Origin of the sequence: Flavobacterium kingsejongi, assembly GCF_003076475.1 — a bacterium.
GTDB lineage: Bacteria > Bacteroidota > Bacteroidia > Flavobacteriales > Flavobacteriaceae > Flavobacterium > Flavobacterium kingsejongi.
Window position 1 is genome coordinate 634,386 of record NZ_CP020919.1, and the last position, 57,671, is coordinate 692,056.

53 protein-coding genes (1 of these 53 only partly in view) are annotated in these 57,671 nt (G+C 40.2%); 33 read left to right on the forward strand and 20 right to left on the reverse strand.

All coding sequences use genetic code 11. From position 1 onward, the window contains the following. The 3 genes from FK004_RS02740 to FK004_RS02750 form a co-directional block, all read left to right on the forward strand. Positions 1-751, forward strand: the 3' portion of a protein-coding gene (locus FK004_RS02740; protein WP_108735864.1) for a C1 family peptidase. It extends 446 nt beyond the left edge of the window; only the last 751 of its 1,197 coding nucleotides appear in the window; the start codon falls outside the window, past its left edge; the stop codon is at positions 749-751. Between the two features lie 92 nt (positions 752-843). Continuing rightward, on the forward strand, positions 844-1,527 hold the full coding sequence (locus tag FK004_RS02745) for a hypothetical protein (RefSeq protein ID WP_108735865.1): 684 nt from the start codon (positions 844-846) through the stop codon (positions 1,525-1,527). Between the two features lie 105 nt (positions 1,528-1,632). Beyond that, the gene (locus FK004_RS02750) at positions 1,633-2,394 is read left to right on the forward strand and encodes a protein phosphatase 2C domain-containing protein (protein WP_157956009.1); all 762 of its coding nucleotides are present in this window, start codon (positions 1,633-1,635) and stop codon (positions 2,392-2,394) included. 219 nt (positions 2,395-2,613) lie between these two features. On the opposite strand, the gene accC is transcribed toward FK004_RS02750, so the two are convergent. The 6 genes from accC to pdxA all read right to left on the reverse strand — a co-directional run bounded on the left by accC (position 2,614) and on the right by pdxA (position 7,651). Then, complete coding sequence (gene accC, locus FK004_RS02755) at positions 2,614-3,960, reverse strand: acetyl-CoA carboxylase biotin carboxylase subunit (protein ID WP_108735867.1); 1,347 nt, start codon at positions 3,958-3,960, stop codon at positions 2,614-2,616. A gap of 59 nt (positions 3,961-4,019) precedes the next feature. Continuing rightward, positions 4,020-4,502: an acetyl-CoA carboxylase biotin carboxyl carrier protein gene (gene accB / locus FK004_RS02760; RefSeq protein ID WP_108735868.1), complete on the reverse strand. Its 483-nt coding sequence runs from the start codon at positions 4,500-4,502 to the stop codon at positions 4,020-4,022. Positions 4,503-4,528: 26 nt separating this feature from the next. Continuing rightward, positions 4,529-5,524, reverse strand: a complete 996-nt coding sequence (locus FK004_RS02765) for a beta-ketoacyl-ACP synthase III (RefSeq protein WP_108735869.1) — start codon at positions 5,522-5,524, stop codon at positions 4,529-4,531. A gap of 256 nt (positions 5,525-5,780) precedes the next feature. Next, positions 5,781-5,975 (reverse strand): 50S ribosomal protein L32, encoded by a 195-nt coding sequence (rpmF, locus tag FK004_RS02770; RefSeq protein WP_108735870.1) that lies wholly within the window; start codon positions 5,973-5,975, stop codon positions 5,781-5,783. 9 nt (positions 5,976-5,984) lie between these two features. Next, positions 5,985-6,530: a YceD family protein gene (locus FK004_RS02775; protein ID WP_108738734.1), complete on the reverse strand. Its 546-nt coding sequence runs from the start codon at positions 6,528-6,530 to the stop codon at positions 5,985-5,987. 86 nt (positions 6,531-6,616) lie between these two features. Beyond that, positions 6,617-7,651, reverse strand: a complete 1,035-nt coding sequence (gene pdxA / locus FK004_RS02780; RefSeq protein ID WP_108735871.1) for a 4-hydroxythreonine-4-phosphate dehydrogenase PdxA — start codon at positions 7,649-7,651, stop codon at positions 6,617-6,619. A gap of 63 nt (positions 7,652-7,714) precedes the next feature. Between pdxA and FK004_RS02785 the strand changes: the two genes are divergently transcribed. Further along, positions 7,715-8,305, forward strand: a complete 591-nt coding sequence (locus tag FK004_RS02785; RefSeq protein ID WP_108735872.1) for a riboflavin synthase — start codon at positions 7,715-7,717, stop codon at positions 8,303-8,305. Positions 8,306-8,320: 15 nt separating this feature from the next. Here FK004_RS02785 and FK004_RS02790 read toward each other — a convergent pair whose 3' ends face one another. Then, the gene (locus FK004_RS02790) at positions 8,321-8,671 is read right to left on the reverse strand and encodes a hypothetical protein (protein WP_157956010.1); all 351 of its coding nucleotides are present in this window, start codon (positions 8,669-8,671) and stop codon (positions 8,321-8,323) included. 148 nt (positions 8,672-8,819) lie between these two features. On the opposite strand from FK004_RS02790, the gene FK004_RS02795 reads away from it, so the two are divergent. After that, positions 8,820-9,521, forward strand: a complete 702-nt coding sequence (locus FK004_RS02795; RefSeq protein ID WP_108735874.1) for a DUF421 domain-containing protein — start codon at positions 8,820-8,822, stop codon at positions 9,519-9,521. On the opposite strand, the gene FK004_RS02800 is transcribed toward FK004_RS02795, so the two are convergent. The 4 genes from FK004_RS02800 to FK004_RS02815 all read right to left on the reverse strand — a co-directional run bounded on the left by FK004_RS02800 (position 9,518) and on the right by FK004_RS02815 (position 17,721). Further along, positions 9,518-10,594 (reverse strand): DNA topoisomerase IB, encoded by a 1,077-nt coding sequence (locus FK004_RS02800; RefSeq protein WP_108735875.1) that lies wholly within the window; start codon positions 10,592-10,594, stop codon positions 9,518-9,520. The genes FK004_RS02795 and FK004_RS02800 overlap by 4 nt on opposite strands. Before the next feature lie 8 nt (positions 10,595-10,602). Beyond that, positions 10,603-10,905 (reverse strand): hypothetical protein, encoded by a 303-nt coding sequence (locus FK004_RS02805; RefSeq protein ID WP_108735876.1) that lies wholly within the window; start codon positions 10,903-10,905, stop codon positions 10,603-10,605. A 138-nt stretch (positions 10,906-11,043) separates the two neighbouring features. Then, the gene (locus tag FK004_RS02810; protein ID WP_108735877.1) at positions 11,044-12,819 is read right to left on the reverse strand and encodes a T9SS type A sorting domain-containing protein; all 1,776 of its coding nucleotides are present in this window, start codon (positions 12,817-12,819) and stop codon (positions 11,044-11,046) included. 57 nt (positions 12,820-12,876) lie between these two features. Next, the gene (locus tag FK004_RS02815) at positions 12,877-17,721 is read right to left on the reverse strand and encodes a PKD domain-containing protein (protein ID WP_108735878.1); all 4,845 of its coding nucleotides are present in this window, start codon (positions 17,719-17,721) and stop codon (positions 12,877-12,879) included. Between the two features lie 343 nt (positions 17,722-18,064). Between FK004_RS02815 and FK004_RS02820 the strand changes: the two genes are divergently transcribed. After that, positions 18,065-19,321: a putative DNA modification/repair radical SAM protein gene (locus tag FK004_RS02820; RefSeq protein WP_108735879.1), complete on the forward strand. Its 1,257-nt coding sequence runs from the start codon at positions 18,065-18,067 to the stop codon at positions 19,319-19,321. Further along, positions 19,321-20,097 carry a TIGR03915 family putative DNA repair protein gene (locus tag FK004_RS02825; RefSeq protein WP_108735880.1) on the forward strand — a complete coding sequence of 259 codons (777 nt, stop codon included), beginning with the start codon at positions 19,321-19,323 and terminating at the stop codon, positions 20,095-20,097. Before FK004_RS02820 ends, FK004_RS02825 begins: the two co-directional genes overlap by 1 nt. An 8-nt stretch (positions 20,098-20,105) precedes the next feature. Here the strand turns inward: FK004_RS02825 and FK004_RS02830 are convergent, their stop codons facing one another. Further along, on the reverse strand, positions 20,106-21,257 hold the full coding sequence (locus tag FK004_RS02830; RefSeq protein WP_108735881.1) for a hypothetical protein: 1,152 nt from the start codon (positions 21,255-21,257) through the stop codon (positions 20,106-20,108). Positions 21,258-21,605: 348 nt separating this feature from the next. Then, positions 21,606-22,004 (reverse strand): hypothetical protein, encoded by a 399-nt coding sequence (locus FK004_RS19140; RefSeq protein ID WP_157956011.1) that lies wholly within the window; start codon positions 22,002-22,004, stop codon positions 21,606-21,608. A 17-nt stretch (positions 22,005-22,021) separates the two neighbouring features. Between FK004_RS19140 and FK004_RS02840 the strand changes: the two genes are divergently transcribed. The 18 genes from FK004_RS02840 to FK004_RS02935 all read left to right on the forward strand — a co-directional run bounded on the left by FK004_RS02840 (position 22,022) and on the right by FK004_RS02935 (position 41,474). Then, entirely contained in the window at positions 22,022-23,935 is a 1,914-nt protein-coding gene (locus FK004_RS02840) for a sensor histidine kinase (RefSeq protein ID WP_108735883.1), read from the forward strand. A 6-nt stretch (positions 23,936-23,941) separates the two neighbouring features. Beyond that, complete coding sequence (locus FK004_RS02845; protein WP_108735884.1) at positions 23,942-24,610, forward strand: response regulator transcription factor; 669 nt, start codon at positions 23,942-23,944, stop codon at positions 24,608-24,610. A gap of 119 nt (positions 24,611-24,729) precedes the next feature. Continuing rightward, entirely contained in the window at positions 24,730-25,017 is a 288-nt protein-coding gene (locus tag FK004_RS02850; protein WP_157956012.1) for a DUF3892 domain-containing protein, read from the forward strand. 25 nt (positions 25,018-25,042) lie between these two features. After that, a complete protein-coding gene (locus tag FK004_RS02855; RefSeq protein ID WP_108735886.1) occupies positions 25,043-25,471 on the forward strand; it encodes a hypothetical protein in 429 nt (142 codons plus the stop codon). Positions 25,472-25,567: 96 nt separating this feature from the next. Further along, on the forward strand, positions 25,568-25,774 hold the full coding sequence (locus tag FK004_RS02860; RefSeq protein ID WP_108735887.1) for a hypothetical protein: 207 nt from the start codon (positions 25,568-25,570) through the stop codon (positions 25,772-25,774). A gap of 96 nt (positions 25,775-25,870) precedes the next feature. Further along, positions 25,871-26,350, forward strand: a complete 480-nt coding sequence (locus FK004_RS02865) for an SH3 domain-containing protein (protein ID WP_108735888.1) — start codon at positions 25,871-25,873, stop codon at positions 26,348-26,350. A gap of 894 nt (positions 26,351-27,244) precedes the next feature. Beyond that, positions 27,245-28,069 (forward strand): IS5 family transposase, encoded by an 825-nt coding sequence (locus tag FK004_RS02875; protein ID WP_108735890.1) that lies wholly within the window; start codon positions 27,245-27,247, stop codon positions 28,067-28,069. A gap of 26 nt (positions 28,070-28,095) precedes the next feature. Beyond that, the gene (locus FK004_RS02880; protein WP_108735891.1) at positions 28,096-28,386 is read left to right on the forward strand and encodes a hypothetical protein; all 291 of its coding nucleotides are present in this window, start codon (positions 28,096-28,098) and stop codon (positions 28,384-28,386) included. 31 nt (positions 28,387-28,417) lie between these two features. Continuing rightward, on the forward strand, positions 28,418-29,506 hold the full coding sequence (locus tag FK004_RS02885) for a type I restriction endonuclease (protein WP_108735892.1): 1,089 nt from the start codon (positions 28,418-28,420) through the stop codon (positions 29,504-29,506). 42 nt (positions 29,507-29,548) lie between these two features. Beyond that, complete coding sequence (locus FK004_RS02890) at positions 29,549-31,066, forward strand: hypothetical protein (RefSeq protein WP_108735893.1); 1,518 nt, start codon at positions 29,549-29,551, stop codon at positions 31,064-31,066. Between the two features lie 17 nt (positions 31,067-31,083). After that, on the forward strand, positions 31,084-31,413 hold the full coding sequence (locus FK004_RS02895) for a hypothetical protein (RefSeq protein ID WP_108735894.1): 330 nt from the start codon (positions 31,084-31,086) through the stop codon (positions 31,411-31,413). Between the two features lie 18 nt (positions 31,414-31,431). Continuing rightward, positions 31,432-33,087 (forward strand): hypothetical protein, encoded by a 1,656-nt coding sequence (locus tag FK004_RS02900; RefSeq protein ID WP_108735895.1) that lies wholly within the window; start codon positions 31,432-31,434, stop codon positions 33,085-33,087. 7 nt (positions 33,088-33,094) lie between these two features. After that, positions 33,095-36,979, forward strand: a complete 3,885-nt coding sequence (locus tag FK004_RS02905) for a hypothetical protein (protein ID WP_108735896.1) — start codon at positions 33,095-33,097, stop codon at positions 36,977-36,979. A 4-nt stretch (positions 36,980-36,983) separates the two neighbouring features. Beyond that, entirely contained in the window at positions 36,984-38,300 is a 1,317-nt protein-coding gene (locus FK004_RS02910) for a hypothetical protein (protein WP_108735897.1), read from the forward strand. Between the two features lie 11 nt (positions 38,301-38,311). Then, positions 38,312-38,878 (forward strand): TerD family protein, encoded by a 567-nt coding sequence (locus tag FK004_RS02915; RefSeq protein WP_108735898.1) that lies wholly within the window; start codon positions 38,312-38,314, stop codon positions 38,876-38,878. A 17-nt stretch (positions 38,879-38,895) separates the two neighbouring features. Next, positions 38,896-39,549 carry a TerD family protein gene (locus FK004_RS02920; RefSeq protein WP_108735899.1) on the forward strand — a complete coding sequence of 218 codons (654 nt, stop codon included), beginning with the start codon at positions 38,896-38,898 and terminating at the stop codon, positions 39,547-39,549. A 20-nt stretch (positions 39,550-39,569) separates the two neighbouring features. Beyond that, positions 39,570-40,235: an OmpA family protein gene (locus tag FK004_RS02925; protein ID WP_227871660.1), complete on the forward strand. Its 666-nt coding sequence runs from the start codon at positions 39,570-39,572 to the stop codon at positions 40,233-40,235. Between the two features lie 237 nt (positions 40,236-40,472). Next, entirely contained in the window at positions 40,473-41,474 is a 1,002-nt protein-coding gene (locus FK004_RS02935; RefSeq protein WP_108735901.1) for a TerC/Alx family metal homeostasis membrane protein, read from the forward strand. A 69-nt stretch (positions 41,475-41,543) separates the two neighbouring features. On the opposite strand, the gene FK004_RS02940 is transcribed toward FK004_RS02935, so the two are convergent. Beyond that, positions 41,544-42,263 (reverse strand): LytR/AlgR family response regulator transcription factor, encoded by a 720-nt coding sequence (locus tag FK004_RS02940; RefSeq protein WP_108735902.1) that lies wholly within the window; start codon positions 42,261-42,263, stop codon positions 41,544-41,546. A gap of 30 nt (positions 42,264-42,293) precedes the next feature. Beyond that, the gene (locus FK004_RS02945; RefSeq protein ID WP_108735903.1) at positions 42,294-43,304 is read right to left on the reverse strand and encodes a sensor histidine kinase; all 1,011 of its coding nucleotides are present in this window, start codon (positions 43,302-43,304) and stop codon (positions 42,294-42,296) included. Between the two features lie 183 nt (positions 43,305-43,487). On the opposite strand from FK004_RS02945, the gene FK004_RS02955 reads away from it, so the two are divergent. Further along, positions 43,488-44,570, forward strand: coding sequence for a DUF5694 domain-containing protein (locus FK004_RS02955; protein WP_157956013.1), 1,083 nt, complete (start codon positions 43,488-43,490; stop codon positions 44,568-44,570). A gap of 15 nt (positions 44,571-44,585) precedes the next feature. Further along, on the forward strand, positions 44,586-44,900 hold the full coding sequence (locus FK004_RS02960; RefSeq protein WP_108735906.1) for a hypothetical protein: 315 nt from the start codon (positions 44,586-44,588) through the stop codon (positions 44,898-44,900). A 13-nt stretch (positions 44,901-44,913) separates the two neighbouring features. Here the strand turns inward: FK004_RS02960 and pncB are convergent, their stop codons facing one another. Next, positions 44,914-46,101 carry a nicotinate phosphoribosyltransferase gene (gene pncB, locus FK004_RS02965; RefSeq protein WP_108735907.1) on the reverse strand — a complete coding sequence of 396 codons (1,188 nt, stop codon included), beginning with the start codon at positions 46,099-46,101 and terminating at the stop codon, positions 44,914-44,916. 166 nt (positions 46,102-46,267) lie between these two features. On the opposite strand from pncB, the gene FK004_RS02970 reads away from it, so the two are divergent. The 3 genes from FK004_RS02970 to FK004_RS02980 all read left to right on the forward strand — a co-directional run bounded on the left by FK004_RS02970 (position 46,268) and on the right by FK004_RS02980 (position 49,545). Continuing rightward, positions 46,268-47,452 (forward strand): outer membrane beta-barrel protein, encoded by a 1,185-nt coding sequence (locus FK004_RS02970; RefSeq protein WP_157956014.1) that lies wholly within the window; start codon positions 46,268-46,270, stop codon positions 47,450-47,452. Positions 47,453-47,689: 237 nt separating this feature from the next. After that, positions 47,690-48,898 (forward strand): hypothetical protein, encoded by a 1,209-nt coding sequence (locus FK004_RS02975; RefSeq protein ID WP_108735909.1) that lies wholly within the window; start codon positions 47,690-47,692, stop codon positions 48,896-48,898. A 17-nt stretch (positions 48,899-48,915) separates the two neighbouring features. Next, on the forward strand, positions 48,916-49,545 hold the full coding sequence (locus tag FK004_RS02980; RefSeq protein ID WP_108735910.1) for a hypothetical protein: 630 nt from the start codon (positions 48,916-48,918) through the stop codon (positions 49,543-49,545). Between the two features lie 64 nt (positions 49,546-49,609). On the opposite strand, the gene FK004_RS02985 is transcribed toward FK004_RS02980, so the two are convergent. After that, the gene (locus FK004_RS02985) at positions 49,610-51,235 is read right to left on the reverse strand and encodes a DUF4139 domain-containing protein (RefSeq protein WP_108735911.1); all 1,626 of its coding nucleotides are present in this window, start codon (positions 51,233-51,235) and stop codon (positions 49,610-49,612) included. Between the two features lie 117 nt (positions 51,236-51,352). On the opposite strand from FK004_RS02985, the gene FK004_RS02990 reads away from it, so the two are divergent. From FK004_RS02990 to FK004_RS03000, 3 genes are all read left to right on the forward strand, one after another. Next, the gene (locus tag FK004_RS02990) at positions 51,353-52,156 is read left to right on the forward strand and encodes an endonuclease/exonuclease/phosphatase family protein (protein WP_108735912.1); all 804 of its coding nucleotides are present in this window, start codon (positions 51,353-51,355) and stop codon (positions 52,154-52,156) included. A gap of 104 nt (positions 52,157-52,260) precedes the next feature. Beyond that, positions 52,261-52,491, forward strand: coding sequence for a hypothetical protein (locus FK004_RS02995; RefSeq protein ID WP_227871661.1), 231 nt, complete (start codon positions 52,261-52,263; stop codon positions 52,489-52,491). An 85-nt stretch (positions 52,492-52,576) separates the two neighbouring features. Beyond that, on the forward strand, positions 52,577-53,014 hold the full coding sequence (locus tag FK004_RS03000) for a GNAT family N-acetyltransferase (protein WP_108735914.1): 438 nt from the start codon (positions 52,577-52,579) through the stop codon (positions 53,012-53,014). Between the two features lie 80 nt (positions 53,015-53,094). Here FK004_RS03000 and FK004_RS03005 read toward each other — a convergent pair whose 3' ends face one another. The 3 genes from FK004_RS03005 to FK004_RS03015 form a co-directional block, all read right to left on the reverse strand. Next, positions 53,095-53,961, reverse strand: a complete 867-nt coding sequence (locus FK004_RS03005; RefSeq protein ID WP_108735915.1) for an NAD(P)-dependent oxidoreductase — start codon at positions 53,959-53,961, stop codon at positions 53,095-53,097. A 245-nt stretch (positions 53,962-54,206) separates the two neighbouring features. Next, a complete protein-coding gene (locus FK004_RS03010; RefSeq protein ID WP_108735916.1) occupies positions 54,207-56,150 on the reverse strand; it encodes an OmpA family protein in 1,944 nt (647 codons plus the stop codon). Positions 56,151-56,160: 10 nt separating this feature from the next. Further along, positions 56,161-57,075, reverse strand: a complete 915-nt coding sequence (locus tag FK004_RS03015) for a PorP/SprF family type IX secretion system membrane protein (protein WP_108735917.1) — start codon at positions 57,073-57,075, stop codon at positions 56,161-56,163. Positions 57,076-57,671: the final 596 nt, after the last annotated feature.

Below are 57,671 nucleotides of genomic sequence, written 5' to 3' on the forward strand. Positions count from 1 at the left end.
TAAATTTGGCGAGATGGGCGACCTGATGAAAGGCGTACTGGAAGGCGTAGTAAAAAATGGGAATGGACAGCTGACCCCAGCCTGGGAAAAAGCATATACGGGTGTAATCGACACTTATCTGGGTACCGTACCGGAAAGCTTTACCTATAAAGGAAAAAAATATACCCCAATAACATTTGCCAAAGATGTGATTGGTATCAATCCGGATGATTATGTGGAGATTTCTTCTTTTACAGACTATCCAATGTACAGCAAATTCACCCTATTGGTTCCTGACAACTGGTCATTTGACCAGGTATACAACGTGAAACTTGCGGAATTGACCGATGTTATTGACAACGCCCTTAAGAAAGGCTATTCTGTAGCTTGGGCGGGTGATGTAAGCGAAAAAGGATTCAGCTGGAAAAATGGTATGGCGTATGTTCCAACCAAAAATTTCGCTGAAATGACACCTGCCGAAAAGGAAGATATGTTTGTAGGCCCAAGAGACGAACCGACCATCACAGATGCGATGCGTCAGGCTGCTTTTGACAATTATCAAACTACTGATGACCACGGAATGCACATCGTGGGATTGGCTAAAGACCAAAATGGCAAAGAATATTATATCGTTAAAAACTCCTGGGGCGCGACCAATGACTACAAAGGTTACCTGTACATGAGCAAAAACTTTATAAAATATAAAACTACAGCTATCCTATTGAACAAAAATGGTATTCCTTCCGGAATTTCCAAAAAACTAAACATCTAAATCTTTTAGATTTTTTGTAGCTTACAGCGCCGTCCGGTAAGAGCCCTGCTCTTTTGGACGGCGCTGTTGTATTTACCTAAACACCTACATTCATGAAATTTTCCGCTTTCCTGTTTATAAAAGCAATCCTACTCCTATTTACAGCTGTCGGCGTTGCGTTACTGGTGTTCCTGTTTCGCATGAATATTGACACCTTTATGGGGTATTTGATCAGTGGGGTATTCATAGTTCTTCCAGTATTTCTTTATCTCTGTTTCTTTACCAATATTAGGCTGCAATTCAGCAGTAGTTCCACTACACCTCCCGACACGATTACCTACGATACACTTGGTTTTTATATCGTAGAACCCCGATGGAACCGCAATAAATATATTGCCTGGGACACGATTAAAAGCATTATCTACCAGGACCGCCCCAAAATAGAAGATTCCTTTAACACGCGTTTTCACATTACCCTAAACCGTCCTGTTGACATCATTCCAACAGGCACCCCTTTTTTCCTAGATCGTATTTTTGGTGTCCCCGGTGCCAAAGCACTGTACATTTATATTACTGACGATAATTACGGATTTAATACGCTTCAAAAAGGCATACAGGAACACCTGAATCCTGATGCTGATTTCTCGGACTCCCGAAAAGGCCGACTGATCAATGAAACACGAACGACCAATGGCTCGACGACACAAACGACACAACAATGGGAGCCCCGTACTGGCAGCAGTGGCCACCGCATCATCTATGAAAGAAAAGAGATCCGGAATAACTCCCGATTTTAAGCACTGATTTTATAAGTCCTATTCCTGGCAAATTCTTTATTTTTGCAGGCACCAATGACAATCTCAATTTACCCACCCGCTGTGTGTTACAGCCCACCCTTGCCTATGCCGAATACCTCTTTTAAAATCTATAATGCACTACAAATTGGAGCCTATCATTTCAATCACTGCGAAGACTATCTCTATACGGGTGCATTTGGAAAAAACAAACTGCTTTGTGCCGTAATGGACGGCTGCACTATGGCTCTTGATAGCCATTTTGCTTCGGCTTTAGTCGGAAAGATTTTAAAAAAACTATGCCTTGAGAAAAGCTACCAGGAGCTGGTTGTTAAAAATGAAAGCGCACATCCTATTGAGCAGGAACTAAAATCATTGCTTAAAGCCCTATTAGAAGACCTAAAGACCGTCCGGAACCAACTCATGCTGGACACTAAAGAATTGCTTACAACGCTTATAATTATGCTTATCGATACCGCTACAGAAGAAGGCATTGTCTTGGTAATTGGTGATGGAATGGTGAGCATTAATGGTACCGTCACCGAATTTGAACAGGACAACAAACCGGATTACCTGGGTTTTCATTTATCTGATGATTTCGAAACGTTTTATGCAGGGCAACTACAGAAAATAACCTTTGATACGATTCAGGATCTCAGTATAGCCACAGACGGTATTTTTACATTTGAGAAAATGGCAAAAACAAAATCGGATACTATTGATGTACAGCACTACCTGACAGCCGACACACTGCATTCCGAGACAGAAGAGATGCTGACCTTAAAACTGAAAGTATTAGCCAACGAATACGGCCTCCAGCCCACGGATGATTTTTCAATGATTCGAATCCGGAAGACGGCTACCCTTTAACAAAACAGCCCCGATTTTTAGAATGGTATATTCTGCTATGTAAAAATAAATTGCAATCTTACGAGAGGTCGCATGAGGGATAGCAGCGGTTAGCCCACAGCAAGGAGGAACGACGACGCGAGGACTAAAAGCGGATAGCCCGGCGCGCTTTTTCGGCGCGGCATGCCATAAAAAAACCCTGCATTACTACAGGGTTCTATATTTATTGTATTGCTACACTTATTCCGGATCGTTCATTACGAAGCTTTCCATGAATTTGGTCGTATAATTACCTTCTACATAAGCCGGATCATCCATAAGCTGTCTGTGGAATGGAATTGTTGTTTTAACACCTTCAATCACGAATTCATCCAATGCGCGTTTCATTTTGTTAATCGCTTCCTGACGTGTTTGCGCAGTCGTGATTAATTTTGCAATCATGGAATCATAATTTGGCGGAATGGTATAACCGGAATACACATGAGTATCCAGACGTACGCCATGCCCACCTGGAGTATGAAGGGTAGTGATTTTCCCTGGAGAAGGGCGGAAATCATTGTACGGATCTTCTGCATTGATACGGCATTCGATAGCGTGTAACTGCGGAAGGTAGTTTTTACCGGAAATCGGCACACCAGCAGCTACTAAAATCTGCTCACGGATCAGGTCATAATCAATTACCTGCTCTGTAATCGGGTGCTCTACCTGGATACGGGTATTCATCTCCATGAAGTAGAAGTTACGGTGTTTGTCCACCAGAAACTCTACCGTACCGGCGCCTTCATATTTAATAAATTCTGCTGCTTTTACAGCTGCTGCACCCATTTTTTCTCGAAGTTCATCGGTCATGAATGGAGACGGCGTTTCTTCGGTTAGTTTTTGGTGACGTCTTTGAACGGAACAGTCTCTTTCCGAAAGGTGACAGGCTTTACCATAAGCATCTCCAACCACCTGAATTTCAATGTGGCGTGGCTCTTCGATTAGTTTCTCCAGGTACATCCCGTCGTTACCGAAAGAAGCCGCAGCTTCCTGACGCGCACTATCCCATGCTTTTTGCAGTTCTTCTTCTTTCCAAACGGCACGCATTCCTTTACCTCCACCACCAGCAGTTGCTTTCAGCATCACAGGATATCCGAATTCTTTTGCCAGTTGTTTCGTTTGCTCATACGATTCCAAAAGACCTTCTGATCCTGGAATTGTAGGTACTCCTGCCGCTTTCATGGTTGCTTTAGCCGAAGCCTTATCTCCCATTTTGTCAATCATTTCCGGAGAAGCCCCAATAAATTTGATTCCGTGTTCCTGGCAGATCTTAGAGAATTTTGCATTCTCAGATAAGAAACCATATCCAGGGTGGATAGCATCAGCATTAGTAATTTCTGCCGCTGCAATGATGTTAGACATCTTCAGGTAAGACAGGTTACTTGGCGGAGGCCCGATACACACTGCTTCATCAGCAAAGCGTACATGTAGGCTTTCTGCATCGGCAGTAGAATAAACGGCTACCGTTTTGATGCCCATTTCTTTACAGGTTCTGATCACACGAAGTGCAATCTCTCCTCTGTTGGCAATTAATATTTTTTTAAACATCCTTTACAATTTGAAAATTAAAAACAATTGAAAATTAGAAATCGATATGAATCTTCAGATTATGACGGATCAACTAAGAATAAAGGTTGGTCAAATTCTACCGGAGAAGCATCATCAACTAAAACTTTCACGATTTTACCAGTTACTTCAGATTCGATCTCGTTGAACAATTTCATTGCTTCAATTACACAAAGAACATCTCCTTTGCTGATTGTGCTTCCTACTTCAACAAAAACCGGTTTGTCTGGAGATGGTTTTCTGTATAATGTCCCAATAATTGGTGATTTTACAGTAATGTAATGTGCATTTTCTTCCACTGCAACCGGGGTTACTGGTGTTGCCGGGCTTGTTGGCAAACCTGCGTTAGCCTGTGGCAAAGCAGTTTGTACCGGTACATGCTGTACATACGCCGTGGTTTCAGCCAATGCAGCTTCATTAGTAGTCTTGATAGTGATTTTGATATCGTCCATCTCTAATTTTACTTCTGTTGCACCTGATTTAGCTACAAATTTAATTAGGTTTTGAATTTCTCTTAAATCCATGATATTTGTCTTTTTTGTTTAGTTTATTATTTGTTGTATGCCCATTTGAGATATATAGATCCCCAAGTAAATCCGCCACCAAAAGCGGCAAAAATAATATTATCGCCTTTTTTGAAAAGGTGTTCGAAATCGCTAAGTAATAAGGGTAATGTTGCGGAGGTAGTATTTCCGTATTTCTGGATGTTGACCAGGACTTTAGATTCGTCCAGTCCCATTCGTGATGCAGTAGCATCAATAATACGTTTGTTGGCCTGATGAGCAGCCAGCCAGTTAATATCTTCTTTAGTAAGATTGTTGCGCTGCATTATTTTTTCACTGACATCAGCCATACCGGAAACGGCATATTTGAAAACGGTTTTCCCGTCCTGATGTACAAAATGTTGTTTGTTTTCAACGGTGGCTGCTGAGGGGGGAAGTATGGATCCACCGGCAGCAATATTCAGGTATTCTCTTCCAATTCCATCACTTCGTAAATATTCATCCTGAATGCCAAGTCCTTCATTATTGGCTTCAAAAAGCACCGCTCCGGCACCATCACCAAATATGATACAGGTTGCCCTGTCGGTGTAATCTATAATAGAGGACATTTTATCAGCGCCTATCAGTAGTACTTTTTTATATTTCCCGGACTCGATATAGGCCGAAGCAGTCGACATTCCGTATAAAAAACTTGAACAGGCAGCCTGGAGGTCGTAGGCAAAAGCATTTACAGCTCCAATTTCTGTTGCCACATACACTGCGGTAGAAGCAACGGGCATATCCGGCGTGGTCGTTGCCAATAATACCAGATCAATATCTTTAGGGTCAAGACCCGATTTTTCAATTAAATTTTTGGCTGCGTTAATCGCCAAAAAAGAAGTTCCTTTTCCTTCTTCTTTAAGAATGCGTCTTTCTTTGATTCCAGTGCGTGAAGTTATCCATTCGTCATTGGTTTCAACCATAGATTCCAATACCTTGTTTGATAGCACAAAATCCGGTACATAAGCACCAACAGCGGTGATAGCGGCTGTAATTGTATTCATAGGGTCGTTTGTTTTCTTAACAAATTGTTAATTTGAAAAGAGGTGGAAATTACAAAAAAAATCAAAACCTTATTGCTTTTTCGCAATATTTAACTCGAAACTATAATTATCTCCAACAATCTGAAACCGGGTTCTGATAATTTAGGACGCAAAAGTATAATTCCATGCTAAATTATTAAAATCCAGGGGCTCAAAATTTCGGTAAACAAAAAAAACTCTCACTAGGGAGAGTTTCAATTCTAATTATAAAATCGTATTAAGCAACAGCTTCCTGTTTGTCAATTACAACCTGACCTCTGTAATACATTTTACCTTCATGCCAGTAAGCTCTGTGGTATAAGTGTGCTTCGCCTGTTATAGGACATGTTGCAATTTGAGGAACAGATGCTTTGTAATGTGTTCTTCTCTTATCTCTTCTTGTTTTCGAGGTTTTTCTCTTAGGATGTGCCATCTTACTATATTATTTTTTTTTATCCGTTAATAGTTGTTTTAATTTGTCCCAGCGCGGGTCCGTATTCTCTTCTTCAGTTTGTTCTGGTTCTTCTTTATGCCGTAATTCATTCAGTTTGTCAAGGGTTTCGGATTGTAAACTTCCGTCCTTTACACCGGGATGAATTCTTTTAGAGGGCACAGATAGCACAATCATCTCATAGATGTATTGTGACACGTCTACCTGGTGTTCTCCGTGAGGCAAAATGAGCAATTCTTCATTGTCATCATTATAGGCATCACCAAATTGCACGACCACATTAATCTTCCCTTTTATTGGCAGGTCAAAAGACTCTCCCGTTTGGTCGCATGGAACGTTTATCGTTCCTTTATGCTTAAAGGCAAGCTCCAGCATTGTGGCTTTTTTCTCTAAAACTACATTTACTTTGATGTTGACATCGTCATATTCGTCATAATCAAAGTTTTCAAAGAACTCTTTATTAATTTGATATTCAAACTGATGTTTCCCCAATTTTAATCCTATAAACGGAATTAAAAATTCTTTAGTCGCATTCATTTCATCAACAGTTTTGAGCGTGCAAAGATATAAAATAATTGTAAATCCAAAAGGGGTTACAAACATTTTTTTGTTAATAAATCTTTTTATTTCATTTTTAAAGGATTGCTGGTGATTTCCTTATACTCATTTCGGGCATTATAGATATCAATTGCCTTATACACCGCTTCTTTGAACGAGGTAAAATCGGCTATTCCTTTTCCGGCAATATCATAGGCAGTACCGTGATCTGGTGACGTTCGCACTTTATCCAGGCCCGCAGTATAATTAACACCATTCCCAAAAGACAAGGTCTTAAAAGGAATTAGCCCCTGATCGTGATACACCGCTATAATAGCATCAAATTTTTCATATTGGTTGCTTCCAAAAAAGCTATCCGCAGCATAAGGCCCAAAAACCAGTGTTCCCTGTTCGAACAATTTCTTAATCGCTGGTTTGATGATCTCATCATCTTCCTTTCCTATCACGCCATTATCACCACAATGAGGATTCAATCCCAATACGGCAATTTTAGGCTTATTAATTGTAAAATCCTGAGCCAGTGACTTTTTGACGGTCAGTATCTTTTTGCGGATCAGTTCTTCGGTCAGGTGAGATGCAATTTCGTTCACCGGAATATGATCGGTCAATAATCCCACCCGAAGGGCATCCGACACCATTAACATCAGGGCATCTCCTTCAAGCTCCTGACCCAGGTAATCCGTATGTCCGGGAAAATGAAAATCTTCCGACTGTATATTGTATTTGTTGATTGGAGCGGTTACCAAAACATCGATCAGCCCTTCTTTTAAAGCGTCTGTAGCAGCTACAAAGGATTTTACCGCATAAGAACCTACAACCGGATCATTTACACCATACTCGATATTTACGCCTTCCTTCCATACATTCAGCACATTTACCTTTCCGGTCAGTGCCTGGTCTATTTTATCAATTCCATGCAGGTTAGAGGTCAGTTCAAGATTTTTTTTCAGGAATGACAATATCTTCACATTTGCAAAAATAATGGGCGTACAGAATTCCAACATCCGACTATCTTCAAATGTTTTCAAAACCACTTCGCTTCCAATACCGTTTAAATCTCCAATCGAAATTCCCAGCTTAATATTTTCTGCTTTATTCATTACGAGTACTTAATTATTTATTGCTAAATTTGAGGTGCAAATTTAAGAAAATAAAATTAAGGAATGTTTACAGGAATCATCGAAACATCAGGTTTCATAAAAAATATAGCAAAAGAAGGCGACAATCTGCATCTGACTGTTGCTTCTTCGCTATCGAATGAACTAAAAGTAGATCAGAGCATCTCACATAATGGCATCTGCCTGACAGTAGTAGCACTGGAAGCCGACTCGTTTACAGTCACAGCCGTGCGGGAAACGATTGAAAAAACAACTATCGGAGACTGGAAAATTGGTGATATTATTAATCTGGAACGCGGCATGAAACTGGGCGATCGCCTGGACGGCCATATTGTACAGGGACATGTGGATCAAACCGGAACGTGTAGTAGTGTAGAAACGGCAGAAGGAAGCTGGTATTATACCTTCGAATATGACGCGGCGCAAAATAACATTACGATCGAAAAAGGTTCCATTACGGTAAATGGGGTAAGCCTAACTGTAGTCAACTCGAAACGAAACTCCTTTAGTGTAGCGATTATACCTTATACGTATGAACATACGAATTTCAAAACCCTGAAATCCGGAGATAAAATCAATCTTGAATTTGATGTAATCGGAAAATATGTAGCCCGCCTGCAAGGATTAGGAAAGTAAAAAAAGGCCTGTATATCAGGCTTTTTTCTTTTTTTGCATACCATAAAAGCCAAGTGCTATTCCGGAAGCAAGCAATACTACGGTCATAGTAGTACTTCCAATAGGCAATAGCGGACTATCACAATTATATTGCTGGAGGCAAGCTATATATTGTTGTTGGGTAATTACTCCATTATTATAATCTTCGGTACAATCCTCACAACCATACGGCGGCGGCGTAACTTGCGAAACAGCACTTAGGCTAAACAGCAAGAGTATTATACAATAACAGGCTTTCATTTTAAACTTCATGGGGGATCCATTTTCATGAGCCGCAAAATTAAATAAAAAACGCTGGAAAAGTCTTAAAATTGTAATTGTTTTCACAAATATAATATTGATTTGCAAGTCATCGGTAAATTCTGCTTTTAATCGGATACTACCTGTAATGACCTCTTTTAAATTAACTTACTTTTTAGAGATCTTATATTCCAAACTGCTACTTTATAGTTAAAGTATTTAAATCAGTAACACTATGGACGAACTTAAACAGGACTTTGACTGGAGCGCGATATTATTCGGAGAAGAAAACTGGACTTTCTATCCCGAAGTAGTGTTACGTACCCTCATCATGTATGTCATCATCCTTTTCAGCCTCCGTTTGTTAGGCAAAAGAGGCGTAAAACAACTTTCTGTTTTTGAACTTGTCGTTATTATAAGCCTGGGTTCTGCTGCAGGTGACCCTATGTTTTATAAAGAGGTGGGATTGCTCAGCGGTATAATCGTATTTATCTGCATCATTCTGGCGTATAAAATCACTACTTATTTTGTTGGGAAACATGAGACGTTTGAAAGACTTATTGAAGGGACCTGCACCTGCCTTATTCAAGACGGTCGTTTTGCAATTGAGAATTTCAAAAAAGAACCTCTTGCTTACGATGAGTTCTTTTCGGAATTACGAGCGAGCAGCATCTCACATTTGGGTCAGGTACAGCAAGCCATCATAGAAACTTCGGGCAATATTAGTATTTATTATTATGCGGACGAAGATGTCAAATATGGCTTACCAATACTCCCCCAACTTTACAAACAGAAATCGGAAACAATTCCAGCACCTGGGCTTTATGCGTGTAGCTTTTGTGGCACAATAACAGAGCTACAACCAACGAAGCACAACTGTACCCGATGCAACCGAAAGGAATGGGTAAAAGCGATTAATACGATACGTGTACGCTAGCCTATCACTTCTGCAATATTCTCATTTTCCAGCAATTTAAGCAACTGCATTTCTTCTGCGGTAAGCGTATCACTGACTTTGGCTTTTTTCGGTACATAATGCCAGATGGATCCTTTCTCATAAGCCTCAATAACTGTAGGATGCACATAATACTTTCTACAGACGGTGCGGGTATTTCCTAATTTTGCTGCAACGGCATCGATAACTTCTATTGTTTTTTTCTTACAATCGGATAGTGTAACATGCTCCCCTATTTCCTGGAAAGCACACAACGCATTCACACTTCCGGCCCAAACCCGAAAATCTTTAGCGGTAAAATCTTCAGCGGTAATTTCCTTAAGATAATGGTTCACATCTTCCGATCCTATAGAATGGTGTTTTCCGTCATCATCATAATACTGAAACAGGTCATGCCCGGGAATATCCCTGCATTTTTTAACCAGGTTCGCCATCCTTTTACTCTGCAGGCTGATCTTGTGCATCACCCCTTTCTTTCCTTTAAAATCAAAATAGACTTTCGACTTATCGAAATGCACATGCCGATCCCGCAAAGTGGTAAGTCCAAACGAGCCATATAATTTTTTGTAGGCTTCATTCCCAATACGGATATTGGTTAATTCGATGAGTTTAATCACCAGTGCAATTACCTTTTCATACGGAAGTCCCTTCCGGTTCAGGTCTTTTTCCACCTGTTCCCGTATTAGCGGCAATGCTTTTGCAAACCGCCGCAACCGAAAGAATTTAGATTGGTTCCGGATTTTATTCCATTGGGGATGGTAACGGTATTGCTTGCGTCCTTTGGTATCCATTCCGGTCACTTGCAAATGGCCGTTCTCGTAAGGAGAAATCCACACTTCTTCCCAGGCTGGCGGGATGACCAGTTTTTGAATCCTTTCTAGGATTTCTTTGTCTGTGATCCGGTTATTTTCCTCATCTACATAATAAAAGCTACTCCCTTTCTTGCGTCGGAAGTAGCCTTTAGTACTATGGACAGCATACCGAAGTCCTGCTGCCCGGGCAGTAATCTTAGGATCACTGCCTATTTTCTCTAATTTTGCCTGAAGCCGGTTCATGTACTGAACTATTCGTTTTCACGGTCACCAATACTGAGGGTATGTAATACTTTGGCAGCACTTTTTTCAGTAAAAGCACCAAATCCAGCTACAAAAACCCCTTTTTCCCCATTCGAAGAGGTAATTCCATAAACGGTAGCCTCATCACCCGGATCAGATTCTCCTTCATAGCGGTATACCTCATCAATTGTAAATTCTTCAGGACTGTGTTTAATCCGTTCTTCCTGCAGATTAAAATCCACCGAATATCCTTTGTCGGCCAACTCGCTCAATGCTTTCGAGACGGGGGCGTAGTGAAACATTCTTTTCATAATTTTAGTTTTTAGTTAGTCATTTAGTTCTACTAAAATTACAATTATTTTTCAATGAAACATTTTACAGCTTGTCAAATCTTTGTTAAAGTAAGTGTTTCCTTACTTGTTGGATGTGTAGCCTCTATTTTCATCGAATCATTTTTTCACCACTTTCACCCACTGTTCACCGCCTTTACTATCGGTAAGTTGTACCATATAGATTCCTGTTGTCGCCATACTAAGATCTATTTGGGATTGTATTTCGCTCACTTCTCCTTGGGCAATTACAGCACCTAAAAGAGTATACAACGTATAATGAAGCACTTGTGGCGTATCCTGAACTATAGTAAGGATACCGTTGGTTGGATTTGGATAGACTTGTAGTGTTTTTAATGCTGAACTTCCAACAGACAAAACCTCACAAGTTGCTGTTCCATATTTTGCTATAAAGAAGTCCGTCTGCTGTCCCGTGTTGAGCAACGTTTGTCCCGCAACCTGAAGCTGGCTGCCAAATTTCCCTCCCACATAATAATTCCCTGCACTATCTGCAGTCGTTGCAGTACCAAAATCACTGAAACCAAAACTACCGTTTAACATGGTAAGTGCATTCAGGCTTCCTGTTTGCCGGTTAAATCGTGCGGTAAAAACTTTATAGCCGCTGTTCGTTGGCACTGTCAGTTGGCTTCCGGACCAGTTCAGGTTTCCGGCATTACCTCCCGTAATAAAAACCTCATTACCATGTACCGCTATCCCATCTCCAAAAACACTGTTATTCGTCGTAGCATTCGTTTGCCAAAGTGTATTTCCATTGCTATTCATCGAAAGAACAAAAGGAAAAGGCTGGTTGTCGGTGGCTGTAAAAATCTGGCCATTAAATCCGTCACCACTCACGGTGGCACCTGTAACATATAATGTCCCTGTAGTATCCAGCGTAATATCCATATCCAGTGAATAACTGGTGGTCAGGGTATTTTCCTTTTTCCACAAATAGCTTCCTGAAGCATTAAATGCCGCAATATACAAGTGATTGTTAACATTTTGCCCGCCCATAATCACCGTATCATCACTCAATAAGGACTTATAGCCTGCTATATATAAATTCCCATTAGCAGGATTCCGTACCATTTTCAAATGATTGACCGCAGAACCTCCCAGTTGCATATCGATAGGAAAGGCTCCTACGAAATTGCCATTAACATCATATTTAAACATACACAAAGACCGGCCTGGTGTAGTATTGACAAAATCACCCTGCGCATAACTCCCGGGCAGGATATAACAAATCCAGAATACATTGCCCGATGCATCAACACTTAAATGCACTGATGTCTGCCCATTGGTGGCATCAATTTCAGAAACATCTGCGGCCTGCGGCATCCGCAACCAGTTCATTACACCTTCTGTAGTATATTGCACCACAAAAAGCGAGGCTTTATTTTGGTTGCCCACTCCATAGGGCAATATCGTATCGTTTGCCACACCTTCGCTGCCAAAATGTACGGGAAAGTTTGGAGAATTTCGGATCACCCTACCTGTAGTATAAATGTGACCGAGGCCATCCGTTTCCAATCCCAATAACACATCACTGCCGCTGCCACCAATAACTTTTGACCATCGGTAGTTCCCGGAACAGTCAAAACTGGCTATTACATAATCGATATTAGCACCACCGCCGCCGCCATATTCACTGTATGTATTCTTTTGATGCCCATCTACATCTGCATTGGCAATACCAATAGGAGAAAGCAGGTATACATTCCCGTTCTCATCTGTAGTCATTGCTTTTACATGCTCTTCGTTGTTCAAACTGGAAGCAGGTATTTCATCTGTACTGCCACCCCTTTTCCCCCATTGCCACGCTTGAGCCTGAAGTACTATCGGAAAGGACAGCCATAAAAAGGTAAATAATATTAAATTGTAATTGTGCTTCATAGTCCAATTTGTTATAAATAAAAGCTGGCAGAAATTTCTTTCTGCCAGCCTTTGTGATTAGTTTTTAGCTAAATTCTTCTGTATCTTAATAACACCATTCTCTTTCATGACGACAATATATTGTCCTGAAGGATAGCGCGATAAGTTTACTTTCCAAACCCCTACAGCGTCTTTCGGACTATAGGATTCCAGTAAATACCCCATTATACTATAGATTTCGATAGTTCTTTGCGGAACATCTTTACCTGCATAATGGTATCGTAATTCCGTATCGGATTTAACCGGATTCGGTACGATCATCAGCTCATCAAAATCGGTTACAACGTCACCTTCTGTAACTTCTACAGGGCGAGAGCTATAACAAAGTGCCGGGAAATTTACTTTTCTGGTTGATTGACACAGTTCTGATTTTTTCAGTTCTGCTTCAAATACCATATTCACAGAGCCTCCCATAAATCCAGTAGTAGGAATAAAATTCACACTATACGGATTATTACCCGGTTGTACCAAAAGGCTTCCTGGCTGGAAGATTCCTGTACCCGGTGCTGAAAGATTCACTACTATATCATAACCATATGGATTATAGATATTCATATGAACTACATAATGACAGAATGGTTTTGAATCTACAGTGATATCTTTTATTTCCACTTCAAACAGACAACGCTGGCAGTCTTTCAATATCACATCCATTGGTTTACTTCTCTTTTCACACAAGCCATTATCAAGTGCTAAGGTATACGTTCCAGGATTCGATACCATATAAGGTGCTACAGCTCCGGAGCCTGAACTAGCGATATTGCCATTCAATGTCCATTCCCAATACGGGAAACTGGCCGCAGGGCCTATTAGAATGTTTGTCGATTGTTTATAACAGAAGACATAACAACCCGATGGGAAAATCCAAAGATAGTTTTCCGGATTTTTTGGTACTTCAAATTGTGCTGTAGTACTACAACCCGATGGATTGGTAAAACGAACCTGATAAGGTCCACCTTCCGTCACAAAAATCTCACTGCCCTGCATACCGTTACTCCAGGTATAAGTACCCGGACCACTTCCGGTAGCTTCTAATTTAATTCTATAACGGTTGCAATTATCCATTGTAAAACTCAGCTGCGGTTGTCCCGGAACATCATATACTGTAACCGTATGGCTTACGGCTGTACTACAAAATCCTCCATTACCATCCGAACCTGTCGCGATTACGGTATAGGTATAGGTCCCTGGGTAGTATAATATCTGGGCTAACTTTGGTAGTGTTGTACCTGGAATCGTCGCCCCATTCAATTGCCATATATAGGTTATATTCGGGCCTGCATTCGCCGAAAGTTCAAAATACTGACCCGCACATACTGCATTAGGCCCTGTGAATACCACTGAAGGAGCCGAAGCAAAAACAGCATTCACTCCTGAAATATTGGTTTTCTTACAGCCGTACTGATCTTCTGCAATTACCCAGTAATTACCGGATTGTGTTACCGGGAAAGTACCTGTCGAGGTTGTCCCTAATAATGTCTGACCCTGCATCCAGTAAAAATTCTGTGGTGTTACTGTACCCTGATTAACATACTGCAAGGTTATGACACCACCTTTACAGGCTCTTGCCGGAGTATTTAAATATCCTTCAATACTCATAAAGCGAACATTCACTGTTTTGGTCATACTGGTAGAACATCCGTATTTGTTAGTTACGGTCAGTTTTACGTTTTTAATACCACCTGTAGCAAATTTCTTATCCGGATTCTGTTGTGTATTGCTGGATCCATCACCAAACTCCCATAAATAGGTCATCCCTGGTTGGTTGGCTACGCTAAAATGCACTCCTGCATCCAGGCAAGTGTAATCTACAAAAGAGAAATTCGCAGTTGGAAATGCCTGAAGATCTACTGTAATTGTTTTAGAACAGGCCGGAGCACCACCCCCTGAAATCCGTAGTTCTACTGTATGTAGCCCTGGTGTCAGAGAAAGCGTATGCTGGTTGTTTCCACCATTCGATACGGTGTTGCCATCTACGATAAACTGCCAGTTTTGAATTGACGTTCCAGTATAGAAATTAGAAGCATCCAGTAAGGTAACGGCATAAGTACCCGGTGTTGCGCCACAGCTTACATTATATTTCACATCCGGAATATAAGGCACTATGACATTAGCCTGACGGAATACGGTACATGGCTCCCCATTGGTCCCTGTATAGGTCACAAAATAAAAAACGCTATAGTTACCTGCTTTGGTAACGGTAAATTGCGCCGAAGTATTGGTTTGTGGGCCTGCTGTCATGTTTGGACTTTGTGACCAGCTCACTCCAATTGGACTACCATTAAATGATCCCGAAGCGGTAATGGTTCCACAATTATTGATTAATGATACATTAACCTGTGGTGCTGGGCTGATAGTACAACCAGGACTTGTGCCACAGGATTGTATAATATTAACTTCATTCGTTTTGGTCTGACAGTTATTGGTATTTCTTACAATAGCATAGTATTTACCAAAATTTGTCGGAGCATACGAATAAACACCACTTGTACCAGGAATCAGTGTATTATTATAATACCATTCTATTCCGGAAACAGATCCGTACCCTGTTTGTATTGTAGCTGTCAGTAGATCATTAATCTCACCCTGAGTACAAAATGCAAAATCATTACCCGGTGTAATCAAAGCTACCGGAGAAGGCATAACGGTAATCTGACGTGTAGTAGTGACTGTACTCGTACAACCATTAGCCCCAACAACTGTAACAGTAACCGTATAATTGGTGTCGTTACCATTCAATTGCGTATAAAGATGTACGGGATTTACGACATTAGTAATAATCGTACCATCTCCAAAATCCCAGGTAATCGATTGCCATGAGGTTAAGGCCGGCGAAGATGACACTACCGGTGCGTAATTCTCACCTCTACATATCAATTGCGGTGCTGTAATCGTAAAAACTGGCGAAGCTAAAATTTTCACCGGATATACTGTAGTATAGTTTTTACCACATTTGCGTATCGTCAATTGCAGGTCTACTACTTGTGTTGTTGTTACCTGATTCCACAATACCTGTACAGTGGGTGTCCCGTTACCGGAACTTATACTTCCCAAATTACTTGCGATACTCCAGGTATACTGGTCTCCTGCAGTATAGCCAACACTATAGCTCTCATAGGAACTCGGACAAACTGCCTGATTTCCGGTCACCACCGTAGGAACGACCAGGCGTCCGATAACAGTGCTGCGCACTAAGGAGCGACAGTAGGGCGAATTTGTACTTTCATTCCAGGTATTTAAGACAAATGGTGATGTCGCTGCACCATTAAATATTACAGTAACTTCATTTCCGGTACTACTACCCACGATCTCACCATTAACGGCTTCCCATCGTGTGATTACTCCGGGAGCATTTCCAGTAATAGAATATTGTAAAGGCGTATCCGGGCACATTTGTAATGGCCCTGTAATTGCCGGAGGCATTGCAGGTAAAGCACCTACGTTAATTACAATTACCGAAGGCTTGCAAAAATCGCTTGAAGAAACCTGTAAGGTATAACTTCCCGGAAACTGGAAATTAGCAGAGAAACTGGTGCCACTTCCTGTAAGATTGGTATTCGGCCCATTCAGGACCCAATTGGCATAATACCCGCCGCTAATACTGTATACTCCTTGTTGTCCCTCACACATTTCCAAGGGTCCGTTAACATAGGCTACAGGCAATACACTGATTCGTAATGAAGCCGTACCACCGCAATTCAGTAATTCATTTTTATATACGGCACGTAATTCTATATCACCAGGGTGTTCGGTTCTAATGATAACCTCATTCCTCTGATCGGTAATAACCATCGTAGCACCTGTGCCATTATCGATTAAGGTCCAGATAAAATTGGTATCCGGCCATTGCGGTAATGTATAATGATAAGGCTGTCCTTCACAAACGACTGTTTCCCCTTTTATAGTACCTTTATTTTTAATTACCGGTATTTTTATGGTGGTTGGGGTATAACATTTTGTTTTACATCCTTTTGGATCAAAAGTTACATAGCCGAAACCACTTTCATCAACCTGATCCCAATCCACAGTAATTTCAAAACTATGCGGATCTCCAACAATAGTTCCACCTTTTACACTCCATATAAATTCTCCGCATAATTCTTTTGCTTCATCAGACAATGAATAGGTAGCACGTTCCCCTTCGCAAACTACTCCAGGGCAGATGATCTCGAAACTTGGGCTCAATACCCGTATTTTCATCGTACGTACACTTACACAATTACAGGCATTCCGTACCGTCAGGGTAACTGTATAATTCCCTTCAGCAGTATAGGTATGGCTTGGTTCAAAAGCAGACGAAAAGGTATTATCGCCAAAATCCCAATAATAGGAAATTAAATCCGATCCGCCATTTGGACTGGAAGTATTGGTGAAAAATAGGATTTCATCTCGGCAAACACTGCCAGTTTTAGCATCCAGATTTGGGAATAAACCAAAACTGGCACGGGGCCCATTTATAATTTCGATGCAAATGGTTTTCACATGCTGGATACCCGTTGGGGTATTTACAGTTGCAGTTACAGCACCCGTTCCGGCGAGGCCCCATTTTACAGTACAGGTATTTCCGGCCTGAGCCGTGATAACCCCACCTGCTACCTGCCAGGTCGGAGATTGCCATCCCGGATCAGTCCCATTTAAAGTATAGGTGACAGAAGTGTTTTCACACACCCGGACACATATACCATCCAAAATAAGTTCATCATAACCTTTTTCCCGGTCTTCATAAACCTGACAGCCTGTTTCACTGTTCCAGGAAAGATGAATTGGATTTTGTGCGTGTAGCACACTCGAAAATAAAAGCCAGCAAAGGCATTGGAGAAGAAGAAATAGCTTCCTTTTCCGCGTTAAGTAAATTTGTTTCATAATAGGTGATTTTGGTTAATACTGCAAGATTTAGATTGCTAATATTTTCCTAAAGTATTCATATTTAAACTACTATCAAAGCGGTTAACAAAATCACCTTCATATTCGCATTTTTGTAACTTAACAGCTATAAAATCTCAAAATGAACTCATAATTTTAATGACATAGTCTTATTATACTATTAAAAAGAAATGAAAAGCGCAAAAAGCGACTTTTACTGTAACAACAACGGTATCGATAAGAAGTATCCTACACGTTATTTTTGAAAGGTTTTTAACGGTTGTTTAGGAATGCTACGGCTTCTTTATTTCTAATTTTATATCCCTTTTTTAATCCCTATAGTATGTCTGAAAGAATCCGTGAAAAGCTCCAAATTCTGGCCGATGCTGCGAAATATGATGTTTCCTGTTCTTCCAGCGGCAGTAATCGAAAAAATACCAATAAGGGAATTGGCGACGCCAGTGCTTCCGGAATTTGCCATACCTATACCGAAGACGGGCGTTGCGTTTCCCTTTTGAAAATCCTACTTACCAATCATTGTATTTACGATTGTGCTTTTTGTGTTTCCCGCAAAAGCAATGATGTAAAGCGTGCTGCATTTACCGTAGATGAAGTCGTGGAATTGACCATGAACTTTTACCGCCGTAATTATATTGAAGGTTTGTTCCTGAGTTCCGGTATCTTTAAAAATGCGGATTATACGATGGAACGCCTGGTTCGCATTGTCAAAAAATTACGCCTCGAGCAGCGTTATAACGGCTATATCCATTTGAAAACCATACCTGGTGCCAGTGAGGAATTATTAACTGAAGCGGGATTATATGCCGACCGGATGAGTATCAACCTGGAAATGCCGACTGAATCGGGATTAAAACTCCTGGCACCGGAAAAATCCCACGATGATGTCAAAAAACCATTGGATTTCATTAACAAAGGAATCATCCAGCTGAAAGACGAACGCAAACTCATCAAGAGCACCCCGAAGTTTGTCCCTGCCGGCCAGAGTACCCAGATGGTTATCGGGGCTACACCCGAAACTGATATGGAGATTATGTACAGTGCTAATGAATATTATAAAAACTATGACTTGAAAAGGGTTTATTATTCCGGTTATATTCCAATTAGTTACGATGATCGGATGCCTATAATCGGTAGTCAGCCCCCTTTATTACGGGAAAACCGACTCTACCAAACCGACTGGCTGATGCGCTTTTATGGTTTTGATGTACACGAAATCCTTAATGCAGGCAATCCGCATCTTGACGTGGATATCGACCCCAAACTCAGTTGGGCATTACGAAATATGGAACATTTCCCGGTTGATATCAATACAGCAGATTATAAAATGATTTTGCGGGTGCCCGGAATTGGTGTCGGCTCCGCCAAAAAAATTGTGCAGGCCCGTAAATTTGGAAAATTGCGTGCTGACCAATTGAAGAAAATCGGGATTTCGTATAACCGCGCCAAACATTTTATCCGCTGTGCCGATAGCATCTTCCAACTGGACAATCCAGAACCAATGCGCATTAAAAATCTCATCCTTTCGGAAAGTAATAGCAAATACCTGAAAACACCCCTAAATCAACTGAGCCTTTTCTAATGACAGTCTATATTTTTGATGGTTCTTTTGAGGGATTTCTCACGGCCCTTTTTGAATTTTACGAACGAAAACCCGGGCGGATACAACTCGTTTTACAGTCCCATTTCCAACCCGGGTTGCTGGAAGAGCCTTTTGAAGTAATTACTGATCCTGCTAAATCGACCAGGGTTTGGAAAGGGCTACAGGCGAAATTAAGTCCCGATTGGCAAAAACGCTTTTACACCGCTTTCCTTTCCGAAGTACCGGATTTTTTCCAGCACCTCTTTGAAGCAGCCTGTTATATTTTTGACCATGCCAAGGGAGCGGAACATAATTATGGAAATCCGGCTTTACTGGCCGTGGCACAAATGGATCGTAGTGTCCACCGGGAAAAGCACCGGATGGAAGCGTTTATCCGTTTCCAGGAAACAGCCGATGGTATTTTCTACGCGCCTATAGAACCGGATTATAATGTATTGCCATTGATCTCCCGGTTTTGTAAAAACCGTTATGCAGACCAACAGTGGATTATTTATGACCTGAAACGTAAATATGGATTGTTTTACGACCTGCAAACCGTCGCAGAAGTAAGTTTTGAAATGATTCCCGAAGCGAAAACAGCAGGCACGTACCTCCCCGAACAGCTATTAGATTCCCAAGAGCATCTCTATGCCCTCTTATGGAATGATTATTTTAAAAGTACCAACATTCCTGCCCGTAAAAACATGAAACTCCACATCCAGCACGTACCGAAACGCTATTGGAAATACCTCACAGAAAAGAAAGGGAAGAATTAATATGGGGTTTATTCTAATGGGATATGATCCCGGGCAATGCTCCGGGTTACTCTTTTAATTTCATGTTTTGTTACTGGATGTTGCTTAGGCCCTTCCGAAGAAAAGAATTCATACGTATCATTCTTAATCCTGGAATACCAAATCAATCCCTTATCATCTTTATCAAATAAAACCTGTTTCCGCGTAGGGAAGATTTGTTTAAAATCCCTCAGCATTTTATCATCCCGTTCAATATTAGTCTCATTAGTACTATCCATTGGAGCAAGGACATATTGCGTCCCGTTCCATTGCATATGATCATAATATGGGAAAAATTGTACTTTGACAGCAACACCTATTGCAATGATAAAAACTAAAGTTGTTATCGCATAGATCAATTTCCGTGCACGATTTCCTTTTGCTATTTTTTCTCCCTCATCATCTACAGTTACAGGACTTGCTTCGGTCGTAAGACCAAGCCTGTCTTGTGCTACATTTATCTTTACTGCTTTTTTCTCTTCATTATTTCCATCATCATTATCATTAAGATCACTAATCAGGGCCGTTATTTCTGAGAATTCATTTTTTGCTTTCTCTACAGTTTTCTCATTCCCTTTTTCAATTTCAGAAATAGCCCATACTTCATTGTCTTCAACTTCCCTTTCCTCAATATGAGCTACTTCATCTTCACCTTCCATCACTAATTCTTTTGTTGGAATGGTAACAGCCGGTCCATTTGCTAACAAAGTAATTTCTTCCTTCAGAGGCTCACTAACAACCTCTTCAAATGGATATACTTTTTTGAATTTAAAAAAAGGACGTGGTTCATAATTCGTGAGCACCGCTAATAAATCCAGTGCGGCAATGTCTTGAAGATTGTGTTTTTCTTTTTTAAAGAAAGATTCAGAAGCTTTCAATCCTCCAATTGGATACTGTTCAATTGCTATTCTTAAATCTTTTGTTTTAGATTCATCAAAGAATTTTTGAAAGATATCGGTATCAGTAGCATTTAATTTTTTCGTACTAAGAAGCATCCCACTCATCTCACGAAGTTTTGTATTCGTAGGATTATGAAAATAATTAAAATATTCTCCCTCCTCCCTCATAGCATTATATCGCTTCTTAATTTCTGAACGATAAAACTTCAGCAAATCAGAATCAGTAAATGTAATTTTCGTCATAAGCCTTATAGAATTTTTAGAATAATTAGAATTTTCAAAATCATTCTTTAGAATAAATAGAATGACTGGAAACTCTAGAATCTATTGGTAATCAGCAGTTAAATCAGTCACATCTTTGCATCAGAATTAGTTGTCGAATCAGCATGCAATTCGGCAAATGTACAAAACTAGTTTAATACTGATGTAATGATATAGCATTGAAAATTGTCCGGGAAGTACAATTATACTCTTCTATATCAAAGCTTCAGACTTCCCACTCCGGAAGTCACAAGGTGTGACTCCTTAATCAAAACACGACATCCAGCACAACCTCGGCAACAGTCCGAACGGCCATCGGCATGTCCAGTTTTAAAAATTTAAACTGATGAAAAATTTCATATTAGTACCTACAATCGCTATTGCTTTATGCACAACTTTCGTATCCTGCTCGACAGATGACGATACTTTTTCAACCTTACAAAATCCTGTTGAACAAACTGGAGTTTTGATGTCGAGGGATTCCTTATCACCATTAGATGACACCATAGGCAATCCCAATAATCCTGGTGGCACCGGTGATGATGAGATCGTCCCAATTAAACCACCCAAAAAACCCGGAGTCTTGATGGCAAGGGATTCAATAACTACATTGGATAACACCATTGGTAATCCCAATAATCCTGGTGGCACTGGTGATGATGAGATCGTTCCAATCAAACCACCCAAAAAACCATAATTTGTTAAAAAAATAATTAAAATATAATCCATTTTAGTAATTTCGGGGAATGATACTTAAAAAGTTTTATTCCCCGTTTGCTATTTTAGCCATTTTGATCTGCTGTATTTCCTGTAGCAAAGAATCGCATTTCTTCACCTCTACCAACAACTCGTATGCCGATAGTGCTTCAATCTATCTCGATAGTGCATATGCAGATTCTCAAATCAAAACGGCACTACCGCTTTACACTATTGCTAAAAAATATGCCCAGAAAGCAAATGATAAGAATATCCTTTTTGATATACTATTCAAAAAAACAAATGCTCTGATTGATTCAAGTGATTCTATAGCTGCAAAGCAGAATCTTGAACTCTACATCCATATGGCCGATAGTAGTTCGGAATTAAGATATGTTTCAAAAGGGAAATTACTATCGGGAAATTTTGATGTCATGATTGGTGACCTCAAAAAAGCATCCAAGGAATATTATGATGCTAAACTTGGCTTTGAAAAAGTAGAAGATCATGAAATGTTAATCTATACATTACTAAAAATTGCAAATATCCATTACTTCTATAATGACTTTATAGAAATGGAAGATGCCAGTACTGAAGCCTTAAAATATACTAATTCAAAAACTGAAATTAGCTACCTTAAATCCATTTATAATTATCTGGGGATATCTTATAAAAAAATATACGATTATAAAATTGCTAAGGACTATTATAAAAAAAATAGACAACTTTCAGAAGACACTATCAATAAAGCTATCGCAGACAATAATATTGCTACTGTATACATTGCGGAAAAAAAATACGATAGTGCTGAAATAATCTTAGCTCCACATTTACAAGAAAAAATAAAACTTAGCACTATTGCGAAAATAAAAGACAATTATGGTTATGCTCTATATAAACAGGAGAAAAAAGGAGGCTTGGAGCAAATGTTAGAAGCGCTAAAAATTCGTCAACAAGATGATGATCAAAACGGTTTGATTGCCGGCAATTTCCATTTGGCAGAATATTATGAAAAATCAGATCGCATACTCGCATTACAATATGCATTACAATCGTATCAGGCAGCCCAAAGGATAAAAAGTGTAGATGGCAAAATAGAAGCCTTAGACATAATGATCCACAACAATCCAGAAAATGCCTATACTTATCACATAGAATATGCTCATCTTAATGATAGTATTAAAGGCGTACGACAAAAAGCCAAAAATGCATTTGCGAAAGCAAAATATGATTTCCAAAAAGAAAAAATAGAAAAAGAAAGGCAGGAAAAAATGTTCTTAATTACAGTTTCAATTGCGGGTCCACTAATTGTATCCATTATACTATTATCGCTATTTTTAAGTTACCGAAAAAACACAAAGCACAAGCAGGAAAAAATCCACGAAAGTTATAAGACCGAAACCCGTCTTTCGAAGAAAGTCCATGACGAATTGGCCAACGACCTCTTCAATGTGATGAATTTTGCCAGCAACCAGGATTTGGCTGTCGACGAAAAAAAGGAAACCTTATTGCAAAACCTGGAAAATGTCTATAAAAGAACCCGAAATATCTCCCGGGAAAACAGTACCATCGATACCGGTGAAGCCTTTGCGGCTAACCTGAAAAGTATGATTTCAGAATACAACACTCCGGAACGCAATGTGCTGATTAATGGAATCGATAGCATTCCATGGAACGAAATTGAAGAAAATAAAAAGATCATTACCTTCCGTGTCCTCCAGGAATTGATGGTCAACATGAAAAAATACAGCCAGGCTACGCTTACTGTGATTGGATTTAAAAACATAGACAAAAAAATCCAGGTTAATTATTCTGATAATGGCGTGGGAATGGACGCTGACGCACTTTCCCGAAAAAATGGATTGCGGAATGTGGAAAACCGTATAGAATCCATTGGCGGAACTTTTACTTTTGACCCTGTACCCCCAAAAGGACTTAAAGTTTCATTTGTTTATCCTATTTAAAAAACTATGTTTAAAAAAATTCTAATCAACGAAGACATTGACAGCCTAAGCCTCGGATTGAAAACGGTTTTAGAAAAACTCTATTCCATTGAAATCCATCAGGCGAAATACTGCGATGAAGCCTACAATAAAATCAGGAAAGCGGTATTGGATCAGGAACCTTTCGATCTGCTAATCAGCGATCTTTCTTTTAAACCCGATCACCGGGATACCAAACTGGCTTCGGGAGAAGCACTGATTGAAAAATTACAGGAAACCCATCCACAGCTAAAAGTGATTGCCTACTCTATTGAAGACCGTAAATATAGAATCAAATCTTTATTTGACGATCTGCATATCTGCGGTTATGTATGCAAAGGGCGTGACAGTTCTGATGAGATCATCAAAGCGATCAACCTGCTGGCTGCGGGTGAAAAACGTTATATCTCTCCAAGCCTGTCTCATATCCTACTGGACAATTCGGTTTTGGAAATCGACGAACATGATATCGACATCGTAAAACACCTGTCAAGCGGACTCAGTAATGAGGAAATCAGTGGCGAATTCAAAAAGCAGCAAAAAAGTGCGACCAGCGTCAGCAGTATCGAAAAAAGAATCAATAAGCTTAAAATTTATTTTAAAGCCCGTAATACCAATCACCTGATCAGTATTGCTAAAGACATGGGGTTAATCTAATCCAATTCCCCTTTGTGTATTATAAACCGGCTTCTAAGCCGGTTTTTTTATGCCTGGCTGTATGGAAAACCGTAAGGAAAGCGACTACAAAGCTTTTAGGTTTGCTCAAAAAACAAATTATGCCCGCTTACGTCGAAATACGCTGTATCCACACAGCACAAAACGTTACGATCCCCAATAGGATTCTTGGTATTGGTGGTCTTACTGCAGAAGGCCATATCTGGACCTTGTCCCTGGAAGCCGCGATCGAAAAAATCAAGTCCAGGGAAAACCGGTTCTTTATCCGCCACAATAATCGTCAGGTGAATGTCTGGATTACCAACAGCCCGGAAGGCAAATTCTATCTCAGGACAGTCCTGGACACAGCTGCCAATCACTTGTTATTAACCCTACCCGAAGGCCCTTAATATTTTTCACCTTACTCCCACTACTATGATTTTTCCCTTTTTAAAAAAACAGCTTTTACGCTACAGTACACTACTCTGTACCCTTTTAAGTTTTGCCGCCTGCAGGCATGCTTCTCAAGAGCCACCACAACTGGAGGTTGTTCCTTTCCTCCAAAAACATTCGCCACAAAATCCTGTCATTCACGACACCAAAACCTATCATACCGATAGCACGTACAAATACAAATTCAGAACGGGCGTACCCAATCATTACCAGTACAATTATGATGTCTTTGGTACGGATGAAAATGGGACAGCCGTTACCGGAAATATCAGTACAGAAGGTAAATATGGCAATGGCCGTGTCCAGGATAGCCTGGGCATTATATCACTCATTACCACAGAATGGGTCGGCCATGGTAAAATCCGGGCAGAAGATGCAACCGGAAAAGTATATGAGTTGCAGACCGAATAGCCTACCATATCCTTAAAAGCCGCCCTTGTGCCAAACCGTAAGGACAGGCGGCTTACATACTATAGTTTTGAAGTATAAATTTAAAATTTAAATATTATGAAAAATTATTATGTAAACACCAAAGCACAGTCCAACGGCGACCATGAAGTCCACACCGAAGATTGTAGCTATCTGCCCAGCACAGCGAACCAAAAATCTTTGGGAAAATTTTCCAACTGTAAAGATGCGGTCACTGAAGCTAAAAAAACGTATACGCAATCGAATGGGTGTAAAACCTGTTGTCCCGACTGCCATACGAACTAAATAAAACTTTTTCAAGATGGTTCCCGGTTTATTCGGGGATCATTTTTCACTTAAAGTCGATACTCTCTTTTCTTTTTAATTTCAAAATAATTTAGCATGCAAAAAGCACTACTATCCCTTCTATTCCTATACCTGCCACTAAGTGGAATCGCCCAACAGACCAACACTAAATTACTGGCTTCCTGCTGTGAAACAAAAGTCGGGAAGTGTACCGGCTCTGCCAGTTGCACTGCCTGTAAAAACTGCTCGCGTTGCGCGTATTGTTCCAATGGTGGCAGCTGTGGCGTTTGCACTAAAAGGGCCGAAATTCAAACTTTTGTCCCTAAAACATCCACAAAAAATAGTTCCCTACATATTACTACCACCGAAAAAACGACTACCAGCAATCATTTATTTTATGCTGCAAATACAGCACTGAATCTTAGAAAAGAACCTGTAGCCACTTCTGCTGTGGTGGAAATCGTAAAACGAAATGACAGGCTGATCCATCTTGCCTCTACGAAAGATTGGGTAAAAGTAAGAGTCGAAGAGTCTGGAAATGTGGGTTATGTCCCTAAAAAATTCCTGATCAACTAAAAAAAGAGGTGTTTACGGAAAACCGTAAGGATATGGTTTTCCGCAGTTGTAGGTTTGACCTATGAAACAGAAGACATTACATAGTCAATTTATTCTTGGACATCTCTCACCCTTATTTATAGGTGGTATGATTTATATACTTTTTAGAAAGTCCAGCTTGATAATGTTTTCATGGATTGATAACGTTGAAATCCAACAGGAAATAAATAGTCTCAGAAATCACCGTTTGTACTTTCAAAATAAAATGCCCGAATGGATCATGTTTTCATTACCAGATGGCTTTTGTGTATTCTCCTATATGAACTTGATGTTTTTGCTTTGGAACAATCAAATGAATATCAAAAATAGCTTTTGGTTGCTGATTATTCCAATAGTTGCAATCTTGTCAGAACTCGAACAGCTGATTACTCTAATTCCTGAAACATTCTACATGAAAGATCTCGTAATGTATGTTATAGGAGGTTCCATCCCTTTTTACTTTATAAAAAAACAATATCCCATAATTTCAAAATATCATGAAAATAAAAACACAACATCTGATTTAGTTTTTAATTCTCGGTGGCATCCTCTTTTTTGCATATGGAAGCAACGATGATAAAAACACAAGACTGAAGGAGATACAAAGTGTAACACCTATAGCTATTGAAGAGCAAGATATACAACCTAATGATGATCATATCATAGAATCAGCAAAAGAATTTAAATCCAATTTCAACTCTCTTATGGTTGAAACGAAAAGCGGGTTAAGGATAAAAGAACTAATAAAAAAAACAGGAGTTGTAAACAATACTATTCAATTTCTACTCAATGAAGTGATTTAAACTTTTTTTAGAATTAAAAAAGGGTTGTCGATATTTGTGTCGCTAAACATACAATTATCAAAACCAACCCTTTATGTACAGTGTACTTGACAAAGATACAATAGAATTGGAAATTGTTGCATATATACCTAAAGCCCGTCGTGGATTTCCTGTAACAGTTCCATTATCAGAAGTGATAAATGCTATACTCTACAAACTTAAAACGGGCCTTCAATGGCATCAGCTACCCATTAGGGCTCTTTTTGAAAATAAGGTTATAAGTTGGCAATCTGTTTACTATCACTATCGCAAGTGGAGTCTTTGCGGTTTCTGGAAAGCTTGTTGGATTAAATTCCTTAGCCGTCATCACTCAAAACTTGACCTTTCCAGTGTGGATTTGGACGGAAGCCATACTCCTGCTATCCGAGGCGGTGAACAGGTTGACTATCAAGGTCGGAAGAAGCGAAAAACAACTAATTCACTCTATCTAACCGATAGGCAAGGCTTGCCATTAGCAATGTCAGAACCTCTTGCGGGAAACCACAACGACCTGTATAATATTGAGGTTCAGTTTGAAGACATTACAGCAACATTAGAACAAGCCAATATTTCTGTAGATGGATTGTTCCTCAATGCAGACGCAGGTTTTGACTCTAAAGACTTAAGAAAAGCATGTTCAGATAAGAACATTCAAGCTAATATCTGTTTTAACAAACGTAACGGTCATAGTGAGAGGGATGAATATTTTGATGAGCAACTCTATAAGCAGAGATATACAATCGAACGCACAAATGCCTGGTTAGATGGGTTTAGGTCAATCTTAAATAGATATGACACAACAACTGAATCTTGGAAAGGATTCAATTATATAGCATTTATAGTAATAGCATCAAAAAAATTTAAAAAGGAAAAAGTTTAAACCACTTCAATGATAAAATCGCAATAATGGTTCAGTTAAATAAAGAAGATGATAGCGTAAGAAGTATTATGATGCTTGCCCAAGGTGATGGTAGTTTACAATCAGGAGTTGACATAATAATAACTATTACCGGTATAATAGCGGGATTAGACCCTTCTTTAGCTCCTAATGGAAGAGGAGAAATAATGCAAAAAATTGGTCTACTTGAAGGTGAAAAAATAAATAATATGGAAGGTGAAACTATTAAAAATGGAATTAAATACTCCATTACATCCAGTCAAGAAATTGGAATTTTATTCGCTGCTTCCAAACCTTAAAATAAAAACTATCTAATAATAATACTCTCCTATGGACTTTAAAAATCAAATCAAAATGCTGGGCGAACGGGTGGCCAAACTCAAAGACCAGGTACATACTGAAGAAGCGACAAAAAATGCTTTTATCATGCCATTCATCAAGGAACTGGGCTATGATGTATTCAATCCTTTCGAAGTAACCCCCGAATTAGTTGCGGATGTGGGAATCAAACAAGGGGAAAAAATCGATTATGCTATCATGGAAAAAGGGGAACCGATTATCCTGATTGAGTGCAAACACCATGCTGCTCCACTGAATGTCAATAATGCCTCCCAACTGTTCCGGTATTTCCATACGACCAAAGCCAAATTTTCCATCCTGACCAACGGCATCGAATACCGGTTTTATACCGATCTGGTAGAAGTCAATAAAATGGATGAAAAACCATTTTTTGCTTTTGACATTACCGATATCAAAGACAATCAAATCGAGGAACTAAAGAAATTTCATAAAGCGCATTACGATTTTGAAAATATTGTTACGACTGCCAGTGACCTCAAGTATACATTCGAATTAAAGAAACTAATCGAATCTGAATTTACGAATCCCGGAACTGATTTTGTCAAGCATTTTGCCAAACAGGTTTATCCCGGAATGATTACGGCCAAAATACTCGAGCAGTTTACCAGCCTGACCAAAAAATCCCTACAGCAATATATCAGTGACCTGATTACCGACAGGCTAAAATCGGCATTGACAAAAGAGGATGCTGTGACCAAAGAACAGGATGCCGCACTTTCGGAACCAGTAAAAGAAGATGCTTCCGGTATTGTTACCACAGAAGAAGAACTGGAAGGTTTTATGATTGTCAAAACCATACTGCGCCAGAAATTCCCTGCCACCCGGATTGCCTATCGGGATGCACTCTCCTATTTCGCCATACTGCTGGACAACAACAATCGTAAAACAATTTGCAGACTTTATTTTAACGGGACCAAAAAGTATATCGCCATACTGGACGAACAGAAAAAAGAAGTAAAATCCGAGATTGCTTCCCTGGATGATCTTTTTAATTTCTCCGAAGCATTATTACAAACGGTGGCCAACTACGACAAAAAAGAAACCGTACCCCAGGAGTAAAGCACAACTACTCTAATTCACACCTTACTAAAATCTAAAATAATGAAAAAAACTACTATTGTTATAGCAATTTTGATCTCGCTTACTTCAATAAAATGCGGTGACGGGATTAACAATGAACCTTTTCTTGAATTTGATCCTTATGATACCGCGTTAAGTTCCCGAATTGAAGCCTATCAGGACATAAAATCTGCCGGAACTCCCATTCAAAAAGACAAGCAATCCATGTACATCGATTTTTCTGATGGGATTCAAATGGCATTTAATATTCCTCAGAATAAAGAATTGATTTCTCAAAGTTATAATACTTTAATGGGATCAGAGCTGGAAGCTTTTAAACTGGGAAGTAAAATAATAGACTTCATCCCGAAAAAAACTACCCCTACCGAACTCGGCATGATGCTGAACGACAGCAAACAGTACAAAGACATCTATGCTCCTATTGAAGAAACTGTAAAAGATATTATTTCTAAAAATCGTGAAGCATTTCTAATTACCGATTTTGAAGAATATGGTCTCAATTCAGCTAAACCCGTTGAAATTACAGAAACTGCTTTCCTAAAAGAAGAATTTATAGAATGGTTAAAGAATGGAAATAGTATCCGTTTTTATGTTTCCGATTATTCTGAAAATGGCATTCAAAAACACTTGTACTTTACCGTTTTTTATGCGCCAAATTCAGCCATCCTTCCAAAGTTGCACAATGTACTGTCCGCATTACCACACTTTGATTTAACAAACCAAGGCTACCAATTGTCACAAGGATATGAAACTACAACATCCGGAGGAATTTTCTACGATCCTACTGCAGGAACAGACGTTGCAAAAAATGTATTAGAACTGGATAAAAAAAATTATGTCAATGGGCTTACCGAGCATAAAAATTATGAATTCTACCCCTTATTACTGGATTGGGAATACATTGAGAAAACTAAAAACGAATTACAGTTCAAAGATTTTTTCCGAAAATTATTTATCGACCTCAGCAATACCGATTCCTATAACATCAGTGATTTAGATGTAAAAGTAGCTGATATCACCGAGGATTTTGAACTTTTTGCCAAATGTAAAGAAGCACTAAAGCACAAACCAAAAATCACAAAAGGCAGTGATGCTGAGAATGAACTTTTAGCAGATGAAAATGATCCCATCGCCTTAGCCTGTTATGACAAAAAAGGAAAAATAAAAGATGAATGGGTGTACAAACCTATAGCAACACCATCAATTCCTGATTTTTTCACCCTCAACAAAACTTTGTTTGCCAATTCTAAAAAAGACAGTAAAAATAAAAAAGCAGAAATAGGAGTAGTTTTTGATTCGCAGTTTGCCGTAAAAAATATTCCAAATCCACAGGGGCTAATGCGCGTCGATATTATCGTCAAAAATGCAAAACCCGGAACTGAAAAACTGGATTGGTTTACGTGGCAATCCACAGTAAATCCAAAGAGCAACAACACTGCTTTAAAAGCTTCCATTCAAAGTACACTGGCCGATCCTAAAATCAATCCGGTCAATACGGTAATCTATACTTATTATATCAAAACCAACGCTAACAAATAATTTCAAAAAGAATCCTTATGGCTTATATCATTACCATCATCGCAGCATTTATATTTTTATTGCTGTCCGCATTCATCGCCAATTCCATCCGTTTTGAGGGTGGTAGCCGTCCCAAAGACCCACAAAAAAGAAAAATGTGGTTCTGGATCGTGGCCGTGCTTAATCCCATCATTACATTTTTGGTAGGCTATTGTGTATTCATGCCCAAAGACGCAGGGCGGATGGCGACCCATGAGTACTTACAGGCATTGAGTATTGGAACCGGAGTAGGTTTCATACTCTACATCCTCCTGGGTTTCCTGTTGAGCAAATTATTTCGTACCGGGAAAATCGGGAACTGGTTTTAATCCTCTAATCTACTACACATGGACAAATTATTTATCATCGCGATCGGCGGTACCGGAATGCGTTGCCTCGAATCCTTCACGCACCTCTGCGCTATTGGAATGTTCGACAGTCGGGAGATCGATTTACTGACACTCGACACCGATCAATCCAACGGCAATAAAGCAAAAGTCGAGCAACAGGTACAACTCTACAATCGTATAAAAACTTCGGGGACTATCGCAGGCGGAACACCCAATGCCAATACTTTTTTCTCTGCCAAATTAAACCTGCACCGCTATTACACCAACTATTCGGGCGTAGGCAGGGAGAATTTTAAAAACATTTCCAAACTTTCCAGCGGTACTTCCGAACAGCAAAAAGCCAATAAACTGTTATCCGATTTATTTCTGGATAATACTACTGTCCAGGAATTTGGACTGGCACACGGCTATCGGGCACAAACCCACCTCGGCTCCATGCTGATGTACCACGGTATAATCGAAACAGCCCGGAATCTGGCCAAAGGTGGCAACGTAGAACCACAGGAACGGGAACTGGATGCCTTTATTTCCAAAATTGAAGCAGCAGGTGCCAATGCCCGCGTTTTTATATTCGGTTCTATTTTTGGTGGTACGGGTGCCTCTGCTATTCCGGTGCTTCCCAAAGCCCTGCAGGATTTTGTGACCATCCGTTCCGGGGGAAAATCCAGTATTGACCTGTCCAGTGCTAAATTTGGCTCGACATTGCTTACCGAATATTTCACATTTAACAAACCGGATAATAAACAAAAATCAAACAAAGAGAATAGCATTATTGCCGACTCTTCCTTTTTTCCACTCAACAGCCAGGCAGCCCTGCAATTTTACCAAAGTGACCCTACTGTCCAAAAAAGCTATAAGATACTGTACCATATCGGCTGGCCGATAGAAAGTAAAAAAATAGATGCCGGTACCAGTGGACATGAAACAATCACCGGTGGGGCGACACAGAAAAACCCCTGCCATATTACGGAACTTATTTGTGCCTGTGCTGCTTATGACTTTTTTACCCGGGAGACCGGTTTTGACGGAGCAAAAGCCGAATACCTCTTTAAGGCCGTTGGATTCAACAATAATACATTCAATTTTTCCTTCAATGATTTTGTCGGTAATACCAATAAAGCGGGCGATACATTTGCCAACCGTTTAGGAGCCTTTTTCTCCTTAGCCCATATTTGCCTCGCAAAGAACGGAGCTGCCGAAGGCGATAATGGTTTAAAAGGGTTTATCAGCCAGTTTGAAAACCAGGCCATCTCAGAATACAGCTCGATTACAGATGCCGAATGCAGTGAAATCGATACCTATTTCAAGGACTTCACCTATACTTTTGACAACGAACGTTTTGTACCCGGTTGGCTTTACCAGGTACGAAATACGGTAGCCCCCGGAAACTTTATGTTCGACAGCAGTGCCTTTCCTGATTCCAAACCGGAATTAAGAAACATTGATGTGGGCGCTTTATTCCTGGACAAAAAACACCATTGGTCCGATGCCCGCTCTATTCGTAATATAACCGGAAACCGCTATGAGAATTTTGTTGGCAAACTGATCAATTCCAGTGCAAAACAGGATCAAAAAGTAAGTACTCCAAAAGAAAAATTCCTGGCACACATTTACAATGCCCTGAGTGATTCCCAAAATTTCAATTTAAACTAATAGCACCATGGCCGATACTACATTAAAAGCACTGGCAATAAAAGTGCATCCTAACTCCGAACCCCAGGGCGTTGAATTTGCCTGGGAAAAAATAAAAGCCATCGAAGGCTTTACCAAAAACATCCTGATTCCTGCTTTGGCAGATGATAAAGAAGGGAGCGCTACCGTCGACATTGGTTCTATTGTTTCCGGTATGCCCACTGCCTACGCGAGAGCCAACCTTTTCCGGAATGCACTGGATAGCGTTACTGAAACCACTACCGAAGCCGTTGGATTCATGCGGTTTTACGAATCGTTACTGGACGAGTGGAAAGGCTTTATCAGCTGCATCGCACTGAACTACAAAGACCTCCATATCGACCGCATCCACCTGGCTTATTCCGATGGTAAAAAAGCCATTGATACCGGGAATATTTATGAGCCTACAGGCGCATTTGGAAATGTCCTTTTCGAACGTCAGCCCTTATGGTGTGACCAGTCCTTAGCCGATAATAGTGCCAAAGTCCCTTTTATTGATATCATCTCCTTCAAAGGCAATGTGGTGGGTGGGACTTCACCGGACAGTTTTTTGTTTACTTCCGTATCTTATAAAATCGGGGATAAACTGCCTTTCGTCAACAGTAACAGCGGGAAATTTACGAATCCCCTGCGTTCCGACTTAAATCCGACAGACCTGTTTACGATATATGGCTATGCGAAGCACATCCTTCGAAATATCAACACTTTCGAAAATCATTTTTCCAACCTGGATGTACTGTTACGGCCAACCTACACCAATCTGGGTGGAGCAATCCAAAGCTGGATGAACGAAATGGTACGTTACCAGGAAAGCAAAGGATATCCGAAACTCGAAAACCAGGCTCCACCGGAAGTAGGGACCCTGTTTAATTATCCATTCGGCATCCTTTTCAACTATTCGACAGAACTATATGGATCTGAAGGAACGATTGCTACCGATGCCAATTTAGAAGACAGTATTGCCTTTGACCCGAAAGACCTGCTCTTACCGGATGCAACCGAAATTGCCATGATCGATTTTGGCAAAGAAGGGACGGAAACCAAAAATTACTTAAAATCCCGCCCTATAATCCTATTGGAAGCCGAGACCAAAGGCGAACCGGGTACCTATGCTCATTTTGCCTTACCGCTTACTCCGCTGGCACTGAATGTATTTGGCAAAAGCCTGAATGCCCTGGTAGGACTGGACGATACCTCAGCTGTTAAGTCCCGGATTACAGCAGTCTATGACCCAAATGATGTGGAAGGAGAGAAAGTAATTGTCACGTTAAAATTATTTACACAAAATAATAACGAGCCTATCATTAAACAGGTCGTTTACAAAATAACACGTGATGCCGTAATCGGCCAGGACCTGTTGCTTTGGCCCAACTTTATCTCCAAACAATGGAACCGCTATTTCCTGTATTCCGAAATTCCACATAATAATAATGGCAAGTTTCAGGCGACACCTTTTGTTGGCGATGTTAACGACAAAAATTTCAAAATCATCCTGGATGACAAAAGTGCTCCCGTTTATTTAGCCGAAAAAGGCAGGACTGTGGACATCCCGGAAAAATATGGCAACATAAAAGCTGAATTGCATATTGCCTCTAATAATGCTGTAGCAGATAACGCTTACAAATATGAAATCTACGAAAGCAATCAGCCGTTTAAAGGAATCAAATTAGCCTATGCCGGTGCCCACTGTGGATTTGGAATCATCCGGTATTCTGCGATCAACGAAGCCGAAATGCCCCGCAATTTATTAGCCGATAGTTTCACCCTGAAAGAAGCCAACCTGGGGGTCGACTTTGGGAGTACCAATACTTCTATCGCCTATTATTCCCAGCATGAAGGGCGTATGAAACCCGATATGAAGTTGAAAAACAGAAGGATTTCACTATTCGCTTCCGATAAGAAAAATAATGACGTCCGGCCTGCTGTGGAAGATGAGATTTTCTTTTTTCAAAATGATGAGATCCGTACCAACGCCATTAAATCCATCCTGACCATACATGATCCAAAACGCATTGTAAAAGACAGTGATATCCAAACGATGGAATCTGCAATCGCGATGGCCATTAAAGGCGGATTTCCAAATTTCGAGAAAAATCTCCCGATAGAAAGTGCCACAGAAAACCGGTACCGTTTGTCCTATCCCCGAGTAGGCAGTGCAGAACTCGTACACAATATGAAATGGTCTACAGACGAACTTGAAAACAGCTACAAAAAAGCCTATCTCAGTTCTTTGCTGCTACACGTGTATGCCCAATTATTTGAAGAAGGCCACGTCCCTGTCAACCTGAAATGGTCCTACCCTTCTTCGATGAGTTCTTATCTGGTTGGGCAATACCAAAATATCTGGGACGATCTTCCAGCCATCAATCCTATCGTAGGAGGAAAACCATTATCGGTTTCCAAATCACCGGCAAACACCCGGATTTCATCAGAGCCTGTCTTTGATACCGCTACCCAAAATACCTGGGGGATTGCAGCGCCCGTTGCAAAAACACCTGCCTGGGGCGAAACCCCTTCGGAAGCAGCACAAAACACGGCACCAGCTGCTGGCGCGGGTTGGGGAGCACCAGTAGAAAAGAAAACAAAATTTAAAGAAATTAAGGTCGATAACGGACCGGTTACGTTTAATTTTCAAAAACTTTCTGATAATAAAGCTTTAACCGAAGCCTGTGCTGTAGCCAATTACCTCGCCAACAACCAATCTTTGAATAAGTCCGATTCCTACCTTACGCTCTGCTTTGATGTAGGCGGATCTACTACGGATATCAGTGCGATGTGCATGATGATGGGCGATGAAGGGCCAAGCCTGGCACTTGTAAAACAAAGTTCGATACGGTTTGCAGCACAACGCATTTCTTTTGCGACACGCTATTCGCCCAATTTCAAGAATGTATTGCTGGAAATCTGCCAAAGGAAGAAAATTTCCATCCAGGGACTGAATGTGCAACCGGATCGTTATACGTCCGAAACGGCACCTTATTATTTTGAACAAATCGTAGATCGGTTAGAAGAGGAAGATTTTCCTGCTTTTTACCAATTGTTACGGGCAAAATGTCCCGAAATGATGTCCATTAACCTCTATGTAACCGGATTGATCATGTATTATGCCGGGCAGATTGCGTACAAACTCCGGAATGAAATTGTCAATTCTCCCGATAAACATCCGGCACATGAAGACTGGAAACCGATTATCAATATTGTATTTGCCGGAAAAGGGGCACGAATCTTTGACTGGTTCCCGGCGGTCGACCAACAGCTGGCCAACAACTATTTCACGGAATTATTCATCAAAGGTTTTGGGGGAATGGAAAAAGCCAAGGCCAATCTTTTCCCGGGCGGCCACAATGGCGGGCCACCGATAATCATCAATCCGACCAATACTGCCGATTCGTCCAATGTAAAATATGAAGTAGCCAAAGGACTGGCCTACCCGACACAATCATTATTAGTCCCACAAACCAATGATGCAATTGAGATATTAGGAGAAGAAGGTTTTACCATGCTCACTGCCGAAGGGCAGAAAAAGGAAATTGCCTATGATGCATCAATCAGTTCCGAAATGATGGAAGGGCTGGGAACTTATTTCAACAGCACGCCTGTTCCCGGAAAAATCTCCTGCCCTAAGTTTGCCGAATTTGCCGGTACTTACTTTCAGGTCGCTACAGATATGTTCGGCCTTAAAATGACACAGCAGGACTTTATGAACGGTTTCCAAAACATGAACATGAATGCCTATATCAAATCACTACCCGAATACCGATTGGCATCGGAAAGTACAAAGTCAGAAAAATTCGATTTTATCGCGCCCATTATCATATTGGAAGGCATGAAGTTTTTAGAAGAATACCTGTTGGAAAGCATCAAAAAACAATAGCAACATGAACTTTTGTGTCATCGTTAAAATAGCCAAACGCAGGATTTCTTTCTGGTATCAAACCGAAGGAAATCCCTATGCGCTACTCAAGATCAAGGAGTCACATGAAATCCCCCTTTACTTTTATGTCAAGGGGAATGATTTCCGGTTTGGAACACTCGCAAGAGATCATTTCTATGCAAATGATCCGGACGCTTATGGCAACTATTTTGAAAGCATAAAAGATCCGAGCCTGCATTTCACGATCTATGGCAATAAAAAACCGGTCAAACAGCTGTTCTATTTTGGCGTGGAGCACTGCTTGTCCTATTTTATAAATACGGTGCTGTACAAGAGTGAATCAATAGAATCTTTCCGCCCTAATTTTCCGTTACGATTGTTGTTTGAAGCCGACATTGAAAATCCGGAAAAGACACTGATCGAAAGTTTATTCCGCGAAGCAGGCTACCTCAATCTGGAAACGCTCGATTACAACAAAGCACTTTTATATGTATTGCATGAGAAAGGGGTCCTAAATGCTGCACAATTTCCATTAGTGCTTCAGGGAATTGACAACAACCTCTACCTGCAGGGGTATAAAACACGGTATGGGTATCAAAATGTATTGGAGAAAGTCGAAAACCAGGGTGCAGATCCAAGGGTACGGATTCTCGCAGCATTGATTTTGGAGTACATTACAGCACAAAACACCTTCTTGTCCATCAACAGGGAGCAGGAAATTGCGACATTATTGCCTTTTTGTGCCGACCTGCTGAAAAAGCAAACCTCCGTCATCAAAGGAGAGGCAACATTGGGGGATGGAAAATCATACTGGTTCCGGATTACAGAACGAAACCTCAATGAACAATTGCTGTATGCTACAAATGATGCTTTTGTCACGATAGCCATAACCGAACAAATTGCCAAAGCCAGCAGCACTATTGAGGATACGATTTTGCTGTTGCGCAGCCCCGAAATCAATACCTCCTATTTCATGGACAACCTGCTGAAAAAATACCCGCATGTGAGAGGGATTACGCTAACAGACCATGATGATACAATGGAATACCTGTTTGCACAATTGGCAGCATCGGGTTATTCGGTTTCAAAAGCAATTCCGAGAGCACCGGTGGTACCAACAGTAACCGCTGTCCATACTGCAAAGCCAGTATTACCACCAATCAGTACAAGGGTACCACCACCACTGCCGCCCAAAAACAATAAGCCGGCAGAAAGACACACCCCCATTACTATCCCTAAAGTACCGGAACCCAAAAACACTCCGGCACTTCCTAAACAAGCAGTGGTTTTACCACCACTGCCACCTAAAAAACAATCTTAATTAATAGCATTATGGCCATAACTTTAGAAAAAAATAAACCGCTATCCCTCGTAAAAAATAATGCAGGGCTACAAAATATCATCGCCGGACTCGGATGGGACAATGCACTCGTAAACAATCAGAAAGTGGATTGTGATGTTTCGGTATTCATGCTCAATGCAGCGGGCAAAATTCCACAGGATGAATTCTTTATTTTTTACAACAACCTGAATAGTCACGATGGTGCAGTAGCACATTTGGGTGACAACAGGGATGGTACCGGAGAAGGCGATGACGAATCGATACGGATCAACCTCTCCCAAATTGCCCCACAGATTGAGTTCCTCTATTTCTCGGTAACCATACACGAATCCGAAACCCGGAAACAGCATTTTGGGAATGTAAAAAATGCGTATATCAATATCCGGAATGCCGATGACAATAGCATCCTCTGCCAGTATCAGTTACAGGAGGATTTCGAAAATCAGGATTCTGTTATTATTGCTTCCATTTCCAGGAATGACAACACCTGGGCTGTAGAAGCTTTAGGCCAGGCCTTCGATGGCGGTCTTGAAACCTTAGTCAACTTATACCAATAATCTTTCAAAATAAAAATATGGCCAGTTTTAACCTCAACAAAGGAGATCGGTTCTCCCTATCCAAAGCAGCACCAGGTTTGAAAATCGTAAAAATCGGAATGGGCTGGGATCCTAATGAAGTCCCAAATGGTCCCGATTTCGACCTTGATGTCTCTGCATTTGCACTCAATAGTACCTTTAAAATTCCATCTGACACCTATTTTGTATTTTATGGACAGGTGCGCATGGGCAATAACATAGAAGACCAGCATGAAAAAGGGCTGTACCGCCCAATTACTGAAGACCAATCCATAATGGGTGCCATAGATGACCCCGACGGTAGCCGGAGTGATGGTGATGATGACGAAGACATGTTCATTGATCTTACTAAAGTCAATGACAATGTGGAACAATTAATTATTTGTGCTACAATCTGCAAATATCCCCATGATATCAAACAGGATCGCCGGACACTTACCCAAAATTTTGGCCAGGTCAATAACTGTTACATCCGCATCGTCAACGAAGCAACAGGTGTCGAAATCCTTCGCTATGACCTTAAAGATCAATTCATGCAGGAAGATGCGGTTGAATTTGGGCGATTGTTCCGTGTGGGAGATACCTGGGAATTTGAAGCCATGGGCCGCGCCCATAATGGCAGCCTGCAAACCTTAGTAGATATGTATACCTAATCACTTTAAAACCGAAACCGATGGCATTTAATCTAAACAAGAACGAAGCAGACCCGACCAAAAGCAGTTTGGCTAAAAATCCGGTCTTCCCTTCCAGGTTTGACCTGAAAAAAGAAGAACCGACAGTACCTCCTGTAAAACAATCCGGCAGCAAAAAGATGGTGATACTCCTTCTGGTATTGCTCCTAATTGGTGGTATCAGTTACTACAGTCTTCCAAAAACTGAAATGGTGGAAACACATCCTGCCGCTACACCGGAAAATACTGTTACAGGAGAAACTATAGCACCAGTTGCAACAGACAGTACTCCTGCCGAAAAAGCAATTCCGGAAACACCGGTAGCAAACCCACAACTTCAAAATAGTATTGCTGCAGCATTTGCCCCAGGGTCAATCGTGCCAAACAGTATGGATAGCCAGATGATTACGGCTATTACTACTGCTTTACAGCACAATCCCAACGCTACGCTAACGGTAAATGGTTATGCCAGCAGCGAGGGGGCATTGGTGAGCAACAAACAAATAGCACAGGCAAGAGCCAACGCTTTTAAAAAGTATTTAATAGCCCAGGGGATTCCGGCGAATAGGATTATAGCTACAGGAAAAGGCATTACCGATCCAATTGCTACTAATGATACCCCCGAAGGACGCATGAAAAACAGGAGAGTGGAAATCACAATAAACTAACCATCAGGCATAATCCATCATGGCAAAAAAAAGAAAAAAGAAGTTTAATTTTCAAAAGAGCCTCTTGTACTTGGCAGTCGTTTTTAGTGGGCTCCTTTTCCTGCTCAAAATCAGCTTTGACAACCAAAGCTGGTTCCAGGTATTCAGTCCGCTCCTACTCGCTTTTATCATCATTTTCAGTATTCAGGTGTTCAAAACTGCAATCCGTAAAATTTAATCTAATTTAAAATACAACCGATGGATCAACATCCTATATTTTCAGAACATCCCGGCTTAATCGCTATTTTCGGAGTCGCCATAGGCATAATGTTGGCACTCGATCTTGGGCTTTTTAATAAAAAGAGCCATGCCGTCAGTTCCAAAGAAGCCTTACTGTGGTCCGTAGTCTGGATCAGCTTGTCCATGGGATTTAGCGCACTCGTATATTATTATGCCGGTCCTGTCAAGTTTTATGAATTCCAGTCGGCTTATTGGATTGAAAAAGCACTATCAGTCGATAACCTCTTTGTATTTATACTGGTGTTCAAATTCTTTGATGTCGCCAATACCAACAAACATAAAGTTTTGTTCTGGGGTATTATCGGGGCTTTAGTACTCCGGGCTATCTTTATATTTTCAGGTTCCTACCTGATTGAACTGACCTACCTCAACAAAATCCTTAGCCTGTTCGGGCACAGCGGATTTACGTATGACATCAATCTGATCATGACAGCATTCGGGGTATTCTTAGTGTATGCCGGTATTAAATCCTGGTCGTCAGGAGGAGAAGAGGAAGCCGAAGATTACAATACGACACGTGGTGCACGATTGATCCGGAAACTATTCAAAGTCAGTGACCGCTATGATGGTGATAAGTTTTTCACGATTGAAAACGGGAAGAAGTTAGCCACGCCACTATTAGTTGTAGTGGCCGTGATTGAATTTACCGATTTGCTTTTTGCTGTAGATTCCATCCCCGCTATTTTCGCCATTTCCAAAGATCCTTTTATATTGTATACATCCAACATCTTTGCCATCCTCGGATTACGGGCTTTGTTCTTCCTGCTGGATAACTTCATCCACCTGTTTGGAAAACTCCAGTACGGACTGGCAATCATACTGGCATTTATCGGTATTAAAATGATTATTTCACCTTTCTATCATATCGAATCCATAGTCTCACTGGTCGTTATTGGCAGTTTGTTAGTACTCTCCGTCATTGCTTCTGTAGCCTTTCCCGAAAAAGAACAAGTCAGTTAAGTAGTACATCCAAAACCAGCGAAATGCTGGTTTTATTTTTTTATACCCATTTGAGATAGCATAAAACCATTACATACGGCCATTGATAAATTCAAAAAAGGATTCCCTGTAGCTTTCCCCTATAGGGATAATCTGGTTGCCAATGGTAAGGGAATTACCATCGATATGCTGGATTTTAGCCACTGAGATAATAAACGAACGATGCACCCTAAAGAAAGGCGGCATGGGTAACTTGTCTCCCAAATACTGCAACGTCTGGTATGTCACGATCCTTTCATTTGGCGTATGGATCCGGACATAATTTTTCAGCCCTTCCACAAAGAGAATATCTTCATGTTCCACCTTATGAAACATATTTTTACGATTGCCTTTTACAAAGAGGTATTTCTCGGGCTCCATTAGATTTTCCGGCTCTGGTTGCAATACCACCGTTTTGGCCAGGAGCTCTTGTGCTTTCTGTGCACCCCTGAGAAACCGTTCAAAGGAAATGGGTTTCATAAGATAGTCGATCACATCCAGCTCATAGCCTTCCAGGGCATAATCGGGATAGGCTGTCGTAAGGATAACTTTGCACTTCCCTCCTATAATTTTAAGCATTTGTATTCCCGTGAGTTCCGGCATCTGTATGTCCAGAAAAACCAGATCTACTTTCCCTTCGTGAATCCACTGCAACGCTTCGAGCGCACTGGTTGTGGTTCCTGCAAGTTCCAGAAAAGGAGTTTTTTCAATAAAAGCAGCGATAATCTGAGAAGCATAGGCCTCATCATCAACAGTTAAACATCGGATCATAAGAGCAGGATAAAGAGTGGAAAGTACAAACTAAAAGGTAATATGCAACACGCTTTTGTAATTTTTGCTGTCCCGAATAATATGCAGCTGGTGTGCATTGGGGTACAACAGTTCCAGCCTCCGTCGTAAATTTGCCAGTCCAATACCACTGGAAATATCTTTCTGATTGTGATTGATAGCATTCGAAACCGTAAAACAAAAAGTATCGGCCTTCACTTCCAACCGGATCAGTACCGGATGATTGGGATCGTCTACCACACCATGCTTGAGTGCGTTTTCTACAAATGGAATCAGTAACAGAGCGGCAATACGCCGGGAACCTAAATCGACTGCTGTGGTGAAATTTACATAAAAATGAGGATCGAAACGCAGTTTAAAAAGAGCGATATAGTTTTGGATATAATCAATTTCCCGGGTAATCTCCACCTTACCGTCTTTACTTTCCGACAACGTATAGCGCATCAAATCCGATAAGTTTACAATCGCATTCGCAAGCTTATCCGAAACCGGAATGGCCAACGAATAAATATAGTTGAGCGTATTGTATAAAAAATGCGGGTTAATTTGTGACTTCAGGAAGGCCATTTCTGCTTTGGCAGCTTCTTTCCGTAAGGCATCATGCTGTCGTTCCTGACGGTAGGCATTCCGCGTCGCATAGATCGCTGCCGCCAGGATAATAAATGAAAATCCATAATATAAATTATCAACAAGATAGTGCCAGACCGTTGTTGTAGCATCGTAATTATCAAATCCTAAATAATAAGGATACACTACTTCTTCCAATACCGCACGAATACCGCAAAAGAGTAAGTAGGAACCTAAAATCCCAATGATCAGTTGTGGAATTTTTGCCTGTTTTAAAAAATGGGGAAATACCCAACAAAAGCAACTGTAAAAAGCCGCCAATTTGGCCAGGTTGATCGAAAGGTTCAGCCATAACGTGGTCGAATCCGTAGTGCGCCCCAACCAGGAGATATAAGTATAGGTAAAGAATACAATCCAGCAGCCGGTATGAATCCCTATTGTTTTTAGTTTTTTCATCTGTCAAAAATAAAGAAGAAGTGACTACTCCGCTTTATTTTTTACACCAATACCCTATTTCCCGGTACGAATGCCAAAATACGATTGAAAAAACCGTTCGCATTCCAAATGAGGCTATTGGGATAATATTTTTTGGTTACCCATTGCAGTGCCGCAAATTTGCCGCAGTAAACAACTAAACTTATGAAAATGACTCTAAAAATGCTTTCCGTATTATTTCTCAATGTGTTCCTTTCCTTTTCGGTTCAGGCACAACAACCAATGGAAATCCTGGTATTAGGCGCCTCCCACGGCAATAATGCTTCTGACTCTTTACACTATAAAGAAGTACTTCGGAAACTCGCACAGTACCATCCCGACCTCATCCTTACTGAATTCCTAACCCCGGCGGACTACCTCGCGATGCCCGCAACTAATTCCAATAAAAAAAGCCAGGAGAAATCTTTTGAGTACCTCCGCCGCCACAATCCTGTTCCCATTAAAAATACTGCAAAGCAAATTGAAAAATACAAAGCAGCATTGGCGAAATCCGATAATTTTCACCGGGTTCGTATGGATCTTGCCCTTGCCTATTTCCAAAACCATGACCTCGGCAATGGATTGTACCATTTATATATTTTGGAGAATGATAAGAAAAAACATTTTGGAGCTAACGAATTAGAATACTATACAGCGCATTTCGGAACAAGGGATTCCCTGCAAAAAGCAGGACTGTTTCGTACGACCAGCGAATACTGCACCCTTGTTTTTCCTTTGGCACATCAATTGGGGCAACAGGAAATCTATCCCATCGATGCCCAGCAATACGACGAAGACTGGAAACATTCCTGGAGGCTTGTTGCTTATATCATGCATTATACCAACAAAATTGCTAAAATGGATTCCACAACGGAAGAAGCTAAAATTGTAAACGCTATTGCAGCCGCAAAAGAAACTATTGAAAAAGAACAAGTGGCACAAAACCTACCCATTTACAACTATCTCAATTCCGACCTGAATGCTCGTGAAAGCGATATCCTGAACTTCTACGGTGGCCCGGAACTATTTGGAATTTCCAAAGCCTATCCCGAATCAGAAGTAAAAAACATGATGAAATACTGGGGATTGCGCAACGTAGCAATGGCGGCAAATACACTGGCACAAATGAAAAGGCAAAATGCAAAAAGAGGTTTGGTGGTAGTAGGATCAGCACATCAGAAATGGATGGAAGACGAATTGGCGAAGGACAAAAATGTCAAAATCATAAAATACAATGCACTGCAGTAATGTGGTGGCATTATAATGATGATAGTACTAAATTACACCACTATAGAAGCTTCAAACACGCCTATAGAAATTCAATCCACGCCTACCGAAGCTTTAAACACGCCTATAGAAATTCAATCCACACCTACCGAAGCTTTAAACACACCTATAGAAATTCAATCCACGCCTACCGAAGCTTTAAACACGCCTATAGAAATTCAATCCACACCTACCGAAGCTTTAAACACACCTATAGAAATTCAATCCACACCTAGAGAAGCTTTAAACACGCCTATAGAAATTCAATCCACACCTACCGAAGCTCTAACCAACCCTATAGAAACTCCATAGCCTGCTATGGAGTTTAGGCTTTAATGCCAAGCAATTCCTTAGCAAGATGAATCATCTCCGGATTCCCTGTATATTTTTTCTTTTCATCAGAGAGTTTGACCACATCGGTCCAATGGCCTTTATCGGGGAAAGCCTGTTGCATTTTGATAACGATATTCATTGCAGGCAGGCCAACATCATTCGTAAAATCGGTACCAATACCAAAAGAAATACCGATTTTACCCTTACAATAGGCCGCAATACGAGCGACTTTGTCATAACGAAGTCCATCGGAAAAGATAATGGTTTTGGAAAGGGGGTCAATCCCCATTTTCTTATAGTGTGCGATGGTTAAGTCTGCAAACTCAAGAGGGTCGCCGCTGTCATGACGTACCCCATCAAAAAGTTTGGTAAACATTTTATCAAATTGTTCAAAGAAGACAGCACTGGTAAAAGTATCCGTAAGTGCAATCCCAAGATCGCCGCGGTATACTGCGACCCAGTCTTCCAGTCCCATTGAATTAGCCATTTTAAAACCATATTTTGCAGCATGGAACATAAACCATTCATGGGCATGCGTTCCAATAGGTTTAGTATTATTTTGCATTGCGAGGTGGACATTACTGGTTCCTATAAACGCACCACGACCGTACTGTTTCAGGGTTTCATTTACCAGTTTTTGTACTGCGTACGAATGGCGCCTGCGTGTACCAAATTCGGCAATGGTAATTCCAAGATCAGCATAGGCTTCTATCTTCCTGCGGGCAGTATCGATTACTTTTTCATCCGATTCCCGAACCAGACCATTGGTTTCATAAAAAAGTTCACAGATTAATGACATGAGTGGAACTTCCCATAGTATCGTGCGGTACCAATACCCGGAGATGGTTACCGCTACCGTTTCTCCCTCCTGGCTGATCTCCACCTCACTGGGATCATAGCGATAGCCCTGTAGAAAATCGAGATAGGTCGGATCGAGGTACGGACAGGTCACCCGGAGGTAGTTTTTCTCTGCTACCGTTAATTTCAATCCAGCCATCGCCCGAACCGATTCCCGCAACCGTTCCCCAAAACCTTCAGGAAAACGATGTTCTCCCCTATTGATAAAAGTATAAGACGCTTTTGAATTGGGAAACAACTTGATCACGGCATGCTGCATGGTGAATTTATAAAAATCATTATCCAATAAAGATGGAAGAAGCACAGGAGAGGGAGCATTCATACGCTATGTTTTTTAGTTCTACAAAGGTACTGCAGTTTACGATTTTTTCAGGATAATCCCAAAAACAAAGATTCTTAAGTTCTATATATAATTAAAAAAAACTATATTCTGTGTTTAATCCATTTTAATGTGGTTATTTTGCCAAAATTTTAACAGCCATAACCACATGAAAAAAACATTACTTTTATTTTTCGTACTTATTACTTACAGCACGTTCTCACAAATTCGTTTTGAACCGGGATATATTACTGAAAATAATGGAGACCGAAAAGAATGCCTGATCCGAAATCTAGCATGGAAGAACAATCCTATTGAGATTGAATATAAAATTACCGAAAATGATGTAACACAAAAAGCTACTATAGCACAACTGATTGAATTCAATGTTGGTAACGCCTACAAATACAAACGTTTTACAACCAAGATAGACCGTTCCAGTGCAAATATAAATAACCTTAGTAATGAAAAAGCTCCTGCTTTTAAAGAAGAAACACTTTTTCTGAAGTTGCTTGTAGAAGGAAAAATAAACCTGTACCAATACGAAGATAATAACCTGATTCGTTATTTCATCAGTAGTGACAATCATGAGACTGCGGAGCAGTTGATTTATAAGGAGTACGCTATAGGCAACACTGCTGTAGGTAAAAACAACCAGTTCAGACAGCAATTATACATGGCTTTAAAATCTGACAAACTGGGAATAAAGGACTTTGAAAAAGTAAATTATAACCAGAACGAGTTAACTAAACTATTTGTTCATTACAATAAAACGGAAAATATTGCTTTTACCAATCTGGATGAAAAACAAAATAAGAGTAGTGTTAATATAAAATTTGTTGCTGGAATTAATAGTGCAAAACTCAATATTAAAAGTGGGCTTAGCAATAGTGAAGTAAAATTCGACAATGTAAATATTTTCAAAGTGGGTGCTGAAATAGAATATCGTATGGGATTTAATCAAAATAAGTGGTCCCTATTTTTTGATCCCAACTATCAGGCATACAAATCAGATGCACCGTTTTTAAAAACTAATATTCGCCTAAAAGCTGATTATAAAATGTTAGAACTCCCTGTAGGAGTTAGACATCATTTTTACCTAAATGATAAATCTCGAATTTTCGTCGATTTAGGGTATGCTTTCGCTATTGCTTTCAATTCCTCAGTTGATTATTCCTATCAAAAATTGCAAATTGCAAATTCAGGCAATGTATTCTTTGGAGCAGGATTTGCTTACGACAGATATGCCATTGAAATGCGCTACTCTCCAAATCGTGAAATTTTAGATAATTACCTCAGCTGGAGATCCAAGTACAGCTCTTTAAGTATTGCTGTAAGCTATCGTGTATTTTAAATTGTACTAAAGAGTGCCGTAATAATTACTCTTTTTGACTTATTTATAGACAAAACAAGTTGTTTCTTAAACGTATACATTATGCTTAAGAAACAACTTGTTTTTTTATAAGATTCAACTCCTAAATCAACAGCACATTTGTGATAAAAAAATATTTATTGAATAAAAAAATTAATTTATTTACTACTTAATTAAAAAAAAAACTATTTTGGCAAAAAATTTAACAGCCATAATCACATGAAAAAATTATTACTTTTCTTTTTTACAGTCGTCTATTGTACTGCTTTCTCTCAAATTCACTTCGAACCGGGTTATATTATCGATAATTCAGGCACTAAAAAGGAATGTTTAATCCGCAATATAGCCTGGAAAAATAGTCCTTCCACCATCGAATATAAAATAACAGAAAATGACACTCCCAAAAAAACGGGACTATCTGATATTAAAGAATTCAGTGTAAGCAATACCTATAAATATGTACGTTATACAACACTTGTGGACCGTTCCGGGAATAGTGTACAAAAAGCAAGTTATACCAAAGACCCAATAACCAAAGAAGAAACCATTTTATTAAAAGTATTGGTAGAAGGAAAGATAACGCTATACCAGTATGAAGATGATAATCTTGTACTTTTCTTTACAAGTGCAGGAGACCGCAGTAAAGCGGAACAACTAATTCATAAAATATATATTTCAGAAGGAGGATATGCCGAAAACAATCAATTCCGTCAGCAATTATACCGACAGTTCCAATCAGAGTACCTGGAATCTGGTTCTTTGAAGATGAAAGATTTTGAAAAATTAAACTATAGCCAAAAAGCACTAATCAAACTATTTGGATTATACGATCAATCGGAGACTACGACCTTCACAAATCTTGAAGCGAGGCAAAACAAAAGTACCGTGCATCTAAAAGCTATTGCAGGTGCAAACTTTACATCCTTAATGTTGGAAAAGGGAGACCGCAGCCCAGAAGTAAATTTCGAAAATAAAACCCTTTTTAGCGTTGGCTTTGAAGCAGAATACATATTACCTTTCAATCAAAAAAAATGGTCCATCTTTATAGCACCAAACTGGCAAAAATATGAATCAACTGCAGAACAGGGTATTACAAATTCAACAACAATTCTAAAATCTGATGTCAGTTATTCGATGATTGAGATTCCTGTAGGCGTACGACATTTCTTTTTCCTGAATGATACTGCCCGCATTTTGGTTGAAGCAGGTTATACTACTGCAATACCGCTCAATTCCCATTTACAGTCCGGACGTGATGACTTCAATGTAGAAACTTCCGGTAACTTTTTTATAGGAACTGGTTTTAATTATAGTCGCTATGGGGTGGAATTACGCTACACTATGGCCAGAAGTATCAACAAACAATCCGTATACCGTGGAACAGAATATGGGTCCACAGCAGTAGTATTAAGTTATCGCATCCTCTAACAAATTATTGTCATACTATGAAAAATACCGCACCTTATATTTTCCTGTTTTTTCTTTTGTGCATTTGCAGCTCCTGCCGGAAAACAACCGATTCCGATACCCTAAAGGACACCAAAATAGCTGTTCCGGATTCCGTTGCAGCTGATGCAAAAGCACATTCCTGGATGGATGATTTCAGGGATTTCAGGACGGCAGTCTATCAAAATAATAGAGCAGAACAAAAAAAGCATTTCAGGTTCCCACTAACCGATCCGGAAATTTGGTTCTTATGTCAGTTAACCCCAGCGGAACAAAATAAGAGAAAATCAACGGTGAAAAATCCGGATTATTTCTATGAAGCCGATTTTGATCATTGTGCTGCTAAATTATTCGCCAAGTCGTTTGTCAATTGCATTCAAAAGATCAAAACAAAAGAACTCTTCGAGGAAGGTCATTATGACACTCCGGAATTCGATGATGCAGAAGGAAAATACCTGATGTATGCGACAGTGGATACCACAACAGAAGAGCTGGTTCTGAATCAGTCATTCCTGAATGGTGAAGATGAAGACGGAAACTATGTGAGTGAAGGAGAATATAATATTATTTATATTTTTTCCATATCAGGTGACAAACTGATGCTGAAAAGAATCACCATGGCCGGATAAATACAAAAGCCGCTGTAAACTAAGAATGTTTACAGCGGCTTTTTACTTTTATAACGCTATCATTTTATTGATACAAATTTCCCAGTATCCTGTCTTTAGGATATTTCACTTTATAGCTGATCCTGATTTTTTTTGTTTCATTGGGAGATAGTTTAAGATCCCAGCTTAGTAATCCGGTTTCGGTATTAATTTTAGCTTTGTCGCTTTGTAGTAACTCTACCATAATTTCCTTATCCGTACTGAGTGGAAACTGGTCTTTTAACAGCATGGTTATCGCTTCTTTTTTAGTATTCCGAACCACAATATCGTATGTAAAGGTTTGTTCTTTATACGAAGACATAAATTTGGTTCCCGATTTATCGGCAATTTTTTCCCTTGTAATTACAATTTTCTTATCCCTTCCCATACTCAGGCTCAGGGTATCCGAAGTGCGTTCCGGATTGATAACCGTTTTCCCAATATTCAATCCTTCAAAAATAATATTCGCCTCACCCGGTAAAAGGTTGTATTTGGAATAATCAATAATATCGGCCATCAGGAACGCTTCTTTCTCCACTTTTGGTGCTGCATAATACTTATACGAAACCGGAAGTTCCAAGGATTTCAGGGCAACACTATGCATTTTCCCATTGGATAAAATATCATAGGGCAGGTCAATATCAAAAGTCACATTCAGCTGATTCTCTTTGATTGTTGTATAATTGGATACCGAAGCTTTCTCTTTTTTAACCATGACCACTTCTTCCAAAGCAATGCCGCTTACTCTACCTTCTACTTTACTTAGTGCAGCAGGAGCATAACTCGAATACCCTGTTACCGGATAGTTCAAATTGAGGAACCAAGGTTGCAACTCCGGTGCCTGATTATCGCGGTTAGGGCTGCCATTGGAGAGTGTTAATTTTACTTTCTTCCAATCCACTCCGGTATTCTGAGCCACTCTTGCTTTGTACATCAGGTTGATCGGGCTGGAAATATTATCCGCACGAAGATCATAAAAAGGACTCCAGGAAGCCAGTGGTGTAGTATAGCCCACCTCAAACGGAATTGTACCGGCCGAATCGTTCATAACCTGCAAAACCAATTTACCGGAAGCCATTTTTTCTCCTTTTTGGGTACTGGTTTCCAAACGCGTATTCAAAACCTGCAGCCTTTTATTCAATAGTTCCTGCTTGTCCTGTAAAACCACAATTGTTTTGCTGATTTCCGTTTGCTTCATTTTATAATACTCCACCAGTTTCATGAGTTCAGTAACGCTCATTCCCGTATTTGCTCCTGCCACCTGTTGATTTTTATCCAGCAGTTGCAATGTTTTTTCCTGGACATTTTTTTCAATTCCAATTTGGGCAATTTCCTTTTGTACCCGCCTGATACTGTCCCGGACTATTTTTATGCCGGGTATCGCATTTTCATCATCATATTCGGAGATATAATTAGTAGTGAACTGTACCGACATTACTGTTACAGATGCCGGTACCGCCACCTGGATTGTATTTTCATCCAATCGGTTGGCAACATTCCGGATTACGATTTCACTTGTTCCCGCTGGTATATATACCGAAGCAGCATGGGATAATTCGGCTCCATTATAATATACGGTAGCCGATTTGACTTTTGCCGTTGTAAAAATAGGTTGCTGTGCAAAGCCCGTCAGGCTGAATAAAAAAGCACATAAGAATAGCATATTTTTCATGAGGATTGTTTTTATATCTCTATAGAGTACTATTTTTGACAAAAGGTTGGGAACGATTTAAAAAAAAATTAATCCCCATTCTTTTGCGATTAAAGCCAACATCCCTGTCTCCATTCCATGAAAAAAATAATCAGCCTCTTCCTCCTTCTTTTTACCCTTACACTTTCTGCCCAAGTATCACTGGTCACCTGGAACCTTCGTGATTTTGGAAAATCAAAATCGGAGGAAACAATCGACTTTATTGCGGCTACTGTGCGGGATCATGATATTATTGCCATTCAGGAAGTTGTAGCAGGATATGGCGGTGCACAGGCGGTAGCACGATTGGCAGATGCCTTAAACCGTAAAGGCGCAAAATGGGATTATACGATCAGTGAGCCTACATCGGGAGATTCGTATAAAAAAGAGCGCTATGCCTTTTTATGGAAAACCAAAAACATCACTAAAATTGGCAAAGCGTGGCTGGAAAACCATTACCATGAGGAAATTGACCGGGAGCCCTACCTCTGCACTTTCGAATACAAAGGCAAGAGCTTTACTGTAGTTACTTTTCATGCGATTACCAAAAAGAAACAACCGGAAACCGAGATCAAATATTTCAAATTCCTTCCGGCACTCTATCCTGGCAAAAACCTCATTTTTACGGGTGATTTTAACTGCCCCCAATCGCATACGGTATTTAATCCTTTGAAAAAAATGGGGTATATTCCTGTTTTTGCATTGCAGAAAACATCGCTCAAAAAAGAATGTGCAAACAACAATTGCCTGGCATCGGAATTCGACAATATCTTTTATAATATTGCGGCTATACGGCCCCACACCAATACAGCCCTACTATTCTTTAAAGAATTTGAGACACTCGAAAAAGCCCGGAGCATTTCAGATCATATCCCATTACAATTTTCTTTTTTCCCGAAATAATGTCTTAGGAAACTTGCAATCCAAAAAAAACAGCCGCTAAGGAAAACCGTAAGGATATACTGTAGCGATGCCCTATGTTTACAGTGCTAAACTATAAAAAAATCATGCATAAAAAAACACTACTCTCCTTGGCATTGCTCACTCTACTGATGAGCTCCTATACTATCAACCCGACTTCAGAAACGTATGTTTATATGTGTAAAAGCAAGGCGGCCAAAAAATACCATTATAATAAAGCCTGTGCAGGGATGAATGCCTGCAGCCAGCAAATTATAAAAATGACGTTAAAAGACGCGAAAGATAAAGGCAAGGAACCGTGCAGCCTGGAGAAATAGCCCGTTTTTCAGCAAATGTTGTTAGCACTATCCTTTAAAAACCCTACTCATTTGTTTGTATCTTTGCCAAAAAGTAATACTGATTATGAATTTGCCGATCACAACTGTATCCAAACACGAGTACGACAGTATTATTGTGCTATGGGAAGCTTCAGTTCGGGCGACACATCATTTTATACGGGAAGAAGACATACTGTATTATAAGCCGCTCATACGAAATGAATATCTTAAAAGCGTTTCCCTCTATGCCATCCGGACAGCTGAAAATACTATCGCTGGTTTTATGGGAATTTCCGGGCCTAATCTTGAGATGTTATTCATCCATCCGGATCATTTGCGCAAGGGCTTTGGAAAAATACTATTGCAACATGGTATTGTGGCAATGAATGTCTCCAAAGTAGAGGTCAATGAAGAGAATACGGAAGCACTCCATTTTTATCAGAAATTTGGTTTCAACGTGGTTGGCCGTTCCGAAACAGATAGTGCCGGAAAAAAATATCCGTTGCTTCACCTCGAATTATAATGCTCCTGTTTCAGAAAAAACAGGGCATAAAAAAACCAGCAGTTAGTGCTGTTTTTTTTATGCTATAGCGCCAGGCTATCTTATATTTTATCTGCTTTCTGGCTGTATTTCAATACTGCGATAATATCTTCTTGCCCAAATTCAGCTTCGGCTTTCTGGAAGGTATCATAACTTACTTTTGCCAATCGCCCCGACATGCCTTCCGCCTTCGCTAACCGCAAATCTTTAGCAATATGCTTGAGCGCAAAAGCAGCCTGGTAATCTTCGGCCATTATGGCATCGCCTTTTATTCGTGTAAAGACATTCCCTAAAGCACTATTGTTAATCAATGCCATAAGGTCTTCAGTCCTGATCCCTTTGGAATTTGCAAAAAGCACCGATTCTGCCAGCCCTTGTGCATACAACCCGAGAAGTGTATTCATAGCTAATTTTGCCCGGTTTCCCGCACCATTGGATCCGATCCATAACGATAATTTTCCCAAATGTTCCAGGATAGGTTTTATCTTTTCGTAGACAGTTTCATCACCACCCACCATAATGACCAATTGCCCGTCCAGTGCCTGTTTCACACTACCGGATACCGGTGCGTCCAGGTAACTATTGCCCTGATTCTGGCATAGGATGGCTAATTTCTCACTGATTTTAGGCGAAACCGTACTCATATTAACAATTATTTTACCGGAGACATGTGCTTTTAAAAGCCCTTCATTGCCGCCAAATATTTCCTGGATTGCCACGTCATCCGAAACCATCACAAAAATAACATCTGTATTCCGGAGTAGTTCTTCCGGAGAAAGGGCTTCATGAGCACCCTGCAATACTAATGCATTTACTTTTTCCTGACTGCGGTTATAGGCCGAAACCAGGTAGCCGGCTTTCATCAATTGCTTTGCCATAGGCATTCCCATAGTTCCCAATCCGACCCAGCCAATTTTTACCTCATTCATCGCTTTACATTTTTAAGATTCCACATTCAAAGCTGTGCTTTCAATTCTATCTGTCTTTTCCCTGTCATTCACGCTACTACTTACCACAAATTACGAATCTAATCCTTACACTGCAACAGTATTACAAATATACTCCAAACTTTATAGATTATATTCGGCAACACACTGTTGCTGATGGCCTTAAAAACAAAAAGCAGGAACAATTCATTAGAATTATTCCTGCTTTTTTAGATTGTGGCATGCAATTACATTGCCGTGATAATAAATTCACTTCTCCGGTTTTCCTGATGTTGCGCTTCGGTACATGGCTGTCCATCGGTACAATTGTTCAGTAAACGGGTTTCTCCATATCCTTTCCCGGTGATCCTTTCCGGACTTATCCCTTTTTCAATCAGGTATGCCATAGTGGCTTTTGCCCTACGATTGGATAATTTAAGGTTATAGATTCCACTCGCACGACTATCGGTGTGGGAGCGTACATCAATTTTTATTTTGGGGTAGGCCCGCATCAGGTCAATAATTTTTCCTAAATCTTCGGCAGCATCGGGACGGATATTCGACTTATTAAGGTCAAAATAAATAACGTCTATCTGAAAGGCTTTGGCCAGATCGCTTCCTACAATTATATCTTCTTTGCTTCTCTTTTTAAGCGCAAAAGGGAGATCTGTCAATTGGGTTTTCTGATCTACGGTAATCATTTTTTCCCGCATCGCAAAACCTTCTTTTTCGACCCTGACATAATAGGTATCCCCCTTATCCAGTTCCAATTCATAGTGCCCATCTTTATCCGTAAAGGCTTCTTTAATGATTTTAAAATTGGTATCAAAAACGATCACTTTGGCATTCTCTATCGGCAGGCCATCTTCCAAACCGGTCACTTTTCCGGCAATCAGTGGTTTCGTTTCAAATTTAATTGGCGTCAGTTCCTTCAATCTATAAATATCATCATAGCCCTCTCCTCCGGAACGATTCGAACTGAAATATCCGGTTTTGGTATTAGTATCAATGATAAAAGCAAAATCATCCATCGGGCCATTCACCGGCGCCCCTACATTATATACTGTCTGGTACCGTCCATCTTTTCCTATCTTGGAAACGAAAATATCAAATCCACCCAGTCCCTGCCTTCCGTCAGAAGCAAAATAGAGTTCATTATTTTCAGAGATAAAAGGAAACGTTTCTTTCCCTTCCGTATTAATTGTATTTCCAAGGTTTAGGGGTTCTCCAAAGGTTCCATCTTCATTAATTCCGACTTTAAATATATCCGATTGCCCCAGGCTTCCGGCCATATTGGAAGCAAAATATAATGTTTTGCCATCCGGGCTAAGTGCTGGATGTGCCACACTGTAATTATCGCTGCAAAAAGGCAATTCGGTAACATTTTCCCACTTCCCTTTTATAAATTCTGCTTTGTATATCTTGAGTAAAGTCACTTCTTCCCCATCTTTTCCTTTTTTACCTTTGTTATAATTGTTCCGGGTAAAGTACATCGTTTTACCGTCTTTGGTAAAAACAGGCGTAGACTCGTGGAATTTTGAATTTACGGGTTTCTTAAACGTCTTTGGTTTGGATAAACTTCCGTCGGCTTTCGTGTCGGATACATACAGATTGGTAAAAGACTGATTGGTCCATTTTGCACGGCGGCGTACTGTTCCCGGCATATCCCTTGAGGAAGCAAATACAATTTTGTCTCCGTAAAACGATGCGCCATAATCGGAATATCTCGAATTAATCCCGACAGTCTCAATAGTGTACCGCCCTGAATTTTGTTTGATATCCTGCAGGTAATCCTTGTCCGCATTAAAAAGTTTTGCACGGCTATCCGTACTGTTTTTTTGTGCAAACAGCGTTAGCATTTCATTTGCCTTGTCATACTGCCCTTCGGATTTAAGCGTTTGGGCGTAACGGTAATAATATTCCGGTTCCGGATTGGCATTGAGTGCAAACAATTCGCCATACCATTTATTAGCCTGATCGAATTCTCCATTAAAATAGTATGCATTTCCTAATTTCTGTACGATATCAGCTGATTTATAGCCTTTTTCGACTATTCTTTCGTAGGTTTTTATCGCATCCTTATAGGCCAGCCGTTCGTATTGCTTATTGGCTTTTTCCAGTTTGCCTTTTTGTGAATATCCCGTACTTCCCAAAAGGAGTAAGAGCAGACTATAAAGTAGAGCTTTTTTCATATATATATTTTTAAAAGAACCTTGGTGTTATCATACGGTCATAATTTCGGAACAATTCAAAACGCAGGAATATCTCGTGTGAACCCGAATTGTAATTGGCCAGCTTTGTACTCTCGGCATCATAGGCATAGCCTACAAAAATCGCGTCACTAACCTGGAATCCCGCCATACCACTCACTGCAGCACTCCATCGGTATGCGGCACCTAACGTAAGTTTATCGAAGAATAAAAAGTTAGCAGACAGGTCTACCTGCAATGGCGCTCCCTGTACTACTTTGGTAAGCAGCGAAGGCTTAAACTTTACATCATAGCTCAGGTCAAAAACATGGCCCGCCATAAAGTAATAGTGCAGTCGTTCCTGGGCTACAGAAGTACTGTTATCGTCATAATGTTTGGTCTCTAAAAAGTTAGGGACTGACAATCCAATATAGGTCTGATCGGAATGAAAATATATACCGGCACCAATATTAGGGGAAAACTTGTTATCAACATTATTCTGAAATCTTGGATCTGATGGATTGTAGATATTCAATTTGGTATAATCAATATTCAATAAATCGGCAGTGGCTTTAAGCCCAAAGGATAACTGGAACGTTTCCGATGTAGGTACGGTATAAGAGAAATCAACCGAAATATTATTCTGATCCGATGGCCCTATCTTGTCATTTACAAAGGAGAGTCCAATACCTATATTGGTGTTTTCGATCGGAGTATGTATCGATGCTGCATTGGTTACCGGTGCCCCGTCAAGTCCCACCCATTGTGTCCTGTGCAATCCGAAAATGCTCAATGCTTCCCGTGATCCCGCATAGGCCGGATTGATATTGATCGGATTGTACATGTATTGCGTGTATTGCGCATCCTGTTGCGCATAACTGCTTACCGTCACCAACATCAAAACGAAGAATATTAATTTTGTTTTCATCCTATTTGTTTTATACTCCGGAACCTGTACCCCGGAAATTAAAATTTTACCATTGCGCCTATCAGCGTTCCTTTTTCCTATTATATTCCTGCTTCAGTTTTATAAAAGCTTTGTTATAAAAATGTTACCATCAACGTACCCATTTTACAAATATGCCACTACCACAAGTCCTGCAGCAATCGAATACATGATGTCAATGGAAAACATTATGCCGATTTTGAGGGCAAAATTATAGGTTACAAGAAAAAAAAAGTAAGAGAATATCCGGTATTATTGGAGAATTCGATGAACGGTATAAAAAATCCGTTGTAACGTAATCCCGAATTATCGCGAAATGCCCCCATTAAGGAACAGAACAAAACAACCTGAAAAATTAAAACATTTTTAATACTTACATAACACCAAATAGCAACCTTCAAGTATCATTTTCTTCCATATCCAGCAAAAAAGCAACTTGTTTTAATAAAAAAAGAGGCTGTCTCACAACTCGTGAAATAGCCTCTTTTTCTGTTTTTTACTCGGACTCCTGTCGGAGCGCAGGTCTCAAATATGCAATTCTCAAAGACTTGTTTTAGTTTTGAGACAGCCTCTTACTA

What these genes read in the sequence shown, in the direction of transcription:
- FK004_RS02745 (WP_108735865.1), top strand. Translation starts at nt 844, where the DNA reads ATGAAATTTTCCGCTTTCCTGTTTATAAAAGCAATCCTACTCCTATTT.
- FK004_RS02750 (WP_157956009.1), top strand. Translation starts at nt 1,633, where the DNA reads ATGCCGAATACCTCTTTTAAAATCTATAATGCACTACAAATTGGAGCC.
- accC (WP_108735867.1), bottom strand. Translation starts at nt 3,960, where the DNA reads ATGTTTAAAAAAATATTAATTGCCAACAGAGGAGAGATTGCACTTCGT.
- accB (WP_108735868.1), bottom strand. Translation starts at nt 4,502, where the DNA reads ATGGATTTAAGAGAAATTCAAAACCTAATTAAATTTGTAGCTAAATCA.
- FK004_RS02765 (WP_108735869.1), bottom strand. Translation starts at nt 5,524, where the DNA reads ATGAATACAATTACAGCCGCTATCACCGCTGTTGGTGCTTATGTACCG.
- rpmF (WP_108735870.1), bottom strand. Translation starts at nt 5,975, where the DNA reads ATGGCACATCCTAAGAGAAAAACCTCGAAAACAAGAAGAGATAAGAGA.
- FK004_RS02775 (WP_108738734.1), bottom strand. Translation starts at nt 6,530, where the DNA reads ATGAATGCGACTAAAGAATTTTTAATTCCGTTTATAGGATTAAAATTG.
- pdxA (WP_108735871.1), bottom strand. Translation starts at nt 7,651, where the DNA reads ATGAATAAAGCAGAAAATATTAAGCTGGGAATTTCGATTGGAGATTTA.
- FK004_RS02785 (WP_108735872.1), top strand. Translation starts at nt 7,715, where the DNA reads ATGTTTACAGGAATCATCGAAACATCAGGTTTCATAAAAAATATAGCA.
- FK004_RS02795 (WP_108735874.1), top strand. Translation starts at nt 8,820, where the DNA reads ATGGACGAACTTAAACAGGACTTTGACTGGAGCGCGATATTATTCGGA.
- FK004_RS02800 (WP_108735875.1), bottom strand. Translation starts at nt 10,594, where the DNA reads ATGAACCGGCTTCAGGCAAAATTAGAGAAAATAGGCAGTGATCCTAAG.
- FK004_RS02805 (WP_108735876.1), bottom strand. Translation starts at nt 10,905, where the DNA reads ATGAAAAGAATGTTTCACTACGCCCCCGTCTCGAAAGCATTGAGCGAG.
- FK004_RS02810 (WP_108735877.1), bottom strand. Translation starts at nt 12,819, where the DNA reads ATGAAGCACAATTACAATTTAATATTATTTACCTTTTTATGGCTGTCC.
- FK004_RS02815 (WP_108735878.1), bottom strand. Translation starts at nt 17,721, where the DNA reads ATGAAACAAATTTACTTAACGCGGAAAAGGAAGCTATTTCTTCTTCTC.
- FK004_RS02820 (WP_108735879.1), top strand. Translation starts at nt 18,065, where the DNA reads ATGTCTGAAAGAATCCGTGAAAAGCTCCAAATTCTGGCCGATGCTGCG.
- FK004_RS02825 (WP_108735880.1), top strand. Translation starts at nt 19,321, where the DNA reads ATGACAGTCTATATTTTTGATGGTTCTTTTGAGGGATTTCTCACGGCC.
- FK004_RS02830 (WP_108735881.1), bottom strand. Translation starts at nt 21,257, where the DNA reads ATGACGAAAATTACATTTACTGATTCTGATTTGCTGAAGTTTTATCGT.
- FK004_RS19140 (WP_157956011.1), bottom strand. Translation starts at nt 22,004, where the DNA reads ATGGATTATATTTTAATTATTTTTTTAACAAATTATGGTTTTTTGGGT.
- FK004_RS02840 (WP_108735883.1), top strand. Translation starts at nt 22,022, where the DNA reads ATGATACTTAAAAAGTTTTATTCCCCGTTTGCTATTTTAGCCATTTTG.
- FK004_RS02845 (WP_108735884.1), top strand. Translation starts at nt 23,942, where the DNA reads ATGTTTAAAAAAATTCTAATCAACGAAGACATTGACAGCCTAAGCCTC.
- FK004_RS02850 (WP_157956012.1), top strand. Translation starts at nt 24,730, where the DNA reads ATGCCCGCTTACGTCGAAATACGCTGTATCCACACAGCACAAAACGTT.
- FK004_RS02855 (WP_108735886.1), top strand. Translation starts at nt 25,043, where the DNA reads ATGATTTTTCCCTTTTTAAAAAAACAGCTTTTACGCTACAGTACACTA.
- FK004_RS02860 (WP_108735887.1), top strand. Translation starts at nt 25,568, where the DNA reads ATGAAAAATTATTATGTAAACACCAAAGCACAGTCCAACGGCGACCAT.
- FK004_RS02865 (WP_108735888.1), top strand. Translation starts at nt 25,871, where the DNA reads ATGCAAAAAGCACTACTATCCCTTCTATTCCTATACCTGCCACTAAGT.
- FK004_RS02875 (WP_108735890.1), top strand. Translation starts at nt 27,245, where the DNA reads ATGTACAGTGTACTTGACAAAGATACAATAGAATTGGAAATTGTTGCA.
- FK004_RS02880 (WP_108735891.1), top strand. Translation starts at nt 28,096, where the DNA reads ATGGTTCAGTTAAATAAAGAAGATGATAGCGTAAGAAGTATTATGATG.
- FK004_RS02885 (WP_108735892.1), top strand. Translation starts at nt 28,418, where the DNA reads ATGGACTTTAAAAATCAAATCAAAATGCTGGGCGAACGGGTGGCCAAA.
- FK004_RS02890 (WP_108735893.1), top strand. Translation starts at nt 29,549, where the DNA reads ATGAAAAAAACTACTATTGTTATAGCAATTTTGATCTCGCTTACTTCA.
- FK004_RS02895 (WP_108735894.1), top strand. Translation starts at nt 31,084, where the DNA reads ATGGCTTATATCATTACCATCATCGCAGCATTTATATTTTTATTGCTG.
- FK004_RS02900 (WP_108735895.1), top strand. Translation starts at nt 31,432, where the DNA reads ATGGACAAATTATTTATCATCGCGATCGGCGGTACCGGAATGCGTTGC.
- FK004_RS02905 (WP_108735896.1), top strand. Translation starts at nt 33,095, where the DNA reads ATGGCCGATACTACATTAAAAGCACTGGCAATAAAAGTGCATCCTAAC.
- FK004_RS02910 (WP_108735897.1), top strand. Translation starts at nt 36,984, where the DNA reads ATGAACTTTTGTGTCATCGTTAAAATAGCCAAACGCAGGATTTCTTTC.
- FK004_RS02915 (WP_108735898.1), top strand. Translation starts at nt 38,312, where the DNA reads ATGGCCATAACTTTAGAAAAAAATAAACCGCTATCCCTCGTAAAAAAT.
- FK004_RS02920 (WP_108735899.1), top strand. Translation starts at nt 38,896, where the DNA reads ATGGCCAGTTTTAACCTCAACAAAGGAGATCGGTTCTCCCTATCCAAA.
- FK004_RS02925 (WP_227871660.1), top strand. Translation starts at nt 39,570, where the DNA reads ATGGCATTTAATCTAAACAAGAACGAAGCAGACCCGACCAAAAGCAGT.
- FK004_RS02935 (WP_108735901.1), top strand. Translation starts at nt 40,473, where the DNA reads ATGGATCAACATCCTATATTTTCAGAACATCCCGGCTTAATCGCTATT.
- FK004_RS02940 (WP_108735902.1), bottom strand. Translation starts at nt 42,263, where the DNA reads ATGATCCGATGTTTAACTGTTGATGATGAGGCCTATGCTTCTCAGATT.
- FK004_RS02945 (WP_108735903.1), bottom strand. Translation starts at nt 43,304, where the DNA reads ATGAAAAAACTAAAAACAATAGGGATTCATACCGGCTGCTGGATTGTA.
- FK004_RS02955 (WP_157956013.1), top strand. Translation starts at nt 43,488, where the DNA reads ATGAAAATGACTCTAAAAATGCTTTCCGTATTATTTCTCAATGTGTTC.
- FK004_RS02960 (WP_108735906.1), top strand. Translation starts at nt 44,586, where the DNA reads ATGATGATAGTACTAAATTACACCACTATAGAAGCTTCAAACACGCCT.
- pncB (WP_108735907.1), bottom strand. Translation starts at nt 46,101, where the DNA reads ATGAATGCTCCCTCTCCTGTGCTTCTTCCATCTTTATTGGATAATGAT.
- FK004_RS02970 (WP_157956014.1), top strand. Translation starts at nt 46,268, where the DNA reads ATGAAAAAAACATTACTTTTATTTTTCGTACTTATTACTTACAGCACG.
- FK004_RS02975 (WP_108735909.1), top strand. Translation starts at nt 47,690, where the DNA reads ATGAAAAAATTATTACTTTTCTTTTTTACAGTCGTCTATTGTACTGCT.
- FK004_RS02980 (WP_108735910.1), top strand. Translation starts at nt 48,916, where the DNA reads ATGAAAAATACCGCACCTTATATTTTCCTGTTTTTTCTTTTGTGCATT.
- FK004_RS02985 (WP_108735911.1), bottom strand. Translation starts at nt 51,235, where the DNA reads ATGAAAAATATGCTATTCTTATGTGCTTTTTTATTCAGCCTGACGGGC.
- FK004_RS02990 (WP_108735912.1), top strand. Translation starts at nt 51,353, where the DNA reads ATGAAAAAAATAATCAGCCTCTTCCTCCTTCTTTTTACCCTTACACTT.
- FK004_RS02995 (WP_227871661.1), top strand. Translation starts at nt 52,261, where the DNA reads ATGCATAAAAAAACACTACTCTCCTTGGCATTGCTCACTCTACTGATG.
- FK004_RS03000 (WP_108735914.1), top strand. Translation starts at nt 52,577, where the DNA reads ATGAATTTGCCGATCACAACTGTATCCAAACACGAGTACGACAGTATT.
- FK004_RS03005 (WP_108735915.1), bottom strand. Translation starts at nt 53,961, where the DNA reads ATGAATGAGGTAAAAATTGGCTGGGTCGGATTGGGAACTATGGGAATG.
- FK004_RS03010 (WP_108735916.1), bottom strand. Translation starts at nt 56,150, where the DNA reads ATGAAAAAAGCTCTACTTTATAGTCTGCTCTTACTCCTTTTGGGAAGT.
- FK004_RS03015 (WP_108735917.1), bottom strand. Translation starts at nt 57,075, where the DNA reads ATGAAAACAAAATTAATATTCTTCGTTTTGATGTTGGTGACGGTAAGC.